General features: G+C 50.3%; 54 protein-coding genes (2 of these 54 running past the window's edge). 36 read left to right on the forward strand and 18 right to left on the reverse strand.

Annotation, left to right across the window (positions count from 1 at the left end; all coding sequences use genetic code 11):
• The 6 genes from L9P87_RS04545 to L9P87_RS04570 all read left to right on the forward strand — a co-directional run.
• On the forward strand, positions 1 to 1,134 hold the 3' portion of the coding sequence (locus L9P87_RS04545; protein ID WP_237443485.1) for a leucyl aminopeptidase. The gene continues 342 nt to the left of window position 1, outside the view; the window shows 1,134 of its 1,476 coding nt (coding positions 343-1,476); the start codon falls outside the window, past its left edge; it ends in the stop codon at positions 1,132 to 1,134.
• A 146-nt stretch (positions 1,135 to 1,280) separates the two neighbouring features.
• The gene (locus tag L9P87_RS04550; RefSeq protein ID WP_237443486.1) at positions 1,281 to 1,703 is read left to right on the forward strand and encodes a DNA polymerase III subunit chi; all 423 of its coding nucleotides are present in this window, start codon (positions 1,281 to 1,283) and stop codon (positions 1,701 to 1,703) included.
• Entirely contained in the window at positions 1,703 to 2,224 is a 522-nt protein-coding gene (locus L9P87_RS04555; RefSeq protein WP_237443487.1) for a hypothetical protein, read from the forward strand. Before L9P87_RS04550 ends, L9P87_RS04555 begins: the two co-directional genes overlap by 1 nt.
• A gap of 210 nt (positions 2,225 to 2,434) precedes the next feature.
• A complete protein-coding gene (locus tag L9P87_RS04560) occupies positions 2,435 to 5,290 on the forward strand; it encodes a valine--tRNA ligase (protein ID WP_237443488.1) in 2,856 nt (951 codons plus the stop codon).
• A gap of 108 nt (positions 5,291 to 5,398) precedes the next feature.
• Positions 5,399 to 5,611: a cold-shock protein gene (locus tag L9P87_RS04565; RefSeq protein ID WP_237443489.1), complete on the forward strand. Its 213-nt coding sequence runs from the start codon at positions 5,399 to 5,401 to the stop codon at positions 5,609 to 5,611.
• Positions 5,612 to 6,251: 640 nt separating this feature from the next.
• Complete coding sequence (locus tag L9P87_RS04570; protein WP_237444373.1) at positions 6,252 to 6,470, forward strand: cold-shock protein; 219 nt, start codon at positions 6,252 to 6,254, stop codon at positions 6,468 to 6,470.
• Between the two features lie 12 nt (positions 6,471 to 6,482).
• On the opposite strand, the gene L9P87_RS04575 is transcribed toward L9P87_RS04570, so the two are convergent.
• Genes L9P87_RS04575 through L9P87_RS04585 form a run of 3 tightly spaced genes read right to left on the reverse strand, consistent with a single transcriptional unit; the run spans position 6,483 to position 8,844 of the window.
• Positions 6,483 to 6,704, reverse strand: a complete 222-nt coding sequence (locus L9P87_RS04575; protein WP_237443490.1) for a SlyX family protein — start codon at positions 6,702 to 6,704, stop codon at positions 6,483 to 6,485.
• A gap of 23 nt (positions 6,705 to 6,727) precedes the next feature.
• Entirely contained in the window at positions 6,728 to 7,879 is a 1,152-nt protein-coding gene (locus L9P87_RS04580) for a serine hydrolase domain-containing protein (protein WP_237443491.1), read from the reverse strand.
• Entirely contained in the window at positions 7,879 to 8,844 is a 966-nt protein-coding gene (locus tag L9P87_RS04585) for a D-2-hydroxyacid dehydrogenase (RefSeq protein ID WP_237443492.1), read from the reverse strand. Before L9P87_RS04585 ends, L9P87_RS04580 begins: the two co-directional genes overlap by 1 nt.
• Positions 8,845 to 8,939: 95 nt before the next feature.
• Here L9P87_RS04585 and L9P87_RS04590 point away from each other — a divergent pair, with 95 nt between their 5' ends.
• The 11 genes from L9P87_RS04590 (at position 8,940) to L9P87_RS04640 (ending at position 18,897) form a co-directional block, all read left to right on the forward strand.
• A complete protein-coding gene (locus L9P87_RS04590) occupies positions 8,940 to 9,455 on the forward strand; it encodes a 2-thiouracil desulfurase family protein (protein WP_237443493.1) in 516 nt (171 codons plus the stop codon).
• A 10-nt stretch (positions 9,456 to 9,465) separates the two neighbouring features.
• Positions 9,466 to 9,819, forward strand: coding sequence for a translation initiation factor Sui1 (locus tag L9P87_RS04595; protein WP_237443494.1), 354 nt, complete (start codon positions 9,466 to 9,468; stop codon positions 9,817 to 9,819).
• 390 nt (positions 9,820 to 10,209) lie between these two features.
• Positions 10,210 to 11,628: a cytochrome-c oxidase, cbb3-type subunit I gene (ccoN, locus tag L9P87_RS04600; protein ID WP_237443495.1), complete on the forward strand. Its 1,419-nt coding sequence runs from the start codon at positions 10,210 to 10,212 to the stop codon at positions 11,626 to 11,628.
• 11 nt (positions 11,629 to 11,639) lie between these two features.
• Entirely contained in the window at positions 11,640 to 12,251 is a 612-nt protein-coding gene (gene ccoO, locus L9P87_RS04605; RefSeq protein WP_237443496.1) for a cytochrome-c oxidase, cbb3-type subunit II, read from the forward strand.
• Between the two features lie 25 nt (positions 12,252 to 12,276).
• Positions 12,277 to 12,426 carry a cbb3-type cytochrome oxidase subunit 3 gene (locus L9P87_RS04610; protein ID WP_237443497.1) on the forward strand — a complete coding sequence of 50 codons (150 nt, stop codon included), beginning with the start codon at positions 12,277 to 12,279 and terminating at the stop codon, positions 12,424 to 12,426.
• A gap of 57 nt (positions 12,427 to 12,483) precedes the next feature.
• The gene (gene ccoP, locus L9P87_RS04615) at positions 12,484 to 13,365 is read left to right on the forward strand and encodes a cytochrome-c oxidase, cbb3-type subunit III (protein ID WP_354001881.1); all 882 of its coding nucleotides are present in this window, start codon (positions 12,484 to 12,486) and stop codon (positions 13,363 to 13,365) included.
• 137 nt (positions 13,366 to 13,502) lie between these two features.
• Entirely contained in the window at positions 13,503 to 14,933 is a 1,431-nt protein-coding gene (gene ccoG / locus L9P87_RS04620; protein ID WP_237443498.1) for a cytochrome c oxidase accessory protein CcoG, read from the forward strand.
• 2 nt (positions 14,934 to 14,935) lie between these two features.
• Positions 14,936 to 15,457: a FixH family protein gene (locus L9P87_RS04625; protein WP_237443499.1), complete on the forward strand. Its 522-nt coding sequence runs from the start codon at positions 14,936 to 14,938 to the stop codon at positions 15,455 to 15,457.
• Positions 15,458 to 15,461: 4 nt separating this feature from the next.
• A complete protein-coding gene (locus tag L9P87_RS04630; protein WP_237443500.1) occupies positions 15,462 to 17,912 on the forward strand; it encodes a heavy metal translocating P-type ATPase in 2,451 nt (816 codons plus the stop codon).
• A 17-nt stretch (positions 17,913 to 17,929) separates the two neighbouring features.
• Positions 17,930 to 18,133 (forward strand): cbb3-type cytochrome oxidase assembly protein CcoS, encoded by a 204-nt coding sequence (gene ccoS, locus L9P87_RS04635; RefSeq protein ID WP_237443501.1) that lies wholly within the window; start codon positions 17,930 to 17,932, stop codon positions 18,131 to 18,133.
• Entirely contained in the window at positions 18,130 to 18,897 is a 768-nt protein-coding gene (locus tag L9P87_RS04640) for a sulfite exporter TauE/SafE family protein (RefSeq protein ID WP_290368479.1), read from the forward strand. The genes ccoS and L9P87_RS04640 overlap by 4 nt, the downstream gene beginning before the upstream one ends.
• Before the next feature lie 254 nt (positions 18,898 to 19,151).
• Here L9P87_RS04640 and L9P87_RS04645 read toward each other — a convergent pair whose 3' ends face one another.
• A complete protein-coding gene (locus tag L9P87_RS04645) occupies positions 19,152 to 19,832 on the reverse strand; it encodes an OmpW/AlkL family protein (protein ID WP_237443502.1) in 681 nt (226 codons plus the stop codon).
• A 295-nt stretch (positions 19,833 to 20,127) separates the two neighbouring features.
• Here L9P87_RS04645 and hemN point away from each other — a divergent pair, with 295 nt between their 5' ends.
• From hemN to L9P87_RS04665, 4 genes are all read left to right on the forward strand, one after another.
• Positions 20,128 to 21,522, forward strand: coding sequence for an oxygen-independent coproporphyrinogen III oxidase (hemN, locus tag L9P87_RS04650; RefSeq protein ID WP_237443503.1), 1,395 nt, complete (start codon positions 20,128 to 20,130; stop codon positions 21,520 to 21,522).
• A gap of 116 nt (positions 21,523 to 21,638) precedes the next feature.
• Positions 21,639 to 22,400, forward strand: coding sequence for a fumarate/nitrate reduction transcriptional regulator Fnr (gene fnr, locus L9P87_RS04655; protein ID WP_435531795.1), 762 nt, complete (start codon positions 21,639 to 21,641; stop codon positions 22,398 to 22,400).
• A 341-nt stretch (positions 22,401 to 22,741) separates the two neighbouring features.
• Positions 22,742 to 25,624: a TonB-dependent receptor plug domain-containing protein gene (locus L9P87_RS04660; protein WP_237443505.1), complete on the forward strand. Its 2,883-nt coding sequence runs from the start codon at positions 22,742 to 22,744 to the stop codon at positions 25,622 to 25,624.
• A 59-nt stretch (positions 25,625 to 25,683) separates the two neighbouring features.
• The gene (locus L9P87_RS04665; protein WP_237443506.1) at positions 25,684 to 26,118 is read left to right on the forward strand and encodes a hypothetical protein; all 435 of its coding nucleotides are present in this window, start codon (positions 25,684 to 25,686) and stop codon (positions 26,116 to 26,118) included.
• A gap of 10 nt (positions 26,119 to 26,128) precedes the next feature.
• On the opposite strand, the gene L9P87_RS04670 is transcribed toward L9P87_RS04665, so the two are convergent.
• The 9 genes from L9P87_RS04670 to L9P87_RS04710 all read right to left on the reverse strand — a co-directional run bounded on the left by L9P87_RS04670 (position 26,129) and on the right by L9P87_RS04710 (position 38,970).
• Positions 26,129 to 29,101: a TonB-dependent receptor gene (locus tag L9P87_RS04670; protein WP_237443507.1), complete on the reverse strand. Its 2,973-nt coding sequence runs from the start codon at positions 29,099 to 29,101 to the stop codon at positions 26,129 to 26,131.
• A 173-nt stretch (positions 29,102 to 29,274) separates the two neighbouring features.
• Positions 29,275 to 30,267: a FecR family protein gene (locus L9P87_RS04675; RefSeq protein WP_237443508.1), complete on the reverse strand. Its 993-nt coding sequence runs from the start codon at positions 30,265 to 30,267 to the stop codon at positions 29,275 to 29,277.
• Between the two features lie 105 nt (positions 30,268 to 30,372).
• Entirely contained in the window at positions 30,373 to 30,867 is a 495-nt protein-coding gene (locus L9P87_RS04680) for an RNA polymerase sigma factor (protein ID WP_237443509.1), read from the reverse strand.
• A gap of 129 nt (positions 30,868 to 30,996) precedes the next feature.
• Complete coding sequence (locus tag L9P87_RS04685) at positions 30,997 to 31,956, reverse strand: ABC transporter ATP-binding protein (RefSeq protein WP_237443510.1); 960 nt, start codon at positions 31,954 to 31,956, stop codon at positions 30,997 to 30,999.
• A gap of 1 nt (position 31,957) precedes the next feature.
• A complete protein-coding gene (locus L9P87_RS04690) occupies positions 31,958 to 33,001 on the reverse strand; it encodes an ABC transporter ATP-binding protein (protein WP_237443511.1) in 1,044 nt (347 codons plus the stop codon).
• A complete protein-coding gene (locus L9P87_RS04695) occupies positions 33,001 to 34,422 on the reverse strand; it encodes an ABC transporter permease (RefSeq protein WP_237443512.1) in 1,422 nt (473 codons plus the stop codon). Before L9P87_RS04695 ends, L9P87_RS04690 begins: the two co-directional genes overlap by 1 nt.
• On the reverse strand, positions 34,419 to 35,354 hold the full coding sequence (locus tag L9P87_RS04700) for an ABC transporter permease (protein ID WP_237443513.1): 936 nt from the start codon (positions 35,352 to 35,354) through the stop codon (positions 34,419 to 34,421). The genes L9P87_RS04695 and L9P87_RS04700 overlap by 4 nt, the downstream gene beginning before the upstream one ends.
• Before the next feature lie 4 nt (positions 35,355 to 35,358).
• Positions 35,359 to 37,020: a peptide ABC transporter substrate-binding protein gene (locus L9P87_RS04705; RefSeq protein WP_237443514.1), complete on the reverse strand. Its 1,662-nt coding sequence runs from the start codon at positions 37,018 to 37,020 to the stop codon at positions 35,359 to 35,361.
• 153 nt (positions 37,021 to 37,173) lie between these two features.
• Positions 37,174 to 38,970: a DUF885 domain-containing protein gene (locus L9P87_RS04710; protein WP_237443515.1), complete on the reverse strand. Its 1,797-nt coding sequence runs from the start codon at positions 38,968 to 38,970 to the stop codon at positions 37,174 to 37,176.
• A gap of 182 nt (positions 38,971 to 39,152) precedes the next feature.
• Here L9P87_RS04710 and L9P87_RS04715 point away from each other — a divergent pair, with 182 nt between their 5' ends.
• A complete protein-coding gene (locus L9P87_RS04715; protein ID WP_237443516.1) occupies positions 39,153 to 39,518 on the forward strand; it encodes a hypothetical protein in 366 nt (121 codons plus the stop codon).
• Position 39,519: 1 nt separating this feature from the next.
• Here L9P87_RS04715 and L9P87_RS04720 read toward each other — a convergent pair whose 3' ends face one another.
• Positions 39,520 to 40,335 (reverse strand): SDR family NAD(P)-dependent oxidoreductase, encoded by an 816-nt coding sequence (locus tag L9P87_RS04720; RefSeq protein ID WP_237443517.1) that lies wholly within the window; start codon positions 40,333 to 40,335, stop codon positions 39,520 to 39,522.
• A 191-nt stretch (positions 40,336 to 40,526) separates the two neighbouring features.
• Here L9P87_RS04720 and L9P87_RS04725 point away from each other — a divergent pair, with 191 nt between their 5' ends.
• The 9 genes from L9P87_RS04725 (at position 40,527) to L9P87_RS04765 (ending at position 50,207) form a co-directional block, all read left to right on the forward strand.
• Complete coding sequence (locus tag L9P87_RS04725; RefSeq protein ID WP_237443518.1) at positions 40,527 to 40,814, forward strand: hypothetical protein; 288 nt, start codon at positions 40,527 to 40,529, stop codon at positions 40,812 to 40,814.
• Positions 40,815 to 40,941: 127 nt separating this feature from the next.
• Positions 40,942 to 43,140, forward strand: coding sequence for a TonB-dependent receptor domain-containing protein (locus L9P87_RS04730; RefSeq protein WP_237443519.1), 2,199 nt, complete (start codon positions 40,942 to 40,944; stop codon positions 43,138 to 43,140).
• 269 nt (positions 43,141 to 43,409) lie between these two features.
• Positions 43,410 to 44,846 (forward strand): aspartate kinase, encoded by a 1,437-nt coding sequence (locus L9P87_RS04735; RefSeq protein WP_237443520.1) that lies wholly within the window; start codon positions 43,410 to 43,412, stop codon positions 44,844 to 44,846.
• 325 nt (positions 44,847 to 45,171) lie between these two features.
• The gene (locus tag L9P87_RS04740) at positions 45,172 to 45,939 is read left to right on the forward strand and encodes an SIMPL domain-containing protein (RefSeq protein ID WP_237443521.1); all 768 of its coding nucleotides are present in this window, start codon (positions 45,172 to 45,174) and stop codon (positions 45,937 to 45,939) included.
• Between the two features lie 123 nt (positions 45,940 to 46,062).
• On the forward strand, positions 46,063 to 46,557 hold the full coding sequence (locus tag L9P87_RS04745; RefSeq protein ID WP_237443522.1) for a metal-dependent hydrolase: 495 nt from the start codon (positions 46,063 to 46,065) through the stop codon (positions 46,555 to 46,557).
• A gap of 413 nt (positions 46,558 to 46,970) precedes the next feature.
• On the forward strand, positions 46,971 to 47,687 hold the full coding sequence (locus tag L9P87_RS04750; RefSeq protein ID WP_237443523.1) for a hypothetical protein: 717 nt from the start codon (positions 46,971 to 46,973) through the stop codon (positions 47,685 to 47,687).
• A gap of 283 nt (positions 47,688 to 47,970) precedes the next feature.
• Positions 47,971 to 48,531, forward strand: a complete 561-nt coding sequence (locus tag L9P87_RS04755) for an NnrU family protein (RefSeq protein ID WP_237443524.1) — start codon at positions 47,971 to 47,973, stop codon at positions 48,529 to 48,531.
• Between the two features lie 38 nt (positions 48,532 to 48,569).
• Complete coding sequence (gene yegS / locus L9P87_RS04760; RefSeq protein WP_237443525.1) at positions 48,570 to 49,466, forward strand: lipid kinase YegS; 897 nt, start codon at positions 48,570 to 48,572, stop codon at positions 49,464 to 49,466.
• Positions 49,467 to 49,544: 78 nt separating this feature from the next.
• Positions 49,545 to 50,207, forward strand: a complete 663-nt coding sequence (locus L9P87_RS04765; protein WP_237443526.1) for an NAD(P)H-binding protein — start codon at positions 49,545 to 49,547, stop codon at positions 50,205 to 50,207.
• 7 nt (positions 50,208 to 50,214) lie between these two features.
• On the opposite strand, the gene L9P87_RS04770 is transcribed toward L9P87_RS04765, so the two are convergent.
• Positions 50,215 to 50,868, reverse strand: coding sequence for a small multi-drug export protein (locus L9P87_RS04770; protein ID WP_237443527.1), 654 nt, complete (start codon positions 50,866 to 50,868; stop codon positions 50,215 to 50,217).
• 14 nt (positions 50,869 to 50,882) lie between these two features.
• On the opposite strand from L9P87_RS04770, the gene L9P87_RS04775 reads away from it, so the two are divergent.
• From L9P87_RS04775 to L9P87_RS04795, 5 genes are all read left to right on the forward strand, one after another.
• On the forward strand, positions 50,883 to 51,281 hold the full coding sequence (locus L9P87_RS04775) for a nuclear transport factor 2 family protein (RefSeq protein ID WP_237443528.1): 399 nt from the start codon (positions 50,883 to 50,885) through the stop codon (positions 51,279 to 51,281).
• Positions 51,282 to 51,292: 11 nt separating this feature from the next.
• Positions 51,293 to 51,670, forward strand: coding sequence for a DUF2237 family protein (locus tag L9P87_RS04780; RefSeq protein WP_237443529.1), 378 nt, complete (start codon positions 51,293 to 51,295; stop codon positions 51,668 to 51,670).
• Between the two features lie 18 nt (positions 51,671 to 51,688).
• Positions 51,689 to 51,961, forward strand: coding sequence for a nitrate/nitrite transporter NrtS (nrtS, locus tag L9P87_RS04785; RefSeq protein ID WP_237443530.1), 273 nt, complete (start codon positions 51,689 to 51,691; stop codon positions 51,959 to 51,961).
• Entirely contained in the window at positions 51,924 to 52,139 is a 216-nt protein-coding gene (locus L9P87_RS04790) for a TIGR02450 family Trp-rich protein (RefSeq protein ID WP_237443531.1), read from the forward strand. The genes nrtS and L9P87_RS04790 overlap by 38 nt, the downstream gene beginning before the upstream one ends.
• 70 nt (positions 52,140 to 52,209) lie before the next feature.
• Positions 52,210 to 53,181, forward strand: a complete 972-nt coding sequence (locus L9P87_RS04795) for a CE1 family esterase (protein ID WP_237443532.1) — start codon at positions 52,210 to 52,212, stop codon at positions 53,179 to 53,181.
• On the opposite strand, the gene gltS is transcribed toward L9P87_RS04795, so the two are convergent.
• The 3 genes from gltS to L9P87_RS04810 form a co-directional block, all read right to left on the reverse strand.
• Entirely contained in the window at positions 53,178 to 54,401 is a 1,224-nt protein-coding gene (gltS, locus tag L9P87_RS04800) for a sodium/glutamate symporter (RefSeq protein WP_237443533.1), read from the reverse strand. The genes L9P87_RS04795 and gltS overlap by 4 nt on opposite strands.
• A gap of 433 nt (positions 54,402 to 54,834) precedes the next feature.
• Positions 54,835 to 55,809, reverse strand: a complete 975-nt coding sequence (locus L9P87_RS04805) for a fasciclin domain-containing protein (RefSeq protein WP_237443534.1) — start codon at positions 55,807 to 55,809, stop codon at positions 54,835 to 54,837.
• Between the two features lie 197 nt (positions 55,810 to 56,006).
• Positions 56,007 to 57,671 carry the 3' portion of a hybrid sensor histidine kinase/response regulator gene (locus L9P87_RS04810; RefSeq protein WP_237443535.1) on the reverse strand. Its footprint extends 696 nt past the window's final position, so only the last 1,665 of its 2,361 coding nucleotides appear in the window; its start codon lies off the right edge, out of view — the gene reads right to left on this strand; it ends in the stop codon at positions 56,007 to 56,009.

The following is a 57,671-nucleotide window of genomic DNA, read 5'->3' on the forward strand; positions in this document are numbered from 1 at the left end:
TCTGCCAACGACCTCGCCACCGACGCCCAGCAACTGGCGATCGAAATTATTCGCCAACAGTATCGCTATACCGACAAAGTCAGCACGCCTAAGCCCGCCTCCGCCGTTAAAAAAGTTTTTGTAGCCAGCGACAAAGGCAAACAGACGACCGCCGTCAACAAAGCATTAAATAACGGTCAAGCGATTGCCAACGGCATCAATAGCTGCCGCAAACTGGGCGACCTGCCCGGCAACATTTGCACCCCCAGCTATCTCGCCAGCGAAGCCAAGGCGCTCGCCAAGAAGCACCCCAAGCTGACAACCAAGATTCTCTCCGAAAAGCAGATGAAAGATCTCGGCATGGGCTCACTGCTCTCTGTCAGCGCCGGCAGCGACGAACCTGCACAGCTAATCGTGATGGAGTATAAGAACAGCACATCAAAGCAGGCGCCCATCGCCCTTGTCGGCAAAGGCATCACCTTCGATTCCGGTGGTATCAGCCTCAAACCAGGCGCAGGCATGGATGAGATGAAATACGATATGTGTGGCGCCGCCAGTGTCTTTGGCACGGTTTCAGCGATCGCTGAAATGGGTCTTAACACCCACGTTGTCGCTGTTGTTGCCGCCAGTGAAAACATGCCCAATGGCCACGCCACCAAGCCGGGTGATGTCGTCACCAGCATGTCGGGCAAAACCATTGAAGTACTCAATACTGATGCCGAAGGCCGCTTGGTATTATGTGATGCGCTGAGTTATGTACAGCGTTTCAAGCCTCGTTCAATCATCGACATCGCGACACTGACTGGTGCCTGCGTCATCGCCCTGGGCCGTCACAACAGTGGCCTATTTGCCAACGACGAAGCCCTGGCCCAACAGCTACTCAGCGCCGCCGATACAACTGGCGATAAAGCTTGGCGCTTGCCGATCAGCGACGATTACAGTGAGCAGCTAAAGAGTAACTTTGCCGACCTTGCCAATATTGGCGGCCGCGAAGCGGGCTCTGTCACGGCTGCCTGCTTTCTTTCACAGTTTGTGGAAGGCCAGGCCTGGGCTCACATCGATATTGCTGGCAGTGCCTGGAATAGCGGTGCCAATAAGGGCGCAACGGGTCGCCCTGTACAGCTGCTAAGCCAGTACATCATCGACCAAGGCTAACCTCAAAGACCTGGCCAAAAGTAATTTTCGGCCAGGTCTTTAAGCGCAATCACCTTCACCGTTCAAATTTCTCCTACGACACAGTAGCCATCAACCACAATTCCAGTAAAATACTTCTTTTTACCCTGCCGTGAGTTTTCTTTGCTATGACCAATGCTTTCTTTTATTTGATGGCCTCCGACAACGATTTACAACGCCTGAAATACGCCTGCACACTGGCTGAGAAATCTTATAAGAAAGGTAAAACAGTCTTTATTCATAGTGCCAACGAACAACAGAGCCAACACCTAGACAATCTGCTTTGGTCGGTTCGTGACAACAGCTTTATCCCGCATCAGCTACAAACCCATGAGCCGGATAACAACAGCCCCATTGTCATTGGCCACCAGCAGCCAAGCAGCGACCGCTATCAAGTAATGATTAATCTCAGCAGCGCACCGGCCAATGCAGACCAGTTTGAATGGGTGCTGGAGGTTGTTAACAAGCAGCCCTCAATCACCGAACTCAGCCGCACCAATTGGCGCCATTACCAACAGCTGGGCATCACCCCCAGCAGCAAGAACTGCTGATGAGCGATTACTGTCAAACCGATTTACTGGGCCTGTTCACCGCTCAGGATGAGCCTGGCCTTACCGACAGCGACAAGCCAGCCCCCCCGGCCCACCGTCCACTGACCAGCGACGCAGACAGCAGAATGGCATCGCCACAACTGCAAAGTCAGCTCGATATTTTTATCGGTCAAGGCGACGACGCCGGCCTGACCAGTAATACCACCAAGCTCACCACCGACTGCAATTTCAGCCTCAATTGCGGCAGCGATGAGAGCTTCTATGACCAGCGTTTTAACGCCCCACTGAATACCGAGACCGCAACCACTGACATAATCTACCAAGGCTGCAAACTCGGGCCCGGCACCAACGACGACCAACCTTCACTCTTTGACCAAGTTGAGCCAACATCGGCCCCTGTTGTCGATAGCCAACGCATCATCAACCAGGTGCTGGAAGAGTTTATGCCAAAAATCAGAGCGGAGCTAAAGAGTCGACTTCAGGCCGCAGAGCGTGAACTTAACAAGAACAGGGCCGACTAGCACCACCACTGTGTGGCACAAGGCTATACGCCTTTGCCATAGAGCCGTGTTACACTAGCCGACTAAATTATTCACCGCGTAAAAACCTCTTTGTTTGCAACGTTACCAGCAGGCCCTGGAAGCACTTTTAATGGTGTCTTGCCAGCCTTACTACAGCAACATTCCACCGGGTTGACGCATTCACTATTTTGCTGAGCAGACTGACATATCATGGATAAAACATACCAGCCCAACGCTATCGAACAACAATGGTATAAGACCTGGGAAGAGCAGGGATATTTTCGCCCACAGGGCGGTGAAGAAGCCTTCTCTATCATGATACCACCACCCAATGTCACCGGCAGCCTTCACATGGGCCACGCATTTCAGCAAACCATTATGGATGCGCTGACTCGCTACCACCGCATGAGCGGTAAGAATACGCTGTGGCAGGTAGGTACCGACCACGCCGGTATTGCCACCCAAATGGTGGTCGAGCGCAAACTGGCCGCGGAAGAAAACAAAACCCGCCACCAACTGGGGCGCGACGCCTTTACCGATAAAATTTGGCAGTGGAAGGAAGAGTCAGGCGATACCATTACCCGCCAAATGCGTCGCCTGGGCAACTCTGTCGACTGGGATAGCGAAGCCTTTACCATGGATGAAGGCTTTTACAAGGCCGTACAGGAAGTCTTTGTTCGCCTGTATGACGACAAATTGGTTTATCGCGGCAAACGCTTGGTCAACTGGGACCCTAAGCTTCACACTGCGATCAGCGATCTGGAAGTTGAAAACAAAGACGAGAAAGGCTTTATGTGGCACTTCCGCTATCCGCTGGCTGATGGCGTCACCACTGCAGACGGCAAGGATTATCTGGTAGCTGCCACCACCCGCCCGGAAACCATGCTGGGTGATACCGCCGTCGCTGTTAACGCCAAAGATGAACGCTACAACGCACTGGTCGGCAAGGAAGTCATGCTTCCTCTGGTTAACCGCCGTATCATCATTGTTGCCGATGACCATGCTGACATGGATAAAGGCACCGGTTGTGTAAAAATCACGCCGGCCCACGACTTTAACGATTACCAGGTTGGCCAACGCGCAACACTGCCGATGATCAATATCTTCGACAAAAACGCCGCCATTTTAGCCGATCCTGAAATCTACACCCACGAAGGCAAAGACTGCCAGCAAGTGACCGCCTCTATACCTGCACAGTACGCCGGCCTTGACCGCTACGATGCGCGCAAGGCCATTGTGGCCGACATCGATGCCCTCGGCCTGCTCGAAGAAGTCAAAGATCACGACCTTACCGTGCCACGTGGCGACCGCTCCGGCCTCGTCATCGAGCCACTGCTAACCGATCAGTGGTTTGTCGACGCCAAGACGCTGGCCAAGCCAGCCGTTGACGCCGTCACCAACGGTGATATCAAATTTGTACCCCAGCAATACGAAAACATGTATTTCTCTTGGATGAACAATATTCAAGACTGGTGTATTTCTCGACAGCTCTGGTGGGGTCACCGCATACCCGCTTGGTATGATGATGCCGGCAACACCTATGTTGCCCGTAATGAAGAAGAAGCGCGCAGCAAATACCAGCTTGCTGACGATGTTACACTCAACCAAGATGTCGATGTACTCGACACTTGGTTCAGCTCAGCGCTGTGGACCTTTGCCACCCAAGGCTGGCCTGAGAATACCGAGCGCTTAAAAACCTTTCACCCGTCAGATGTGCTAGTCACCGGCTTTGACATCATCTTCTTCTGGGTAGCCAGAATGATTATGATGACCATGCATTTCACCAAAGACGAAAACGGCAAACCACAGGTACCCTTTAAGACAGTCTACGTTACCGGTCTGATTCGTGATGACCATGGTGACAAGATGTCCAAATCCAAGGGTAATGTTATCGACCCCCTCGATATGATCGACGGCATTGAGCTCGATACGCTACTTGAGAAACGTACCGGCAATATGATGCAGCCACAACTGGCCGAGAAAATCGCGAAATCAACCAAGCAACAGTTCCCTGAAGGCATTACTGCCCACGGCACCGATGCACTGCGCTTCACCCTGGCCTCACTCGCCTCCACCGGTCGTGACATCAACTGGGATATGAAACGCCTTGAGGGCAACCGTAACTTCGCCAACAAGATCTGGAATGCCACCCGCTATGTACTGATGCATACCGAGGAGCAGAACTGTGGCGTCAACAACGAAGCCGTCGAACTGACCGTTGCCGACCGCTGGATTATCTCAAGGCTGCAAAAAGTCGAGGCTGATATTGAGCGTTATTACGCTAACTACCGCTTTGACTTAATGGCACAAGGCCTGTTCGAATTTGTTAAGAATGAATACTGCGATTGGTATTTAGAATTATCCAAGCCAGTGCTATGGGATGACAATGCCAGCGAAGAGAAAAAGCGTGGCACACGCAGAACATTAATCCTCGTGTTAGAAGCCATCCTGCGACTATTACACCCACTGATGCCCTTCCTAACGGAAGAAATCTGGCAGAAAATTGCGCCTATCGCAAATATTCAGGGCGACAGCATCATGCTGGCACCCTTCCCTGTGTGCGATGACGGCAAGATTGACGAGCAGGCTGAGATCGACATCGAATGGGTCAAAGGCGTTATTGTTGGCGTCAGAAACATTCGTGGCGAGATGAATATCTCTCCGAACAAACCGCTGTCTATCCTACTTAAGAATGGTAACGCTGACGATAAGGCGCGCCTAGCCAACAACCAACAGTTCCTGATGTCACTGGCCAAGCTTGAAGCAATAACTTGGCTTGAGCCCGATGACGAAGCCCCGATGTCCGCCACCTCTCTGGTTGGTGACATGGAGCTACTCATTCCAATGAGCGACTTAATTGACAAGGATGCCGAAGCAGCCCGTCTAAACCGCGAGATTGAGAAGCAAGCAAAAGAGTTAGGCAAGATTTCTGGCAAACTTAATAACCCTAAATTTGTTGACAAAGCCCCTGAGGCCGTAGTAGAAAAAGAACGTAAGAAGTTGAATGAGCTGCAGACAGCGGTAACCAAGCTGGAAGAACAGCTCGCCAAAATCAACTCACTTTAGTAATACCGACTGGCTGTATTCAGGGGAGAGAGACCTCCCCTGAAATCGGAAACCTCCGATTACTGGTCGTAATAAAAATAAAAATAGAATGTAAGAGAGGTTGTAGTTATGACGGATCGCGTAACCGGCACGGTCAAGTGGTTTAATGATGCCAAAGGTTTTGGATTCATCCAGCAGGGCGAGTCAGAGCAGGATATTTTTGTCCATTTTCGCTCCATCCAAGGTGAGGGCTACCGCAGCCTTAATCAAGGACAAGAGGTTGAGTTCGAGCTTCAGCAAGGACCCAAAGGCTTGCAAGCCGAAGAGGTAAGCAAACTCTGAGCATAACTAGCCGCTAAAGAAACAGGTAAAAATACCGCATAGCATCACTGTTTTGCGGTATTTTTTTGCGCAGAATTTAACAGAGTGGATAAATAACACAAATTACGGCAAAATATCTGCCACCACCTAAAGGCGTAACTTGCCTGCCGGTAATGGCTGTGGCTGACAGCCTGTTTTTAACAGCCAACAATAACATCAGTGGATAACGGAATGCTTTGTTACAGTTGATCGGCCCGATCTTGACCAAAAGGCAATCCTCTAGCCTCAACACTAGAAGGGTAACTTTTGATAACGGACTGATTCTCTCAGCTAAGACTAGGCTATTCTTAACCCGGTTCTAACAAGCCAACCCTACTGATCTTTATATTTTACCCATCAATTCAAGAGTACAATGATGACTTTCTTTTACCGCTTATTAATCAGTTTAGCCGTGGCCATTCCCGTTTCTGGCTTCTACAACGGACAGGCCACAGCAACTGGCATTTTCGCCTTCGACCTAACCGCAGCAATTTTCTTCTCCGTTGCCGCTATCGTCAGCGTTTTACTGGCTGCCAACATCTCAGCAGCCAGCAGCACTGATGACCAGCAAGATTCAAGCAGCAACTTTAACGACAACAACGACGATTTTGACGACAGCCCAATCACTGGCGAGCGCCACAACGGCAGCGTTAAATGGTTTAACAGCAATAAGGGCTTTGGCTTTATCACCAGTGATGACGGTGTCGATGTGTTTGTTCACTATCGCGCCATCCGCGCCAAAGGCCGCCGCCGTTTACAGGAAGGTCAGGACGTCGAATTTAGCATCGTCGACGGCGACAAGGGGCCTCAGGCTCGCGACGTTATCGTTCAGGGCGAATAAGCTCAACGACGATTAGTAATGAGGCGGGGGGTCATTCGACACCTCGCCCTCTTCTCCACTCTTCATACCCTCAACACTATCCTTCAGCAATCGGCAATAGCGCTCCAACGCATCGATCTGACGCTGCTGCTTAGTGATAATATCGTCCAGCTCTTGCAGTGTATCTTCTTGAAACAACACTCGAGTTTGCAGATCAATAATCTGCTCCTCTAAAAACTCAATCTTCTTTTCCACTCAAACCACCATCAGTAAAACAATTAAAGAGATCGATAAACCGCATCGATTAAACGCTGTGCACGCGGATCGGTTAGCGCACCCTGACCTAGTCGGTTTGTGACATAGCCGCAGCCGAACTGATAATCAAGGTCGGCAAAGCCCATGCTACCGCCTGCGCCGGGGTGACCAAAACTACGCTCACTACCCGAAAACAAACTGGCTGGCCGAGACTGCCCCGCCATAAAGCCAAGATTAAATGCCACCGGCTGTAACAACACCTCGTCAAATACTGGCGCAGCCTGCCCCCAGCACTGGCGCAATAACGCCGGCGACAAGATATCACCGAGCACCAACGATGAATACAGTTTTGCGATAGAGCCGGCATCGGAATGACCGTTGGCCGCAGGAATCTCCGCCCGCCGCCAAGCCGTGCTATTTATCCCTGTCATCATCGATAACGGCGTCGTAAAAGCTCTGGCAGCAACAGAATCCGGTTGAGACTCAATCAGTCGGGCAATACTGCCGCCCTGTCTAACGGCGCCAGCGTCAGCCATCGGCGCCACATCAGCAATAGCGCCAAGGTCAGCGGCTATCCCTATGGTGAAATTCAACCCCAGCGGCTCAGCGAAGCGGCGATGAAAAAACGCGCCGACGCTCTCTCCACTGACTCGGCGAATAAGCTCACCCAGTAGCCAGCCATAGCTAAATACATGGTAAGCTTGACGATCGCCCGCAGGCCAGATTGGAGACTGACGCTGTATTTTATCCGTCATTGTCGGCCAATTGAAAATATCCCCTGCCTCGACCTCTGCTGGCAATACAGGCAGTCCTGCACAATGATTCAGCAGAGTCCGCACTGTTATCCCCTGTTTGCCTCCAGCGGCAAACGCCGGCCAATAGTCAGCGACAGCTGCATCCAAATCGATATCACCTCGATCAACCAAGCTTAATAAACAGGTTATCAATACGCCCTTGGTCACCGAAAACACATTCACCTGCGTTGTCTGCTGCCAAGGTTTCACGCCATCTCGGTCGCTGATTCCCGCCCACAAATCAACAACCAGCTCCCCCTCCATATACAGCGAGAAACTGGCACCGACTTCGCCATGATCAATAAAATTACGCTCGAAGGCTGTTTCCACTCCGGCAAACAGTGGATCACAAAAGCCCTGCACATCAATATGAGCAGCCATTACGACACCACGATATTGATGGGTTCAGCGGCGATAAATCCCGCCACCACACGCACCAACTGATCAACCATTCGCTGCCGACTCTCAATACTGCCCCAGCCACTGTGAGGGGTTACAATCAAATTAGGTATATCGGCCGCCAGCAAGGGATTTCCTGCTGTCGGTGGCTCGACAGTTAAGACATCAACAGCGGCGCCAGCTATTTCGCCAGCCCTCAGCGCATCCGCCAGGGCCTGTTCCTCAATAATGCCGCCGCGGGCGGTATTGATGATATAAGCTGTGGATTTCATTTGCTGCAGCTGTGACGCCGCGATCAAGCCTTTTGTTGCCTCTGTCAGCGGGCAGTGGATAGAGATAAAATCTGCCTCTGACAGCAGCTGCGCCAAGGGCACTCGTCCCGCCGGACAGATATTGCTTCCCGGCCGCTGAGCCACCATCACCTTCATCTCAAAGGCCTCGGCCATCGCCGCCACCGACTTGGCCGTCACCCCCAGACCGATCAACCCCAGCGTTTTTCCCGCCAGTTCAACAGCGGGAAAATCAAGTAGACAGAAATGCTCAGCACGCTGCCATTCACCCCGGCCAATCTGAGCGTTTGTCGGCAACAATTTACCCGCCAAAGCCAGCAGCATCATCATGGTATGCTGCATCAGTGATGGTGCCGAATAACCGACAATATTACTGACGACAACCCCGCGCTGCTTGGCCGCCAAGATATCGATAACATTGGTACCGGTGGCCATTACCGCAATATATTTCAACCTCGGTGCGGCGGCAATTTCGGCTTCGCCAATACCGACCTTATTGGTTAACACAATGTCAGCATCGGCAATGCGCTCGGCACATTCTTGCGGCTGAGTCGCTGCATACCACTGCCATTCAACCCCCTCGAGATCGCTCAAGCCTGTTAAATCTAATTGCTCAGGCACCAGTGTATCGGCATCCAACACCACGGCTTTGATCATAAAAAACCCACTACTAGCAAATTGTTAAAACAATACGGATAATACAGCATCCTGAGCACAAACAGCGCCACTGCGCCGATTTATCTGGGGCCCGTATGCCAATCAACGCCCACAAGCACACTATTCTATTCAGCGCCTGCTTGTTAGGCCGCCCTGTGCGCTATAACGGCACCGATTTATTACAGCAGCACCCAATCATCGAACAATGGCGACGACAGGACTACCTCATATCGATATGCCCCGAGGTCAGCGGCGGACTCGATACCCCGAGAGCGGCAGCAGAGATTCAAGCAGGCAGTGGTGCCAGCGTACTGGCAGGCAGCAGCCGAATCATGACCCACACTGGCAGCGATGTTACCGAGGCCTTCATTGCCGGCGCCGAAAAAACACTGGCATTTGCCCAACAACACCATGTCGTAATGGCCATTTTGACTGAACGCAGTCCATCCTGCGGCAGTCAACAGATTTATAATGGCCAGTTCAATCACAGCACGACCAATGAGCGCGGCGTCACCGCCGAGCTTTTGCAACAGCATCAGATCAAAATTTTTAATCAGCACCAACTTGTTGAAGCTCATGACTGGCATCAGCAATATCTTCGCAACCTTTGAGCATACACCCATGAGTAAAAAAAATTCTCGCCTCGTCTTCTCAACCGACAGCGGTAAGCACTGCCCCAAGTGCGAATTTAGCATTGACAATTGCCAGTGCAAAAACAACACCGTGGCCGACAGCGATGGCATTGTTCGCATCAGCCGTGAGACCAAAGGACGCAAAGGCAAGGGCGTTTCGATTATCAGCGGTATAGCGCTCAATGATGATGGCCTCAAGAAGATCGCCAAGAAGCTAAAACAGCAGTGCGGCTGTGGCGGCAGCGTCAAGAATTTCGCCATCGAAATGCAGACTGATCAACGCGATAAACTCAAGGCAGCCCTTGAGAAAGATGGCTATAAGGTAAAACTGGCCGGCAGTTAAGTTAATGACTAGACTAAAAAATAGTCAATCTTAGCGCTTGCATACAACTTGTCGGTTTAAATCGTTGAATCCGGCCAAAGATAAGTAATTGCCGAAATTATCAGTTCTTTTATCACAGGCTCTTTGTTAGAATACGCCGCCGCAAATGGCTCGAAAGACTGTGTCAATCAACAGATGCTTCTGCAAAACCGCTTACGCAGTAACCACAATTGAACCAGGGCTATTACCTAGTTCAATTGACTGAGATCAAAGTAGTTTCAAGTAGTTAATTTAGAATAGCTTTGTTGAAAACACATCGGCTAACTTGGCTTTGCGTTTTTTGGTGTCAACTGTCATGAACTTCATGCAGATATGATAAAAAACTGAGTCTCATACTTTGGAAGGCACAATATGAGCACAACCACAATGGAAACTCCTGACTACAACTACAAGGTTGTTCGTCAGTTTACTGTTATGACCGTTATCTGGGGCATAGTCGGTATGCTAGTCGGCGTTGTTATCGCCGCGCAACTAGCCTACCCCGAGCTTAACCTTAACCAGTATTTACACTTCGGTCGTCTACGCCCTCTACACACCAATGCGGTTATCTTCGCATTTGGCGGTAGCGCTCTTTTTGCTACATCGTTTTACGTTGTGCAGCGTACCTGTCAGGTGCGTTTATGTTCTGAAGTCCTTCCCGGCTTTATTTTCTGGGGCTGGAACCTCGTCATCGTCCTTGCCGCCATCACCCTGCCACTGGGCATGACCAGCAGCAAAGAATATGCCGAGCTTGAATGGCCGATCGACATTCTGATCACCATCGTATGGGTGGCATACGCTTATGTATTCTTTGGCACAATTGCCAAGCGTAAGACCTCACATATTTACGTCGCCAACTGGTTCTTTGGTGGCTTTATTCTGACCGTTGCCATTTTGCACGTGATCAACAGTGCCGCCGTTCCGGTCAACCTCTTTAAGTCTTACTCTGCATACTCTGGCGCCATGGATGCGATGGTACAGTGGTGGTATGGCCACAACGCCGTAGGCTTCTTCCTAACCGCCGGCTTCCTCGGCATCATGTACTACTTTGTACCGAAGCAGGCAGAACGCCCCGTCTACTCTTATCGTCTATCCATTGTCCACTTCTGGTCACTGGTTGCGATCTACATCTGGGCCGGCCCTCACCACCTACACTACACTGCTCTTCCAGACTGGGCTCAAAGCCTGGGTATGGTGATGTCACTGATTCTATTAGCACCATCTTGGGGTGGTATGATCAACGGCATCATGACCCTCTCCGGCGCCTGGCATAAGCTGCGTACAGATCCCATTCTTCGCTTCTTGGTTGTTTCCCTGTCTTTCTACGGTATGTCTACCTTCGAAGGCCCGATGATGGCAATCAAAACAGTTAACGCCCTGTCTCACTATACTGACTGGACTATCGGTCACGTACACTCCGGTGCCTTGGGCTGGGTAGCAATGGTCTCTATCGGTGCCATCTACCACTTGATTCCGATTATGTTTGGTCGTAAAGAAATGTACAGCACCGCAATGATCAACCTGCACTTCTGGTTGGCCACCCTCGGTACCGTTTTATACATCGCAGCAATGTGGGTAAACGGCATCATGCAGGGACTGATGTGGCGCGCTTACAACGAAGACGGCACGCTGACCTACAGCTTTGTTGAATCTGTTGCAGCCAGCCACGACGGCTATGTTGTTCGCCTTATCGGCGGCGTCATGTTCTTCGCCGGTATGTTACTCATGGCTTACAACCTTTATAAAACTGCCCAGCAAGCCAAGCTGGAAAAATGCGAATTACCGGCTTAAGGAGCAGATGAATGAAAAGTCACGATATAGTTGAACGTAATCTACCAATCTTCATGGTATTGACTGTTGTCGCCATCAGCTTTGGTTTCCTGGTAGAAGTGGTTCCTCACTTCTTCCTGAAAGAGACCACTCAGCCGATTAAAGGGTTGAAGCCTTACACGGCCATGCAGCTTGAAGGCCGCGACATTTACATCCGCGAAGGTTGCTCTGTTTGTCACTCGCAGATGATTCGCCCATTCCGCTCCGAAACTGAGCGTTATGGTCACTACTCTGTAGCCGGTGAATCAGTTTACGACCACCCCTTCCTTTGGGGCTCAAAGCGGACGGGGCCTGACCTGGCTCGCGTTGGCGGTCGCTACAGTGATGATTGGCACCGTGCACACCTGTACAACCCGCGCGATGTTGTGCCCGACTCCAATATGCCGGCCTTCCCATGGTTGTTTGATCAGGCACTTGACGGTCGCTACACCGCTCAAAAAATGCGCGCACTTCGCTTTGTCGGTGTTCCGTACACCGACGAGGATATTGAAGGTGCTAAAGAAGCGGTCCGCGGTAAGAAAGAAATTGATGCGCTGATTGAATACCTTCAGCACCTCGGTCTCCTACTCAAGCACAAGCGCTAAACATTTATTTAAGAGGTACAGCACAATGGATATTAACGATTGGCGCGGTGTCGCAACAGCCCTAGCTCTTATCGCCTTTATTGGCGTCTGCCTATGGGCCTATAGCGGTCGCTCAAAAGAGAAATTTGATAACGCTGCACAGTCACCGTTTGCTGACGAATTTAAAAATAAATAACGCTGCATAAAAGGGTGCTCATTACATTGAGCACCCGATATAAGCGAGGAATAAAAAATGGAAATGCCAAGTTTTTGGAGTGGATGGATAAGCATTCTCACCATTATCACTATCGTCCTAATTTCAGTTATTCTTTATCTTTGTAATAAAGATGACCCTGAAACCCTGGGCAAGCCGACAAGCCACAGCTATGACGGCATTCAAGAATATGACAACCCGCTGCCAAGCTGGTGGGTGGTGATGTATGTTGCCACCATCATTTTTGCCATCGGCTATCTTATCGCCTACCCCGGTCTCGGTAACTGGAAAGGTGTATTAGGCTGGACTCAGGTTGGCCAGTACGAAAACGAAGTGGCCAAGGCTGAAGAGAAATACGGCCCTATTTACGCCCGCTTCGCCGAGATGTCTGTCGAAGAAGTAGCCAAGGATCCTGAAGCCAATCGCATGGGTCAGCGCTTATTTGCCGACAACTGTGCTCTTTGCCATGGTGGTGATGCCCGCGGTAACCACGGCTTCCCTAACCTCACCGACGGTGTATGGCTATACGGTGGCTCACCGGATGAGATCAAGACCACACTGACCAACGGTCGCCAGGGCGCTATGCCAGCATGGGGACAACTCGGAGACGAGGGTATCGATCAGGTTACCCAATATGTAATGAGCCTAAATGGTCGCGATGTTAACGGCGATAAAGCCGCTGCCGGCGCCGACCTCTTTCAGGCCAATTGTGCGCTTTGTCACACTGCTGAAGGCACCGGTAACAAGCTCTTTGGGGCACCGAACCTGACCGACAACATCTGGTTGTATGGCGGCAGCGAAGCTCAGATTAAACAGACGCTACGCTATGGCCGTAACGGCCACATGCCCGCTCAAAAAGACCTGTTGAACGAAGACAAGATCCACCTTCTATCCGGTTATGTCTACAGTTTGTCGATGTAAAACACTGGTCAGCTAAGACAAAAAAAAACCCTGCAATCGCAGGGTTTTTTTTTGTTTCTTAAGGTTACAGCATGGTAAACTTTAGCCAAATTGAGCTGTCGAACATCTACCTGTATTGGTAATAAAAGGTATTGTCTATGTCCAAGCCAGAGAAAATATCTGCAATCGAAGTTGACCCTGCAGATATCGACCCCTTTGAGACCTATAATCGCGGGGAAAAAATCTATACTCGCGCCATTGAGGGCTTCTTTCAAAAACTCCGCGTCTATACCGGCTGGCCGCTGTTGATTGCCTTCTTCTTTATCCCTTGGATGAACTGGGATGGCCGCCAAGCCGTATTGTTTGACCTGCCCGCCCGCCAGTTTCACGTACTCGGCATTACCTTTTGGCCGCAGGATTTCTTCATGTTGGGCTGGCTGCTCATCATTGCCGCCTTCGTCTTATTTGCCGTCACCGTCTTTGCCGGCCGGGTCTGGTGTGGTTACACCTGTCCGCAGACTGTCTGGACCTCTATTTTCATGTGGGTTGAAGAGCTGACAGAGGGTTCTCGCAATCAGCGTATCAAGCTCGACAAACAACAATGGAGTGCCAACAAGCTAGCCCGAAAAACTGCCAAGCACGGTCTTTGGCTTGGCTTTGCCTTTATTACCGGCGTCACCTTTGTCGGCTATTTCACCGAGGTTAAACAGCTCATACCAGACACCTTTCTCGGCACTGCCGATTTATGGAGTTACGCTTGGGTATTATTTTTCACCTTGGCTACTTATATAAATGCCGGCTGGCTGCGCGAAATGGTTTGCCTGCACATGTGCCCCTATGCCCGTTTCCAAGCCGTCATGTTCGACTCCGACACACTGGTTGTCAGCTACGATGAAAAACGGGGCGAGCCTCGCGGCGCCAGAAAACGGACTAAAACCGCTCAGCCATTAGTCGATGGGGAAAAAGAACGGGGCGATTGTGTCGACTGCAAACTGTGTGTTCAAGTCTGTCCCACCGGTATCGATATCCGTCACGGCCTGCAATATCAATGCATCACCTGTGCCCTGTGTATTGACGCCTGTGACTCCATTATGGACAAGATGAATTACCAGCGCGGACTGATTAGCTATACCACGGAAAACTCTCTAAATGGTAAGAAAACGAAGCTTGTACGGCCTCGTCTAATTGCTTACGCTGCCGCCATTGCTATTATGGTTTCCGTGTTTGCCGTCACCTTGATTACCCGTGTCCCTCTTAATATTGATGTCGAACGCGACCGTTCTCGACTGTATTTCCAAACCAATGAAGGAATGATCGAGAACAGCTACACCATCAAAGTGATGAATATGAGCCAGCAAGATGGCCGCTATACGGTTTCAGTTGCCGGTATTAACAATATCAAATACATTGGCGAAAACACGGTCTCGGTTGCCAGCGGCGAGGTTTACTCGATTCCCGTTCGCCTTGAAATCGACCCGAAAGAATTGACCGAACAGAGTATGGATATCACCTTTACCGTGGTTGACGACGCCGAACAAACAGTAAGCAAAGACAAAGAGAGCCGCTTTACCGGCCCTCAGTGGAGATAAGCATGGCCGTTTTACGCAAACATGAAGATACCGTGGCTTGGTACAAACAGTTCTGGCCCTGGTTTATTATCGCTCTGCCTGCGACTGCCGTTATCGCCAGCAGCCACCTGGTCTATACCGCCGTTATTAATAAGCCTGAAATGGTAAGAACCAATTACTACAAAGAAGGCTTGGCAATCAACGAAGAGATCACCACCGAAAAACTCGCCGACGTACTCGATATTAATGCCGATTTATTAGTCATCGACAATAGCATCGAGGTCCGCCTCAAGGGGCGGCTGGCGACACCGCCGGCCAACATCACCCTTGTTTTTCAACACCCAATTGAAGTGTCTAGAGATATTACCGTCATCGCCACCCGAGGGGGCGACAATGTCTACCGCACCACCACCGCCATTGACCCATTCCGCTGGTATGTCTCAATTGAAGGCATCGATCAAAACAGCATGGCGATGTGGTTAATCAAGGGAGAGATTGATCTCAGCAAAGAAAACTCTGCAACCCTGATAGACCGGTCACTCTAAGCTGTTGTCTCACACCACAACCGCCACCACTGCTGGCCACGGTGATTGCTTTCACTGTGGCCTCCCCGTTCCTAAAAACAGTCGATTTAAACTGCCTATCGATGAGCAGATTCAACGATTTTGCTGCCCGGGCTGCCAGGCGGTGGCCGCCACTATTATCGATAACGGGCTCGGCGATTATTACCAACATCGCGATAGCTACGCTGAGGTCGCTAACAGTGGCGAGGGCAATAGTTATACGTTGTTCGATCAGCCCGAATTTCAGCAGGGCTTTGTCGTTCCCCATGTCGACCAGTCAGCCTTACTCTCCGCCCGTATCAGCATCGGCGGCATCAGCTGTGCCGCCTGTGTTTGGTTAATCGAACAGCAACTGAACAGTTTGCAGGGTGTTAACAAGGCCATCGTCAACCTTAGCCAGCATCGGTTGATCATCGACTTTAACCCCGACACGATTGCGCTGAGCGTTATCTTCCAAAAAATAGCCGCCATTGGTTACCATCCTGCGCCCTTTAGCGACGACGGCGAAGAGCAGATGCTAAAGCAGGAAAACAATACCGCATTGCGCCGATTAGGGATTGCGGGGATTGGTATGATGCAGGTGGGTATGTACGCCATTGCCCTGCACGCAGGCAGTTTACAAGGCATCAGCCTCGAGCAACGAGATTTTCTGCGCCTTGTCAGCGCCATTGTTGCCACTGTCGTGGTCTTTATCGCGGCCAAACCTTTTTTCACCAATGCCTGGCGTTCAATTAAAGGACGCCATCTCAGCATGGACGTCCCCGTTGCCCTGGCGATTGGCCTGGCCTACGTGGCCAGCTGCTGGGCCACATACCAAGGCACCGGCGAGGTTTATTTCGACTCGGTGTCCATGTTCACCTTCTTTCTGCTGTTAGGCCGCTACCTGGAGATGCGCGCCCGCCACTTTAACCGTCGCAGCGTCAAAGGGGTGCAGTCTTCGATGCCCGGCTTTGCCTGGCTTGTTGACGACCAGGGCGAGAGCCAACAGATAGCCATCGCACAGTTAGAAGTCGGCCAAACGATTTTGGTCAAACCCGGCGAACAAATCCCCGCCGATGGCATCATTACCCAAGGTGCCAGCGCTGTCGATGAGTCTGCTTTTAGCGGTGAATACCTGCCCATAGACAAGACGGCGGGTGACCGAGTGATCGCCGGCAGCATGAATACCGACAACAATCTGACCATTGCCGTAGAGGCCATCGGTGACGCCTCACAGCTGGCGACAATTAATCGATTACTCGACCAGGCGCAACAACAAAAACCAGCCATCGGCAAGCTGGCGGATAAGCTATCGAGCATGTTTGTACTGCAGGTATTAATCATCAGTGCAGCAGTCTATCTGTTTTGGCTCTCATACTCCCCAGATGACGCGCTCTGGGTCGCCCTATCCGTCCTTGTCGTCAGCTGCCCCTGCGCACTCTCCCTGGCAACACCAACGTCGATTACCGCCGCCACTGCCAGCCTACGCGAACGCGGCGTATTGATCAGCCGCTCCCATGTGTTAGAGAGCCTTAACAACAGCGACTTGGTTATCTTCGATAAAACAGGCACTCTCACCAGCGGGCGACTTGAACGCATAACCACCTATGCACCGCAGGGCGAACAACAGGCGCTGGCCATCGCCGCGGCAATTGAATTCCATTCAAACCATCCTATCGCTTTTGCGTTTCAGGATATTGCTTTCACCTGCAAGGCCAGCGACGTTATCATCACCCCAGCCAAGGGGCTGCAGGCGACGATTGAGAACACGGTATATCGTATCGGCACCGTGGATTTTGTCGAACAATTCTGCCTCGATAAACACGCCCTGGAACAGGCGATTGAACAGCAGCAAGATGATACTGATAGCCAGTTTATTTTCCTGGCCAGCGAGCAACAGTTCATGGGGGTCTTCACCCTCAATGATTATCTGCGCCCCGAGGCCATCGACGCCGTAAGTCAGCTGCAGAGTCTCGGTAAAGAGGTGATTATTCTCTCCGGAGATCCCTCTAATGCTGTACACAGCATTGCTCAACAACTGTCGATCAAACTTGCCATTGGAGCCGCCAACCCCGCCGACAAACTCGCCTATATTGAGCAGCAACAGACAGCGGGGCGACATGTCATTATGGTCGGTGATGGTATTAACGATGTACCGGTACTGGCCGCTGCCGATGTCTCTATTGCCATGACACAGGCTGCAGATCTTGCCCGTACCAACGCCGATTGTATGCTGCTCAACAACAGACTCGACATGGTGCCCGCGTTACTTGACACCGCCGCAGAAACCAAGCGTATTATTCGTCAAAACTTTGCCTGGTCTTTGGGGTACAATGTGCTCACGGTGCCCATTGCCGCCGCCGGCTTGATCCCGCCTTATATCGCCGCCATCGGCATGTCGCTGAGCTCGCTGATTGTTGTCTGCAACGCGCTGCGTCTCTTAAAAACCAAACGTTAACTTTTACAGGTTGCTGTATGGAAAGTATTTATATTCTGATTCCCGTCGCCCTTGGCTTTGCCGGCGTCGGTACCTGGGCTTTTTTCTGGGCCGTCGACAGCGATCAATATGAGGACTTGGATCGCGAGGGCCAGCGCATCCTTTTCGATGACAACAAGAAAGATCAAAAAAATCCACCAAAGACGAGTCAGCAAAACGATAATGACGGAACACCGCAATGAACCCTGAAACAATTGGTACATTATCGGCACTTGCCCTCGGACTCTTTGGCAGCAGCCACTGCATCGGCATGTGTGGAGGCATCAGCGGCGCCTTTGGGCTCGCCAACCCCGCTCAACAGGTCAACAAGAATTTGGCTCTGGCGGTCTCTTTCAACTTGGGCAGGATACTGAGCTATGCCTTAATCGGCTTTATCTTCGGCCTGTTTGGCGCCCTTGCCAGTGATCAGTTCACCGCCATCAGCAATATTATGCGCATAGTTGCCGCCGCACTGTTGGTTCTCATGGGGCTTTATGTGGCCGGCATCAACAGTACGGTGACCGTTGTTGAGAAGCTCGGTAAAGGCGTCTGGCGCCGCCTACAACCGCTGACACGCCGGTTTATACCCGTGACCAGTAACACTTCCGCATTATGCTTGGGTGGGCTCTGGGGATGGCTGCCCTGTGGTTTGGTGTATAGCACGCTCATTTGGGCCGTGAGCAGTGGCTCTGCCGGCCAGTCAGCCTGGCTGATGTTTTGCTTTGGCCTCGGCACACTCCCCGCGATGATCTCGACCACTTTTTTTGCTCAATCCGTGAAACACTGGCTACAGAAAAAATGGCTGCGAGTCATCGCCGGCATAATCATTATTGCCATGGGTGGCCTGACCCTGTCCCACGCCCTGATGGATCATAGTGGTATGGACCACGGGACAATGGACCACAGTAAAATGGACCACAGTAAAATGGATCATCAGTCGATGGATCACAGCAGTATGCAGCATTAATTGACGGGCAAAATAAAGCCGCCGCTATCGGGCTATCGATAGGGCGGCCAAAACACTAAGACCTAGATGATCAGCTCCAGGCTGCTTACCTGTGCTCACTAAGTTATAGCCTCTTCTGACTAAACAACCAGCTTTGCACTAGACCCAAAACCTGTAAAAGCCTTCGACAATATTGCCTTTCGGTATTGGTAGAACGAAAAAACCGCTATTCAAACTCTGTCGAATAGCGGCTGAGTACACCCGTGCTCAAAACTTTAGAACTTGTAACCGAGGTTTAGGCGATAAACCCAAGGATCGAGGTCAGCATTTACCTTAACCACTCCAGCATCAGATTTAATGGTTGCTGTCGTGCTGATATCGGCATACATCACCGAGGCATTTACCAGCCATTTATCACTGATGTAGTAATCCAAGCCCGCCTGTGCCGCCAAACCAAATGAATCATCTAGATCCATCGACGTATTACCCAGGGCCGCATCTAAACCGCTATCAACATCCTCACTAAAGAAGACGGTATAGTTAACACCGACGCCGACATAGGGCTGCCACGGACTATTACTGTCGCCCATGGGATAAAACTGAGCGCTGACTGTCGGCGGTAAATGCTTTACAGAACCTATGTCTGCTCCGGCCATGGCGCCGCCATCGAAGGTTAAATCGTGCTCGAAAGGTGTGGCCGCCAAGACTTCCACGCCCCACTTAGAGCTGAACATATACGTGCCAGAAAAGCCTATTTGTGTATCGTTATTAACGCTGGCCTTACCCAAACCCGCCGCCGCGCCATCAAGCTTGATCTCCCCACTACTTACGTTTGGCGCAACGGTTGCAGCACCAAAGCGAACAATAATGTCACCGGCTTCCAGCGCCTGAGCAGCCGGAGCAATAGAAACGGCGGCAATGGCAGCAACCAAAAGTGTATTCATTTGTGTCTTCATTATTTTTCCCTATATCATCCAAATATGACCAACTGTTAATGGGGCCATTATTAACCCTTTAATAAATAAGGTTATTGCGATGGATCAATAAAAAATGAACAGAAGATATAATCCTTGTAAAATATGTGGGCTTTATACTGTAAACTCGTCTGAATAGATGAGGTGATAGACGTAATGAATTGATATTGCTATACCCATGCTGCTTTTCAGCCCTTCGCTTGATGCAGCGCATTACTATTTATTCACCAACATAGATAATAAACTGTTCATTTTTCATCGCTGGAGCCGATAACCCATGCCCGAAACACAGACCAATATCACACCGACTTGGGACAGTGAGCTAATTAAGAAATACGATGTTTCCGGCCCTCGATATACCTCTTACCCAACAGCCAATTTATTCGGCAGCCAATTCCAGCATCAGCAATATGTGAGCATAGCCGAACAAGACAGCGATAATATCGCACCCATTTCGCTCTATATTCACATTCCTTTTTGTGAAAACATTTGCTACTACTGTGCCTGTAATAAGGTAGTCACCCGCGACCGAAGTAAAAGTCGTGAATACCTCGGCTATCTAGAGCAAGAAATAGCCCTGCGCGGCAAGCTCCATGGCAAACGGCCTGTGACACAGCTCCACTTTGGTGGCGGAACACCGACATTTTTAGCCCCCGCCGAGCTGACTGAATTGATGGTAATGCTGGGGAGGCACTTCAATTTAAGCGACAGTGATAGCCGGGAATATTCCATCGAACTCGACCCCCGCACCATCGACCACGATTATATTGCGCTATTAAAAGGCCTGGGCTTCAACCGCGTCAGTCTCGGCATACAAGACTTTCATCCACCGGTGCAAAAAGCTATCAACCGTGAACAAAGCGTCGAGATGGTCAGTGACTTGATTGATACTCTGCGCAACAATAAATTCGACTCGATTAGCTTCGATTTGATTTACGGTCTGCCCCACCAGTCGGTCAGCTCGTTCAGCGAAACCCTGGCCACCGTTATCAAGCTGAACCCCGACCGCTTGTCCATTTACAATTACGCCCACCTACCCGATCGCTTCAAGACCCAGCGCTCTATCGACCGCCTGACGTTACCGACTGCGCAGGAAAAACTGGAAATCATGGCGCACATTGGCACCACTCTCGATCAGGCGGGTTACGACTACATTGGCATGGATCATTTTGTTAAACCCGACGATGAGCTGGCTAAGGCGAGAAAAAATAAACGTTTACAACGAAATTTCCAGGGCTACTCGACCTGCCTGGCAACGGATTTAATCGGCCTTGGCGTATCATCAATCACCTCACTTTCAGATACTTACAGCCAAAACGAAAAGGACTTAACAAAGTATTACGAGCTTGTAAAGACAGGTCAATTACCTATTGTAAAAGGGTACCCTCTTACTGTAAAAAATACACTACACAGAGAAATTATTATGTCTCTAGCCTGTCAGCTAGAACTTGATATTGTCGCCATCGAACAGCAGTTTGACATTGACCTCAAGCAATTGTTCTCTAATCAGTGGCCACAGTTGCTCGAGTTCGAAGCCGATGGCTTGATTAGCTTAAGCGACAAGCAGCTGGTTGTGAGCGATAAGGGCCGCCTGTTTCTTCGGCAACTTTGTATGGTTTTTGATGAGTACCTCAACATTGGTGACGGTACTCGATTTTCAAAAACCCTGTAGTAGATTGACCCCTGCATTGAGCAGGAACAGTAAAATTTGACGCACGCAGACCTGTCTTCACTCTCATAACAGAGTGCAACAGACTGCTTAGGGAGAGAGACCGGATGCAATCAATCATGGCTGAACAACTCAGTGACAACACCACAACAGCACTTAACTGTCGTGGCAGCGCCTTCCAAACAAAATGCGGTAATTGTCGTCTTAACGCTATTTGTCTGCCTATCGCAGTGCAAGAGCCTGATTTGGACGCCCTAGATACCGTCGTTCATCGCAACAAACCGCTGCGTAAGGGTGACCACGTCTTCCGCGAAAACGATAACTTCAACTCGATCTACGCAATCCGCTCAGGCTTCGTCAAGGCCTACCGCCTCACTGACGACGGCAAAGAGCAGGTCACCGGCTTTTACTTCCCCGGTGAAATAATTGGCATGGACGGCATCAGCCAGAATAAACACAGTATTTCTGCCAAGGCGCTCGAAACTGCCGCCATCTGCGAGATCCCCTTCGATGATATTGAAAGCCTTAGCACCCGCTTCCCATCGATGCAGCGTCACCTATTCTCATTGATGAGTCAGGAGATCATCCAAGATCAACAATTGATTACATTGCTGAGTAAGAACACCGCTGAAGAACGCATCAGCGCTCTGATTCTCTCTATCTCAGACCGTAATGCAGCACGCAAGCTGTCGACAACCTCCTTCAGACTACCTATGTCACGTACCGATATTGGTAACTATTTAGGGCTTACCGTCGAGACCGTCAGCCGTGTATTCAGCCGTTTCCAAAAGAATAATATTCTCGAAGTGAACAATAAAGAGATTACTATTCTTGACCTTGAGGCAATACGCTCTATCATATCTCCACAGCAAGAAGCATAAGCTTCAGCCCACCCCCCCGGGTTGCTCTCGAAAGCGGTCATCTGTATTAACAGATGGCCGTTTTTTTTGTCCAGAATTCAACCAAGAAGAACCCTCTTCTCTCGTTGGCTAGCTCGCCGCCAACCTACACCCTAACAAACCTACAAAGCCGATTTCATCGACTATCAATAGGCAGACATTAGCCCTGTAATCAATTCACAACAGACAGGGTATTCATTATTTCAACATTATTTCCATTTTTTATTTGAGGGAGAGGATGAGCTCTTCGTGGTTATGCTTGAGGGCTAAAAAATAAGCTCGCTGTATTGAAGAAATACACTAAACCATTGAGGAACCTTGGAATGAATCTACAAAAGCCTATGGTGCAAGCTGTCAAGCTAGCGCTGAGCGGTGCATTTTTATCAACCCTAACACTGCCGGTGAGTATCGCTCACGCACAGCAGCCCCAAGCCACTGAAGAAGTTATTGTTACCGGCTCTCGTATCTCGCGTGATGAATTTTCATCATCCAGCCCAATGGCGGTATACAGCGCCGAAGATCTGGCGAAATCAAGCGCCAGCAGCATTGATGAATTTCTGATGAAGACACCAGAATTCACCGGCTCCAGCCTCGGCAATAGCACCAACAACGGCAATAATGGCGGCAAAATGGTCAACCTACGCGGCCTTGGCTATAAGCGTACGTTAGTGCTAATTAACGGTCGCCGTCAGGTCAGCAGCTTTGTTGGCGGCCCCGACGACCTAGGCGCAGTTGATCTGAATACCATTCCAATGGCAATGGTTGAACGTATTGAAGTTCTGAAAGACGGTGCCTCAACAGCTTACGGCTCCGATGCAATTGCCGGTGTGGTTAACATCATTACCCGCAGAACTTTTGACGGCGTTAAGATTGTCGGTGGCGGCGGTGCATATACAGCTGGTGAAGATGGCTTGGACGGCAAGAACAAAGATCTCTCCATCTTAATGGGAACCACTAACGATAAAGGTGGTGTTGCCATTGGCCTGGAGTATCACCAGCAAGAAGAAGTAATCCAGGAAAGTCGAAAGTGGGGCGAGAATGCTACCTGGCCAGTATACGACTCTGCCACTCGCAGCTTTACAGACACCAACCAGGGCTCGTCAAACAGCCGTAAGATCACTGTCAGCGGTGATATCAACGATCAAATCGCTGCCCAGGATCCATCACTGGCAGGCAGCAAGTATATTGTTGATGCCAAAACCGGCAAGACGCGCGCCTTCAACGGCGGCGACACGTACAACTACGCGCCTGTTAATGCCTTAATGACTCCCAACGAGCGCTGGGGCCTCAGCGGCTCAGGTGAATATTTAATTTTTGAACAAAGCCCCCTCGGCGCCATTACCGCCCACGCCGAATTAAGCTACGTCAAACGCACCTCTTCCCAGCGTCTGGCACCTGATGCCTCATTCAGTGTTACTGAATTTAACGGCAACCCCAACGAGTGGGTACCGGCTTCAAACCCTAATAACCCATTTGGTGACAACCCGAATAACGACTGGGGCATCAGTGGCGAAGGCGTACAGATCAACCGCCGCTTTGTCGAATCCGGTGGTCGAGTATTCAACCAAAATGTCGATACTTTCCGCATGAACGTCGGCTTCGAAGGCGCCTTCGATAACGGCATCAACTGGGACTTCAACTACGTCTTTGCTGATAACAGCGAAATTTATGAAACACAGAACTATGGCCGCTTCGATCGCTGGGCTACCGCAGTCGATCCTGATCTCTGTGCTGCCGATCCTGACTGTGCCGCTGTCGGCGTTCTCAACCCCTTCGGCGACTACGGATCAATCAGCAGCGGACAGATGTCCTATCTGTCAGCCGGCTCTCTGAAAGACCAGTATGACACCCAGCTAGAACAGATTACCTTCAACATTAATGGCGATATGCCAGGCCTACCTGCTGGCGACATTGGCTGGGCTTTCGGTATGGAAACGCGGACCGATTCCGCTGAAATTAAACCCGATGAATTCTCTTCTGGCGGTTTAACCACCGGTGGTGCGATCGATGCATTGAAAGGTGACCAAACCGTTGATGAATTCTACGCTGAATTCTTAGTCCCGGTTATCTCTGGTTTACCACTGGCCGAACAGGTCAATGTTGAAGCCTCTGTACGTTACTCTGATTACGATACCAGTGCCGGTGACAATACCAGCTACCGCTTCGGTGTGGACTGGATGTTCAACGAACAATTCTCCGCTCGCAGCGTGGTCTCGACAGGTTTCCGTGCTCCAAACACCGTTGAGCTGTTAACCCAGTCTGTTGATTTCCCCGTGGCAGAAAACTGGTGTGAATTCACCGATCTTCGCAACGACATCAGCGACACTGCCAAAGCTAACTGTGCTGCACTTGGCTACGACGGCATGTATGAGCAGGGCTTTCAATACCAGTCTACCCTCGGTCAAACTGCGACCACCAACAACGACCTTGGTCCTGAAGAGTCTCAGACCTTTACCTTCGGTCTGGTCTGGACACCTGAGATTGTTGAAAACCTGCGCATGAGCGTCGACTACTTCAATATCGAAGTTGATTCTTACATCGAAATGCCTGACATCAACGCCATGTCTTTGGCCTGTATTGAGTCGTCTAACTTTTCAGCGCCGGCCTGTTCACCGTTCTTCTCAGCCTATGGCGCACCGAACAATACCGGCATCGATGATGCCAGCATTGGTGTGACACAGGATGCAGAAACACCGCTGGGCAACCTCGGTACGCTGACCACATCCGGTGTCGACTTCGCTACTGATTACTTCATGGACATCAACTTCCTCAGCGCTCATACCCTGGAAATGGGTCTGTCTGGTACTTGGTTGGGTGAATATGAAAAAGACTTCGGCGAGCTAGGTAGCATCGATTATGTCGGCACTGCCGGCACCGAAGATGTGTTCCCTGAGTTCCGCGTTAACACCAATGTTGGTCTGGTCTCTGACAGCTGGTCTGTACAGTGGAGCATGCGTTGGATGGATGAGGCAGAAGACATCTATCGCCCTGCAGCAATCACCACCGATGCTGTTGCCGAGTCTGTGCTTTATCACGACCTCTACGCCAGCTACAACTACAAGAACCTAGACTTCAGTGTTGGTGTCGATAACGTCACCGATGTTGAGCCTCCGCAGTACCACAGCGGCTTCACCATGCACACAGCACCTGGCGTCTATGACACCATGGGTCGTCGCGCATGGTTCAAGGTTGGCGCTGAATTCTAAACATATGATGTGATAAAAAGGGCGGTATTAACCGCCCTTTTTTTTCGAGGAATTTCACCATGAATAATTATTTATTGATTTTCGGTATTCTCATAGCCAGCGCAAGTGCCGTTGCAGAACGCAATTTCTCCAGCGCCTTCAGTCACTGCAAGAGCATCGAAGAGAGCAGTAACCGGCTCGACTGCTACGACCAATTAACACTGGTATCTGAGCAGAAAATCATCAGCGGTTACCAACAGCAGGTATTTGGCAAAGAGAATTGGCAGGACGAGGGGGCAAAAAGCATGACCGCCACGATTATCAAGGTGAGCAAATCTGCCTATGGTAAAACAGTGGTTGAACTTTCTAACCAGCAGCGTTGGCAGCAGGCCAATGGCAAAACATTTAAATTAAAAGTAGGCGATAGCATCACGATAGAAAAAGGCGTGTTCAATGCTTTTTTTCTCGCCAAAAACGGCGGCTCAAAAACAGTCAAATTCGTCAGATTAGATTAAGTGATTCTCATTAAAATTTTTGCGTGACTTTGAAATAATAATAACGTCCAATCAAGTCATGGGTACGCGCATCAATATTATCATTAAAGGCCGTGGCAATGAGCGGTGGCTTTTCATCAAGAATATTATCGATACCGGCATCAAGATACAAACCCGACAAAAAATCTATTTGATAACCGAGCTGTACATCCTGTGTTAGCCAGGAGGAGATCGTCCGGCTCTCACCGGTAGACGCAATTTCCTCGGTCATTGAATCGATATATTGTAGAGAGTACCCCAGCCGCCAGGGCTTGCGGTTCAATTCAACACCGGCTGTCCCCTTCCACTCCGGCAAAGCACCTAGACCGTCAGAGGCGTCATCAACAAAGCTACCGGCAATATCTTCGGTATCATTACCGACATAAACCTCTCGGCTATAACTGTCTATAAAAGCAGCCATCACATTGGTGGTTAACCGCCAGCGATTATCGAATTCAATACTGTATCGGCCAGAAAAATCGAAGCCCGATAAGTCTCGGCTGCCAATATTAATATTCTTCGCAATCACTCGTTCGATATCGCCATTCTCATCACGCTCAACCAAATCATTATAATCGCCACTATAGGCGTTAGCGTTAACAATATACTGCGCGTTAGCATCGACCACGTTCTGCTGTTTAATTCGGTAGTAGTCTAACGACATTTGTAAGCCAGGGAAGTAATCCGGCGTAAAAACAATACCAAAGGTATTGCTCACCGAGGTTTCTGGCTGTAGGTCCTGGTTGCCCACAAAAACGGTCGAGAACTGATTGCGGCTGCCATCGCTGAGTTGGTCACAGCCGGTCAACACACCGACATTAGCAGGGTTGGCGCAGGGGTCATCTAACTGAGAGTAACTCTGACCTGCCACCTTGTTCAACTCAACCAACGAGGGCGCTCTGAAGCCTTCCGAGTAGGTAGAGCGAATTAACCACGACGGTGTTAATCGCAGCATTGCGCCAATTTTTGGCGTGGTAGTGCTACCCACATCACTGTAGCTTGAATGCCTGACCGCCAGCTCGATAGAAAAGCTATCGATACCCCATTGGTTTTTTAACAGTGGGATGTGTGACTCGGCAAAATATTCTGTTACATCGCGCTCAGCGGAAACGCCGACAAAGTTGGTACCACCGATGATTAAGCCGTTACTCGATAAGTTATCCGGCGTTTTATGGTTGCCCTCCATTCGATACTCGGCACCGAGAGCCACATCCAGCGTACCCGCGGGCAACGTCAGCGGGCTGCCGGTCAGAGTAAAGGCGGTGTTGTATAGCTCCGAATAACCGTCGATGGCACTGGTGGCGACGATATAATCCGTCTGCGCCGACGATAGCCCGCCCGGCGCCGCAAACGGATTAAGGGCGACACAGGGATAGACGCAGTCGCTGCCCAGGGATTGCTGCAGTCGTCTCGTATTGATCACATTGGTTTCTTCGGTCTGAGCATCGCTGCGGCTCCAACCAAAATAGCCATCCCACTGCCAGCGATTATAAAACCCTTTTGCCCCCATCGAGAAACGCTTGGCTGTGCTCTCATCGGTACGCTGGCGCGGGCCAAGCTCGACGAAACGACGGCGAAAATCTGTCACCTCGACGCCGAAGGGGTTGAAGGGGTTATCTGCCGCCACCACCAGAGGCAAGGCCTCAAATTTACTGAACACCGGCGTGGCTGCCAAGTACTGCTGATTGATCGTGCTGTCGTAGCTGGCACTGCCATAGACCGTCACATCGTCGCTGATATCAAAACTCATATAACTATAAACACTGTCGTGCTCACGGGGCACATAGGCCGTTGTCTGCTGCCGATAGTTATAATAATCCTCGTCATTCGCCGGCCGGTATTGGCTGGCCGAGCTGCCATCGGGGTAATTACCGGCGCTGTTTCTGGCCAGCGCCAGCACCTCATCGTTTACCTTTATCCGCGCCGCAGGTGTTGCCGACGAGCGAAAGTCATCGCCACCCCAGGCTCGACCATCGGCCGAGCGCGAGACACTGCGGTCACGACTCATAATATCGTCTTGATTCAGATAGGAGGCCGAGACCACGACGGCGCCCCGGTCAAACTCCTTACCCCAGAGTAGTTCAGTGGTCAGCGTCTGAAGATCGCCCTGCTCGGCCTGACCATAGTATTGTGAGGCCTGAAAACCATCGTAACTTTGACGAGTAATAATATTGACCACACCGGCAATCGCATCGGCACCGTACACCGCCGAGGCACCATCTTTAAGCACCTCAATGCGCTCAACCGATATCTCAGAGATCGTATTGAGATCGACGGTATCGCCCTCAATACCGTTATTAGCCACACGTCGACCGTTAATCAGTACCAGCGTATTGTTAGCCGGTAAGCCCCGCAGCGTCACTGAGGCGGTGCCATCACCACCGTTAGTGACAGCAGTGTTTGTTGGCTTACCCACCACGGCGGGGAGAAATTTTAACTTCTCACTGACCGAGGGGCTGCCTTTTAAATGCAGCGATGAACTCTCCAACACATCGACGGGGTTCGAGCCGGTAAAATCAGAACGTCGCAGCCGCGAGCCGGTCATCTGCTTACCATAAACCAACAAATGCTCAACGTTGGAGGTGGGGTCAATATTGAATTCTTCGTGGCTGATACTCACTGTCTCTTCAGCGCTTTCAACAATCACAATAAAACTGTTATCAACCAGCTCATAGCGCAGCGCCTTGTCATCATGGGCATTGCTCTGCTGTAACAACAGGGTCAACGCCTGCGCTACGGTATAGCGACCGACGATTGGCGAGCAACTGCGTGAACGGGTAAGGTCCGAGGAGAAAACAATGGGGTAGTTGGCCTGTTTTCCCAGGGTGATCAACGCCCTATCGAGCTGGGAAGTCTCAATATCAAAGTTAACATAACGTGTTTCAGCAACGGCCAGCGAGCCCCATGCCAGCAGCAGGGATAGCAGAGCAGCGCAAACCGTCTTTCGGACGCGAATTTCCAACAAAGCCAATACAACTGGGCAGAGCCCAACTGACTTACCTCTCTGATTTATTTTTTCTGATATAGAGAGTGTAACGGAGGAACGATAGGGGCTGCAAACTGGATAATTTTATTATATAAAATAGATAGTTAAACAGGGGCCGCCGGGGCCCAATGTTAACATTGACAACAAAGCAGTTATTGAGCCAGTAAAACCGTCGCCCCATCACTGCGTTGGCGCACCTCCAAGTTGAAGCTGCGCTCTAGTGCGGCCACGACTAATTGGGGGTCAGCGGTGTTGAATAAACCCGAGACCCGACGCTGCTTCAACGCCTGGTCACCGATGATAATGTCATGATCGCTGTAGCGGTTAAGCTCGCGGATCGCCTGTTCAAACGGCGTATTATCGAAACTCAGCTCACCACTACGCCAGCTAAGGCGCAGCGCCTCTATCGCCTGCGGCTGACTGACGCCGGTGAGTGCATCGGCGCTGACCTGCTGGTCGACAACCACTTGCTGACGGCTGACTCGATCGGAGTTTTGCAGCTGTCGACGTACCTCAACCACCCCCTCGGTCACCGAAACCTGACCGACACCGGCACTGCAGTTGACATTGAACTCGGTGCCCAGAGCCTCTGCCTCGGTGTTACAGGAGGTCACGATAAAAGGGCGTGACTTATCCTTGGCGACGACAAAATAGCCTTCACCCTGTAACAACTTAACGCTGCGCTTGCTATCGCTTAATAACACTTCTGCACGACTGTTGGTATTGAGTTGCAGTTGCGAACCATCGGCCAAGTCGACGGTTTTATGTTCACCGACGCCAGTACTGTACAGTGTTGCCTCCGGGGCTGGATTGAGCTGCAGTGCCACCAAGCCAACAGCGGCAAAAAGTGAGGCGGCCGTCGCGTAAACCCACGTTTTGGAACGCGGTTTAAAAGCCACAACATTGGCATTATTGACTGCGGGTGAGGCGGCATTAACCGACGGTAATTGCTTAACCAATAAGCCGAGGCTGCGCCACATTTCACTGGTTTGCTCAAAGGCCACGCCGTGCGCACTACTCTCACTCAGCCACAGGGCAAAACCCTGTACGTCTTGCTCGCTAATATTGTCCGACTGAAATCGCGCAAGCCACTGTTCTGCTTGCGCCAACATAATTTCTGTCACTGTCTTTACATCTTCCGACATGATATCTCTCTTGCATGCGGCATCGCCCTTAATATTGTTATAACGAACGAGACCACAAAATCCTCAATGACAAAATTATACTTGTGACATAAATATTCAGCAATGTTATTTCATCGCCTCTCGGCAGTGTTTTAAAGCCTGAATAATAAATTTTTCTACGCTGCTGACCGAGACACCCATTTCCTGTGCTATCTGGCTGTAGCTCAGACCAGACTGGCGGTGCAGCAACAGCGCTTGTTTGGGTTTTTGAGGCATATCACTCAGGGCCTGGTTTAATACCTCAAGCTGTTGTTTTGCCTCGATCGACTGCTCTGCTGACTGTACCGATCGTTCATCTTCACCCTCTTTTTCAAGAAAGCGCTCGTGTACCTGACGTCGACGTATTTGGTCGATGGCTAAGTTACCCGCCATGCGATACATAAACGCCTTGGCATCGCCGAGGGCCTCTTGCTGCTCCATTTTGTATAATTTCAGATAGGTTTCCTGCGCCAGCTCAGCCGCCTCATCGGGGTTGTTGAGCTTGCGGGTGAGAAAGCGTTCAAGCGCCGAACCATGCTGGTGGATCAGTTTTTCGAGCCATTGGAATGTGGGTTTGGTCATGGTGCGTATTGTTTGCCTTATAACGACTGCATCAACGTACAGTCGCATTATTTTAAGGCAATAATAACCGCATCGCAATCAAAGCGTGGGGCTGAATATGTGGCGATCACAAGCCCCTGGTCAAACCCTCTAATCAATAATGTGACAGGCAATCTGCCGCTCACCGACAGCCTTCAATAGCGGTGTTTGATGATGACAGAGATCAATCACATGGGGGCAGCGTTTGGCAAACCGACACCCGGGCTTAACATTGATTGGTGAGGACACCTCACCCACTATCGGCTGATGTTGCTGCTCACGCTCACGCTGCGGATCGGCGGTGGGATTGGATGACACCAACAGCTGGGTATAGGGGTGTTGTGGATTAAAAAATACCTCGTTGGCATCGCCCTGCTCGACTACTGCGCCCATATACATCACCACGATACGATCGGATATATAGCGAACCATCGATAAATCATGGGCGATAAACAACATCGTCAAACCCATCGATTCTTTCAACTCGCCCAACAGGTTAATCACCTGTGCCTGCACCGATACATCGAGGGCCGAGATCGGCTCATCGCAAACCACAAACTTCGGTTCGACAATCAACGCTCGCGCAATGCCAACGCGTTGTCGTTGACCACCGGAAAACTCATGGGGATATCGCGACATATGATCGGGGTTGAGGCCGACCTTTACCAGCCAATCAGCCACCAGCTGACGGTCATCGGCCAGGTTTCTTTTCGCGCCCTGAAACAGCAGCGGCTCACGAATGATATCAAACACCGTCATCCGCGGGTTCAGCGATGAGTATGGGTCTTGAAAAATCATCTGAATCTGCTTAGAGAAGCGCTTAAAGTCAGCGCCGCTATAGCGTTGAGGTAAGGCCTGCTGCTGGTATTCAATAGCGCCAGCGGTCTTATCAACCAAGCCGACCAAGGTGTTACCCAGGGTTGATTTACCCGAGCCACTCTCCCCCACCAAGCCGACCACCTCACCCTGATCGATGGTCAGATTGATACCGTCGACGGCATGGACATGGCGACCCGCACCAATATTAAAATAGGTTTTTAGCGCTTTAATAGTGATTAATGGCTTATCCATGCTACACCTCTACCGCGGCGTTAGCCTGGCTGTATGTATTGGTCGGTGCGTCGGGGTGATGCAGCCAACAAAGACTTTGATGACTCGGTGTCAGCTCGAATAATGGTGGCGGCTCTCTGCGACACAGTGTCATTGCCTCGGGGCAGCGGGCGCAATAGCCACACCCCTTAGGCGGGCGAAACATGTCTGGTGGCGAGCCTTCGATGGCGATCAACGGCTCATCTTCCTGCTGGCTCATCGCCGGCATCGAGCGCTGCAAACCGACGGTATAGGGGTGGGCCGGATGGTAGAAAATTTCATCGACAGTGCCCGACTCGACAATTTGACCGGCATACATCACCGCCACATCATCGGCCATACGAGCGACAACACCAAGATCATGGGTAATCAATACAATGGCCATGCCTTCATCGCGTTGAATTTCTCGCATCAGCTCTAACACTTGGTTTTGAATTGTCACATCAAGAGCTGTCGTCGGCTCATCGGCAATCAACAATTGCGGCTTACAGGCCAGGCTGATCGCAATCATTACTCGCTGCAACATACCGCCAGAAAATTCGAACGGGTATTGATTGGCACGCTGTTTTGCCTCGGGTATATGAGTGCGCTCCAATAACCTAACCGCCTCGATTCTGGCGGCCTGCCAGCTCATTCCACGGTGAACCACTAGGCTTTCAGCAATTTGATCGCCGACCTTCATCGTCGGGTTTAAGCTGGTCATTGGGTCTTGAAATATCATCGCCATCTTATTACCGCGCAGCTTATTCAAGCTGTCGGTATCGAGGCCAATTATCTCCTGCCCCAGCAGTTTCGCCGAGCCCTGCACAATTTTACCCGGCGGCGTCGGGATCAAGCCCATTAACGCCTGCACTGTCACCGACTTACCGCTGCCAGACTCGCCGACCACGGCCAATGTCTTGCCCGCCTCTACCTGATAGCTAACACCGCGAACAGCGTGAACAGTGCCGCCATAAGTGGCAAAATCGACGTGTAAATCATCGACGACTAAAACCGGTTGTTGCTGATTAGTTACTGATTCCGACATTACGATTGCCCTCGCATCTTCACATCCAAGGCATCGCGCAAACCGTCACCTAATAAATTAAATGCCATGACTGTGGCACTGATAAACAGCGCCGGAAACAATAGCTCGTGTGGGTGGGTCAGCATTGTTCTCAAGCCGTCATTACACATCGAACCCCATGAGGGTGTTGGTGGCGCAACACCCATGCCGATAAACGATAAGAACGCCTCGGTAAAGATTGCCGAGGGTATGGCAAAAGTCAGTGAGACCAACAACACCCCCATTACGTTAGGCAGCATATGCTTCATAATAAGATAACTTGGGCTGGCACCCATCAGCATTGCGGCATGGATATAAGGCTCCTCTCGAATCTGCAACACCTGGCCTCTAACCAACCGTGCCGTGCTTGGCCAACTGAGCAGAACCAGTGCCACCAGCATTGGCATAATGCCACTTTCACCCGGCCCAATACCAAACACAACCTTGAACAAAATCATAAATAATAAAAACGGTAAGGCGATGACGAAGTCGACAAAGCGCATCATTACCTCGTCGGTTTTGCCACCGACGTAACCCGATATCCCACCGTACAACAGACCAAAACCGACAAACAACAGCGGCGCTACAATCCCGATAAATAAAGAAGTGCGTGCCCCTTCCATCAAGCGAGCAAGCATATCGCGACCCAGGTAATCCGTACCCATGGGGTGACTTTTCAGCGTCACTTGACTGCCCAGTAACGCCGTCGCCTGCCCCTCACTGATCAAGCCCTGACGCAGTGCGTCGACCTGTTTAATCGCCTGTTCTACGTCGACGATTAGCTGCTGATATTGCTCTGACTCGACACCGTCAAACAGTGCCACGACGCTGTAGTAATAACGAATAGACTCCAGCTGCAAGCCATCGCGAAAACTCACCTGTTCGGCACCGGTATCCGCCAGCGGGACACCCAAATCGTGGCGACCATGGGGGGGATATTCATGACGATAAATAGTATAACCACTGGCGTTTGCCACCCCTTGCCAGGCAAGGTCGACCGCCTCGGTATTGGCAGCGGTCAATAAGCGAACCTCAGCCGTCGCCTCACTGCCAGCAACCAGACCAGCCAGTTGCTGCGGGCTTAAAATCACTCTCGGCACGGGGTTGTCATCGGCAATTAACACCGCCGTCGCAGCGAAGCTGGGGCCACGGGAGATCTGCATCAAATCCTGACTGTTTGAATCGACCCGCCAAATCAGCGGTCCAGCCAGGGTGAAAAATAGTAAAAAGATAACAATCCACAGCGAGACAATAGCGCTACGATTTTGCTTTAACCGCTGCCAAGCATCCTGCCAATAGGACAGCGAGGGGCGCACAATTTCTTCTGCTTGCTGTTGTTTTTTTAGTGGCTCGAAGGCCGCCGGATCGAACACCGGCAGTGTCGATTGATTAACCGTGCTCATGATTTAGCCACCTGAATGCGGGGGTCGATAAAGCCATAGAGAATATCGACGATGATGACCATCAATACCAAGAAAGCGCCATAAAAAACCGTTGTGCCCATAATGACGGTATAATCGAGCTGCTGCACCGCCTGTACAAAATAACGACCCAAGCCCGGTATCGCAAACACCAGTTCGACGACGAAGCCGCCGGTGGTAATAGCGGCGATGGCAGGGCCCAATACGGTGATGACCGGTAAAATAGCGTTGCGTAATTGATGGCTGAAGAAGATGCGAGTCGTCGATAAGCCCTTGGCTCTGGCGGTGCGAATATAATCGGCACCGGTAACCTCTAACATCGATGAACGCATCAAACGTGTCAAATAGGCCATGGTGCCTAATCCCAGTACTAATGCCGGTACTAACATATGGCTGATGCTGCCCCAACCCGCTATCGGTAAACGGCTACCAAACAGCTGATTAACTCCCATAATACCTAGCTGCCCGAGAGCGGCAAAGACAAAACTGGGCACCGAAACACAGAGCACAACCGCAAACATGATGAGATAATCCGGCCATTTATTACGATAAATCGCCGTGATAGTACCAAAGGCAACACCACCGGCAGCCGCAATCAACACCGCCAAAACACCGAGCATGGCCGACACCGGGAAATGCTCACGGATTATATCGTTCACCTTGCGGTTTTCCTGAGTATAGGAAATACCAAAATCTCCCTGCACCATGTTTTTTAAAAAAATCACATACTGCTCTGTCAGCGGCTTATCCAAGCCATAGCGCGCCTCAAGGTTTTTACGAATTTCTGGGTTGTTGGCCTTGTCGCTTAACAACGGGTCACCCGGTACCGCATGCATCCCCCAGAAGGTGGCCGTGGCGATAAACCAAATTGTGACCAGACCTGAGAACAAGCGCTTTAATGTATAGGTAAACATAAGTTTATTTCACACCCTCAAAATCTTTAATGTCGGCGTATTTGAAACTGGGGTCACCACCAAAAATACGTCGTACCACACCGCTGAGTTCACTGTGCTGTAAATAGACATAACCGCGCTGATACTGATTTAAAATCACCGCATCCTCGATCAGAATTCGCTGCTGTTCAGCAAACGCTGCAGCTCGTATCGTAGGGTCTGTCGTACCTTGAGCCGCTCGCACCCAGCTGTCGTATTCGGGGTTATCATAACGGCCGCGGTTGTTTCTATTCCACGAGGCGAATAACTCACCAAAAGTCATCGCATCATTGTAGTCAGGGCCCCAGCCCGCACCGACCAGATCAAATTCGCCGGAGCTCATTTTGGCCAGCCGCTGCTTAAAAATCTGTTTATCAATCTTGATCTCTAAGCCCAGCGTTCTCGCCACTAAACTCTGAAAGTATTCTGCCTGTTTGTTGGCACCAGGGGTATCGGTAATCAGTAACACCAACGGCGGGATTTTATCGACGCCGAGTTGCTGCTTGGCCTTGGCTAAATGCTCTTTTGCCTTGGCAATATCCGGCATAACTTTCTTCGGTGGGTGTTCGATGTGAAAAGGCTGATCCACCCCCTTAAGCCAATGAGGGAACAGCGAGTAAGAGGCAGTATTACCTGGACTGGCAACCACCTTATTGGTAAACAGCTGCTGGTCGAATACCAGTTGAATCGCCTTGCGCAGGTGATGATTGGCTGTAATACGACCGATGCGGTGGTTGTACTCCATGTAGAAGACACTGCCATCTTTAAATTTCTTCATCGGCATATGGTCACTCAATGCCTGCTTGATGGTATCGGCATTGAGACCGGAGATCACATACATAGCGATCTTTTCATCTTTGAATAAGTTATAGAGCGAATTACTGTCGCTGGTCATGTAGGGCACGTTAATCGTCTCCAGCTTAACCACCTCACGATTCCAATAACGGGGGTTTTTCTTTAACTGGAGAGAGGCGCCATGCACCCAATGAGTGAGGGTAAAAGGACCATTAAAAAGCATTTTATCCGGATCGGCGCCATATTCACGACCAAATCTCTCAACCGCATCCTGACGTATTGGGCGGTAGGTAATAAACGCCGTTAAATCGAGAAAGTAAGCCGTTGGCTGCTTAAAACTCACCTCCAGCTGATAGTCGTTCACTGCCTCGACACCCAGTTCCTCTACCGGCAAAACCCCCTGATTAATAGCCTCGGCATTCAACAGAGGGTAGAGAATAAAAGCATATTCGGAGGCGTTCTTTGGTGCCAGTGCCTGACGCCAGGCATAGACAAAATCATGGGCAGTCACAGGTTTACCGTCACTCCAGCGGGCATCTTGGCGCAGCCAAAAAGTGGCGCCATCATTACGCAGCTGCCAGCGCTCAGCCACACCACCGACAAGATTGTTTTGCTGATCATAGGTCATCAGACCCTCGGTAATATGGTCGATAACCATAAAACTAATTTGATCTGTGGCCTGCAGGGTATTCACCGTCGGCGGCTCATCGGTCAAGGCAATGGTAATCGATTGTTCGCCGCGGTCAATCGCCTGCTGTTGACCAAAGGCCAGGCCGCTACCGGCTAATAAAAACAAGATCAGCGCCGCCAGCTGCGACGCCCTCTTTTTTAACCAAGGTTTCTGGTAACACATATCAATCTCGATGTTATTTTAGTGACTGCCATTATAAAGACGTTAGTCAGTGGCAATCCCTCAATAAAAATTTGCCCCTTCATCCGATACGTCATCCCTCACCCTGTAAAACACTACCAACAATCTGTTTTACATAGCAATAGAGCCGGCGCTTTATTTCTCTTGCTGCACCCAGCGGTTGATTTTCTGCTCTAGCATTGACAACGGTAGCGGCCCTGAGGCTAAAATTTGTTGATGAAACTCACGGACATCAAACCGATTACCGAGTTGCGCCGCGGCCTGCTCTCGCAGCTGCTGGATTTTGACCGCGCCGGTCATATACGACAACGCCTGCCCCGGCCAGGCGATATAGCGCTCCACCTCTGCCGAGGCATCGGTATCGGAGACCGGGGAATAACGCATCATCCAATCGATCGCCTGCTGCCGCGACCAGCCATAGTGATGAATACCGGTGTCAATCACCAGGCGGTTGGCCCGCCAGATCGACAAATAAAGCGCGCCGAGCCGTTGATAAGGGTCGCTATAAAGCCCCAGCTCGGTGCCCAGCGATTCAGCGTACAGGGCCCAGCCCTCGACGTACGCCGCATTGAATGCCCAGCGACGAAACTCAGGTAAGTTTTGCTGTTCCATGGCGAAACTCACCTGAAAATGATGACCCGGTGCCGCCTCGTGCAACGATAACGCCTCACGCTCGAAGTTGGGGCGGGCAGGCAAATCGTAGGTGTTGACGTAAAAGATACCCGGTCGAGAACCATCAGCCGAGGGCTGCTGATAACTCGCAGCCGCCGCCGATTTTTGCAAAAACGGCTCCACCGCACGCACCTCATAATCCGCCGCAGGCACCGTCAAAAACAGTCGATTCAAACGCGGTGCCAATACTGCCTTCAACTCGCGATAGCTGTCGAGAAGTTGCTGTTCACTGGTGTAATAAAAACGCGGATCCGTGCGCAGATAATGGAAAAAAGCCGCCATATCACCGGCAAAGCCAACCTCCTGCTTAATCGCTTTCATCTGCTCAAAAATCGACAGGGTTAACGCCTTGCCCTGCTGATGTATTTGCTCTGGTGTCAACGTCGTGGTGGTGTATTCGGCCACCGCATCGCGATAATAGTCCTCACCAGCGGGCAGCGCTAACAGACCGACAGTGCTGCGGGATTTGGCACGATACTCGGTGCGCAAAAAACGGTACAACTTGGCATAGGCGGGCTGAACCTGCTGGTTGATCATCGCCAAATACTCAGACGTCAGCTGCTTTTTTTCGATGGCACTAAAGCTTGCCGGTATTGCCGTTATCGGCTGATAAAAGAGATGTTTACTGCCCTTTTCGCTGGCCAGAGAGGCAATGGTGGGCAGCATTTTATCGACAATAATATCCGGGTGTACCAGCCCGCTGGCAATGCCTTCGCGCATATTCTCAATGGTCTGATCAACCCAGGCAGGGAAGTGTCCTGCGCGCTGCAACCAACGCCGGTAATCAGCCGGTGTGTTAAAGGGTTGAGCACCATCGGTGGTGGCCAACTGCGCCAGTGTGGTCGGCAGGCCGTACATCTGATTAAACGGTACCATTCGCTGATAATTGGCAACACCGCTGTTATAGCGCGCCACCGATCGACTCAGCTCATATTTCAACAGCCCCAAACTGAGGCGCTGCTGATTCGATATCGATGCGGTAGGAATTCCTGAGAGACCGGCCAGCAGCTGTTGGTCATGCTCGACATCCGCAGCCAAATCCGCTGCGGTACTGGCACGCGGCAGGCGGTCATCGAATCGGTGATCCCCTCGATACGTTGCCTCAATAGGGTCTCGGCGCAACTGACGCTCATTGTAATCGGCAAAAATCTCTGCCAACACGGCCTGCAGATTATTGTTCGGTTGCGCCGCAGACAATTGTTGAGAAAAACAAGTAACAGCAAGCAGTATGACTAACAGCGCGTATTTAAGGTCTTTCATAATATTATTCTATTCGTTTGGGTATGACTAACACGTAGACTAAAGCCAGTCCCTCATGTTTTTTTAAACAGCCTGATTATATTTATAATAAAAAACACTGAAAAACTAGCGTAATGGCAACCGCCTGACTATGCTGCCTCTAACGATAAGATTAGTTGAATATAACTAAGAAAGAGTCGCTTATGAGTTTATCTGCCAAAGAGCTCGAACAACACGTTATCCGTCCTACCCTGGAATACCTCGGCGTCTCCTCACAATCTGCCATCGATCAACTCTTGTCCAGCGCTCAAAGTGAATCCAATTGCAGTCTTAGTCATGGCGCCAACTCATCCCCCGATGGGGTCGGCTTGTTTCAAATAACCCCGACCAGCCACCGTGAAGTGTGGGATAAGTACTTGGCCTTTCGCCCCGATTTAGCCAGTAAGGTACGCGGCCTCGCCAGCCAACGACTTTTTTTACTCAAGCCCGATCTCGAACTGGGCAGCAACCTCTCCTATAGCACCGCCATCGCCTGGGTCATCACCCAATATCACCGTGAGCTACACTGACTCAAGACTGGTCTTGATGCTGATAGACCCTCTTCAGTAACCGGTGGTAGAGCTCGGGAAAGAAGCGATGAAAATGATAGCCAAACCTGGCCTTGCCCGCAGCAATCACAATATCCTGACGCCCATTTTTCAGCTTTTTAATCATCATCGATACAAAATCGCCAACCTCAATACCGTTCTCGGTATCCCGGTCTTTACGATTGTACTGACTGCCATCGCCATCGAGGGCGTTTTCGGCGATTGCGGTTTTCACCCAGCCCGGACTGACCACGGCAACGGTGACGCCACTGTCACTTAACTCTGCCCGTAGACAGTCCATATAACCGACCACCGCATGCTTGGACGCACAGTAACCCGCCCGCATCGGCGCACCAATTTTTCCCGAAACGCTGGATATGGTAATTACATCACCGCGGTGTGGCATTGGCCTGGTCAGCAGCTTGGACACTAATGCCTTGGTTAAGGCGACGGTGCCGAAGAAGTTGATCTCCATTAATCGGCGATCCACCTCTGCCACACAGTCCATGGCCAGGCTGCGCTGACTAATACCGCCACTGTTGAGCAAAATATCAACACCACCACTCTGCTGCCACACATCGTCGACCAGCGCCGCGGGATCATCCATCGCCGCCAAATCAAAGGGCACAACCAAATGCTGTTCACTGTTAAAGCACAATTTTCGCACGGCTTCGAGCTGCTCTACATTACGGCCAGACAACACCAAACGACCGACCTCAGCACTGAGTTGAATAGCCGTTTCTTTACCGATACCACTGGAAGCGCCTGTCACCCAAACGGTCTTATTGTCGAACTGCATGTTTCACCTTTTTTTCTGTATTGATAATGGCCGTATGCTGATCGTTAAAAGGCACCAGTGAAATAACCAAATATTTATTATATTAATGTTGATAGGCTTAATTTACGGTATTTTTTAATGCTATGATAGCCAGCTAAATCTGCACCAACTATTATAATAACCTCGACACTGGTTTTAACTTGATGTTCTCAATGATCAAAAACAACTACTTACTGTTTGCGTTAGCCTCTGTGCTGACTGTCAGTCAGTGGCTGATCAGTCATCACGTGCACGATTATCAAGAGCAAGAGCAACACCATGTTGACTGTTCTTTTTATCAACACCGCAGTGGTGTTGACCTGGTCAGCCTCGACAGCAGCATTGTTTTCGAAGCCTCATCACCCCATGTTTTCCAGTATAAGATCGTCGATGAGAGCAGCAAAAAATCTGCCACCATTGTTCGCTACCACTGCCGCGCCCCACCCGCCTCGATAGCTTAAACCATTCCAATATTGCGTTTTTTATCACGGCTAACTGCCGAGAATTCGCGTTTTTTAATATTATTCACGGCTTTTGTTCGCCGCGATAATGTACGCCTGAACTGTATCAGGCTGGGTTAACTATTCGATGAAGAAATCACTTATTGCGCTGGCCGTCAGTGCCGCCACACCACTGCTTGCCCCCACTGCTTTTGCCAGCGACAACAATGACAGACTGGAAGAAGTGGTGGTTACCTCTACCGCACTCAACCGTAAAAAAGCTGAGACAGCGCTGCCGGTCATGGTCATCAGCGGTGAAGAGCTGCATAACAAGGCGAGCAATACCCTCGGCGAAACCCTCGCCTCGACGCCGGGCATTGCCAGCTCTAGTTTTGGCCCCAGTGTCGGCCAACCGATTATTCGTGGCCAACAGGGCAACCGTGTCCGCATCCTGCAAAACAGCACCGGTAATATCGACGCCTCTACTTCAGGCCCCGATCACGCGGTGACCATCGAGCCCGTACTGGCCGAGTCAATCGAGGTACTCAAAGGTCCCTCTACCCTACTTTACGGCGGCGGCGCCATCGGCGGCGTGGTCAACGTCATCGACAACCGCATCCCCACCACCGGTGCCGAAGGCATCAGCGGCGCGGTCGAAACACGTTATGACTCGGCCTCCAGCGGCAGTACCAGCATCATCAAGCTCGACGGCGGCAACAGCGACTGGGGCTGGCACTTCGATGGTCTTTACCGCGACTGGGACGATGTTGAAGTCCCGGTTGACCCTATTATTGGTGAGCCGCAAAATCAGAGCCAAAATACCGTTCACAACAGTGACGGCCGCACCAAGAATGTCACCGGTGGATTCTCACGCATTTTCGACAAGGGTTATCTCGGCTTCTCTGTTGCCCACCTCGAAAACACCTACGGTATACCCGAGGGCGGACACAACCACGGCGGCGGTCACGATGAGCACGACGAAGACGACCACGACGATGAGCACGGCGATGAGCACGGCGATGAGCACGGCGAGGAACACGGCGAGGAAAACGTCTGGATCGATCTGACCCAGACTCGCTACGATCTTGCCGGTGGCTATGAACTGGACCAGGCATGGGCCGAGGATATCAAATGGCACATGACCTATACCGATTATCAACACAAGGAGTATGAAGGGCACGAGGTTGCCACCACCTATAACAGTACCAGTTGGGAAAACCGCCTCGAAGCGACTCACTCACTTGCCGATGGTTGGCAGGGTGTTATCGGCATGCAAAACCAGATTCGTGAATTTGAGGCATTGGCTGGCCACCATGATGATCACGATGACCACGATGACCACGATGATGATCATGACGACCACGCTGACGAGCACGACGAGCACGACGAGCACGACGAGGGTAGCGAGGAACTGATCCCACTGACCAAGCACTACAGCAACGGTCTCTTCCTGGTCGAGAGCTTCGAAACAGGTCAGTGGATTAATGAGTTTGGTGCTCGCATTGACCACGACCAGTTCAAGAGCGATGGCAGTCAAGCAGAGGACCGTGACTTCACCAGCTTCAGCCTATCCGCCTCAACGGTTTGGCAGTTCCATCAGCACTGGTCGAGCAGTGTCGCGCTGTCACGCTCCGAGCGAGCCCCCAGCATTGATGAACTGTACTCCAACGTCGAAGGCCATAATATTATTCACGGTGCCACCGGTACTATTCAGCTGGGTAATCAGGAGTTGAACACCGAGGTTTCGAACAATATTGACGTCTCCTTGCGCTGGAACTTCGACCGTATCAGCGGTGATATCACCGCCTATTACAACGATTTTGACGACTATATCTATCTACAAAACAACGGCCACGACCACGGCGACCCGGATAACGATCACATCGATGTGTATAGCTATGAGCAGCAGGATGCCACCTTTAAAGGCATCGAGTTGACCAGTAACATCGTACTGGCCGAGGACAGCGCCTTCGGTGACTGGGATGTTGATGTATTTGGTGATGTGATCGATGGTCAAAACGCCGACGGCACAGCGGTACCGCGCTTGCCCCCGTACCGTTTTGGCGGCACGCTGAACTTCCACATGAACAACTGGGGCAGTTACTTGCGCGCCACCCATGCCGGCGCTCAGGACGATCCCGGTGTTAACGAGGATCCAACCGACAGCTATACCCGTGTCGACGCCGCTGTGAACTACACCATTGACAGCAACCGCGTTGAAACACTGCTGTTCCTGCGCGCCAAGAACCTGACCAACGAGGAGATCCGCAATTCGACCTCCTTCCTCCGCGATGTCGCCCCTGAACCAGGACGCTCGCTGGAAGTTGGTGCCCGCGTCAGCTTCTAAGCGACACCCAGCCCCTCTATTACCCGTCGCCCTGCAACAAAGGCGACGGTAATAGCAGGGGGCAACTCTGCATTCAAAACCGGCCCATCGCGCCGGTTTTTCCTCATTTTTAGCCTATTGGTGACGGTTTCAGCGTTATCGACACAAGATTCAAAGTCAAATCAGTGCTATGATAGCCCGCCGAAAAACCGACAGCGCCGACAATGGCAGGCTGCTGGTAATAGCATCGGCTTGATCTATCTGACAAGAAACAACAAAGCGACGACGATATGAACCAACATACAGTAGAGAAAATTGGCGGCACCTCGATGAGCAATTATGTCGCTATCCGCGATAATATTGTGATGCAGCCAGTCAACGGTGACCTGTATCAACGTGTCTTTGTCGTGTCAGCCTACGGCGGCATTACCGACTTACTGCTCGAGCACAAAAAAGATGGCCTGCCAGGCATTTATGGTCTGTTCCGCGCCAGCCAAAGCGACGAGAGCTGGAAGACAGCCCTCAGCGAACTGCGCCAGCGCCTACACGACATCAACTTATCGCTGTTTGAAGACACCGAGCTATTAGTCGAAGCCAACCTGTTTATCGATGAACGCCTCGACGACGCCGAACGCTGCCTGCTGGACTTACAGCACCTCTGCGGCCACGGCCACTTCGCACTGGAGGCTCACTTACTGACCGTACGCGAAATGCTGGCCAGTATCGGCGAGGCCCACTCGGCCTATAACACCGCCAAGCTATTACAGCGCGACAACGTCAACGCCGTCTTTGTTGATCTCAGCGGCTGGAATACCAATCAACACCTGCCCCTCGATGAGCGCATTCTGGTGTCGCTGAAAGACATCGATTACAGCAGCCAATTACCGATAGTCACCGGCTATACCCACAGCGCCGATGGCTTGATGGCCAGCTTCGACCGCGGCTACAGCGAGATGACCTTCAGCCGTATCGCCGTCTTAACCGAGGCTCGCGAGGCGATTATCCACAAGGAATACCACCTCTCCAGCGCCGACCCCCGTCTGGTTGGCGAGAGCCAGGCCGTGCCTATTGGCCGTACCAACTACGATGTTGCCGACCAATTAGCCAACCTCGGTATGGAGGCGATCCACCCGAAAGCCGCCAAGGGCATGCGTCAGCAGTCTATACCGCTGCGAGTGAAAAACACCTTCGAGCCGGAACACACCGGCACGCTGATCACCGACGACTACGTCAGCAGCACACCCAGGGTCGAGATCATTGCCGGCTGCAAGGGTGTCTATGCGCTAGAGCTATTCGACCAGGAGATGATGGGCTCAGTCGATCAGTATGACCGCGATATTTTGGCCACCATCAAGCAGTACAAGGGCGATATTATCACCAAGGATATTAACGCCAATACCATTACCCACTACCTGTCGACCAACCTGAAGACAGTAAAGCGGATTCAGGGCGCGCTGGAGCGCATCTATCCCGAGGCCGAATACAGCGTCCGCAAGGTGGCCATCATCTCTGCCATCGGCAGCAATATGAAAGTCCCAGGTCTGCTGGCCCAGGCCGTCAGCGCCATTGCCGCCACCAACATCTCGGTACTGGCCATGCACCAATCGATGCGTCAGGTGGATATGCAGTTTGTGCTGGAAGAAGATGACTACGACCAGGCCGTGCAAAGCCTGCACAAGGCACTGGTTGAGATCCACAATCATGGCGTCGCCATCTGCGCCGCCTAATACGTTGGTTAGTCCTAACAGCGCATTAAAAGGCCGACCTAATCGTCGGCTTTTTTATGCCTGGCGCTCGCCCAAATAATGATCAAGATAGGTTTTCTCAGTCTGCAAGCTATAATCTCGCATAAGCCGTGTAAAGATTGTGCAAATGCCTTTGGGGATTAGACGAAAAAATGCTAATTTATCATACAGATAACAATTATATCGAGTAACTACACAGTTTCGTATACCCCTGAGATATCCTTAGGACAAGCGATATCATGTGCACAATCAGCAGCTTGCAAATCGATTTACGCAACATCGTTGCAACAGATGCAGGCGCTACACTATGTTTTTCTCGCCTGTGCTGGCGGCGTTATACACCAAGGAGAATCAAGTGACTAAAAGCAATACTACGGGCGCATTAATTTTAGGCATCTCTATAGCCATTGGCCTAAGTGTATTAGGTTTTCAGTTAGGTGATGCGGCGATTAAGGTTAAGCAGTATGAGAGAAGCGTCACAGTCAAAGGGCTATCAGAAAGAGAGGTTGATGCTGACATTATTTTATGGCCAATTGAATTTACCGTAACGGGCAATGACCTTGAGGACTTATATAACTCAACTGATACAAACACATCAAAAATTGAAGTCTTTCTTGTAAAGAACGGTGTTTCACCACAAGAAATTACTTATTCCTCACCAGCTATAACTGATAAATCAGCACAGCAATGGGGCAACAATGCTAAAGCTGAATTCCGTTATACTGCTATTCAAACAGTCACAGTCTATTCAAAAAACATTGAAGCGTCTCGTTTAGTTATGAGTGAATTATCTGAGCTAGGAAAACAAGGGATAGTATTTACAGGCGGCAACTATCAATCGCAAACAGAATATATTTACACAGATTTAAACACAGTTAAGCCAGAGATGATTGAAGAAGCGACCAGAAAAGCAAGAGAGGTAGCGGAGAAGTTCGCTAAAGACTCCGATAGTAAGCTTGGGAAGATCAAGAAAGCATCTCAAGGACAATTTAGTATAAAACCACGAGACAAAAACAATCCACATATCAAAAAAATCAGGGTTGTTTCGACCGTTGAATACTATCTCTCAGATTAAAAATGTAGAACAAGGTTAGGCAACATTGTTGCGCTTCGCTCCACTCACTGGGCGCCAACGGGTTCTGCGTTTTGGCTAACGGCGTTATGCATCCAATAAAGACGTTAAAACCCTAGGATAGTTATGCCCTTTACGCCAATACACATGGGACCAGGTATTTTAATTAAAGCGATCTTACAAAGTAGCTTTAGCTTAATGGTCTTCGGCTGGACTCAAATTGTAATGGATATTCAGCCGTTGATTGTCCTCATGACGGGAGAAGGTCATCTACATGGTTTTACTCATACTTACGTTGGCGCCATTATTCTAGCGATTTTCTCAGCCCTCACCGGAAAATGTCTTTCAGAGCTAGGCCTGAAGGTTCTTGCTATCGACAAATATCAACCTATTCGCATTGCTTGGTGGGTCGCCTTCGTAAGCGCATTCATCGGTAGCTTTAGTCATGTATTTCTCGACAGCATAATGCACACAGATGTAGAGCCCTTTTATCCAATTACGCTAACTAACGACTTGCATGGTATGGTTTCAACAACAATATTACACAAACTATGCCTGTACAGTGGTGGTGTGGGCGCTGTTATTTACTTTGCAGTCCATTATCGTGCGTTCAAAACCTAACAAGGCTGTTACCGATACTGTAAACCCTGCGCCTTCTGCGCCAAAATCGCCATTTTTCTCACCGAATTACCGATGTTGTCTACTCGCTCTATGGCGTTTAAAATAGGGGAAAAAAGAAGAAACCAGAGTCTATTGGGCTCAAGTACTGGCAAATTTATCAGCCACGTTATGCGCTCTTTTTGATGGCGTGTGTATTAGTGAATTTAGTCAACCCAACACGGGGTGGTCATTGTATACCTTCAGCGTTAAGTTGAAGGACCAAATAATCAATGTAGAAGATGACCTGGGAAGAGCATGTAATCATTATTTAATTTCTGTGATTACTATTTTCACATCAAAACCATGCTTCAGTAAAATTAAATTCAATTTTCCAGACACACACTGATTTTTAAAAAAAATTTAGAGATACAATAATGAAAACATCAACTGCCAGCATCATTTTATATGGCTCAATTTTAACTGCCGCATTATTTTCCACACAAATAAAACAAACATATAACGGTGTCATACAAAAAATAAGTGAAAACCATATCAATGAAAAACCAACCAACCAGATACCAGCACCAACTCAAGTAAATAACCACCCGTCAAGCCACCAGACACCAGATATTGTTGATAACGCATTATCCAGGGGGCAAGCACAGGAGTGTTTAGCCATAGGCGATCACTATAGTAAACTGATTACTCAACATTCAACCACCAGCAACGAGCATCAACATGAGTTGGCAGAAAATCAGCTACACTCTTTCGACCTAAAAGAACAAGTATCTGAATTAAAATCATTAAATAAAGAAATTGACCGATATAATTATACGCTTGATTCCTTTAGGCAGCCGGTACCGAGCAATCAGGTTGATGAGTACAATGCATTTACAGATACGTATAACGCACTGGTAGATGCCTCTTGGAAATTGGAAGAAAATATTAAAGAAACTCAATCAATGATGAATCAAACCGCCCACCATCAAAACGACCTGGCATTAAAATTACTGAACACCACCAAAGAGATAATCTCTACAGAAGATCAATTAAAGAAGAAATGCATAATCAACAAAAAATTTAGTGACAAAGACTTAAGGCAGTTATGCGGCAGTACTACTGATAATTTTTTCTGCTCATTATCACGCTAAACCAACAAAACATGATGAACACGCTTCATCGGCAAACATCAACAGGCCCAATTTTCTAAACATACGACGAGGCTCAAACAACAGATTATAACAACCAATATCAGCGCGTCTGGGCAGTTTTGATCATGGCTTCGTCACCATCCCCGCCACCCGAATATGTTCCCGCCAGCCTCTGAGGTTTGCAAATAGAGTTGGGGGTTGGGTTAATAAGTGCTAATTTGTCAGGTAGATAATACTAACATCGGGGTCATCGGGGTCATCGATCTCAACTTGAGGGTAGCTTATGGCATTTCTAATTTCCGGTATCGTACTGTGGTCTCTGGTTCACTTTATTCCATCGATTGGGCTGTCGCTTAAAACCGCCGTCATCAATCGTTTAGGCAGTTCGCTTTACGCGGCCATGTTCTCATTGCTGCTGCTTTTATCGCTGGCGCTGATTATCTTTGGCTGGCGCGACTCTGTGCCACAGTATATATACTCACCGTTATCGGCTGCCAAGCCCGTGGCAATGCTACTGCTGGTCATCACCTTTCTGCTATTTGGCGCAGCAAAACATCAGACACGAATTAAACGAGTGATTCGCCATCCACAGCTTGCCAGTATTGTCACCTGGTCGACGGCGCACTTATTATTAAATGGCGACTCACGCTCTGTCGTTCTATTTAGCGGACTGGGTTGTTGGGCACTGCTGGAGATGATTTTTATCAATAGACGGGAGGGTGAATGGATTAAACCCGACAGCCCCTCGTGGAAAGTAGAAATAAAAGGTGGCCTGATCAGCTTGGCCATACTGGCTGTGGTGATTTTTCTTCACCCCTATATTGCCGGCGTTCCAGTACACTGATTAGTAAGCCTTTTTAGCCATCAATCAGGGAGCGGCCAATGCACCACATACGCATTATTTTAAATGGCAAGAAAGCAGCACAGGAAACTGTGCGCACGGCTATTTTCAACGCCCGATCTCACAGCCCTGTCGAGGTACGAGCCACCTGGGAGGCGGGGGATGTTGCCCGTTTGGTTGCAGAGGCCTGTACCGAGGGCTGCCAGCGGCTCGTTGTCGGCGGCGGCGATGGCACCGTCAAAGAAATAGTCGAGGCGCTTATGCAGCACCCCGCCGAGCAGAGGCCTGAATTGGCCATTCTGCCACTGGGTACGGCCAACGATTTTGCCACCGCCTGTCAGATCCCCGCAGCAGCCGAGGCTGCGCTGACGCTGGCTCAAACAGGCAGCGCAACGGCCGTCGACTGCGTCAAAGCCAACGATGAGTACTTTATCAATATTGCCAGTGGCGGCTTTGGCGCCCACATAACAACAACCACGCCGGTAGAGCTGAAGAACTTTCTCGGTGGCGGCGCCTATACCCTCAATGGCTTAGTACAATCATTGAATTTTAAACCCTATCAGGGGCGGCTGACATTACCCGATCAGAGCATCGATGGCGAGGTCATCATCGGCGCGGTGTGTAATGGCCGTCAGGCCGGTGGTGGGCAACAGCTGGCACCACAGGCATTGATCGATGATGGCTTGCTCGATATTATCGCCCTTGTCGGGTTTCCGCCAGAAGCCACCCTGCAAGTACTGCAAGAATTACGCGATCCCAGCCTCAATGGCCAATACATCAAACGGTTTAAAACACCCTGGGCAGAATGGGCCTCTGACAACAGGATACCAACCAATCTCGATGGCGAACCTATCGCCGCTCACCGCATTCGTTTTGACATTGTCCCTCGCTCAATCCGTCTGGTACTGCCAGCCCATAGCCCGGTCAAACAAGGCTGATGCCCCTGGACAGTGTTTAACCATGGCGGCTTATCGTATACTCCTAGCCTAAATTAAGTCGACAACAGGTGCTCTACGATGACGAAACAAGCCATTATATTTGGTGCCACCGGCGCGGTGGGTCAGCAACTGCTAACCCTGTGCCTCGACAATGATCGCTATCAGCAGGTCACGGTGATTGCCCGCCGACCAACCTCGCTGGCGCACCCAAAGCTGCACTGGCTTGAGGCGGATCTCAAGACCCTCGATACCCTGGCGGTTATGCCGGCGCTGGCAGGGGGGGATGCCTTTTGCTGCCTTGGGACAACGATCAAGGCGGCCGGCAGCAAACAGGGCTTTCGCCGGGTAGATTTTGATTTTGTCTTGGCGGCGGCGCAGTTTGCTCAACGGTGTCAAATCAACAGTTTTAATATGGTCAGCGCACTGGGCGCCGACAGCCAGTCAACAGTGTTTTACAACCGGACCAAGGGCGATATCGAAACCGCTTTGATTGCACAAAAACTCCCCCATCTACGACTCTTTCGCCCCTCCCTGCTGAAAGGGCCGCGGGCAGAATTACGCTGGGCAGAAGCCGTTGGCAATGTTGTGTCGACCGTACTGAAACCACTGTTTGCTTTGGGGCTAAAAAAATACCAACCGCTGGCAATTGATGCATTAGCCCGCGCGTTGTACCACACGGCGGATGAAGACGACGCCGTTGCAGTAAGAGTCTATGAAAGCGACGAATTACAAGGCTATTAATGGCGGTTTATACCGCCAGTTGCTGTAGCGTCTTCACCGCGACAGCATAGGATAACGTCGACCAGATAAAGGCCACGAGCAACACGCTGATAGCCACCTTAAGCTTTGCCGTACCGAGGCGAACGGCAATCCAAACCCCCACCGGCAAACCAATCAAAATCGGCGTCAATATCATCAAGCCCCAAAAACCATAACGACGGTAAAAGCGCAGCGCCCGACGCAGCTTTGGCTTGAATACCACTCGCCGAGGCTTTTCACTCGATGATAATAGAATAACAACCTGCTTGGACCAACGGGTCAGCCTGCGCTCAAAAGCCAGTGTGGTAAACACCGTTACCGCAGCACCTAACAGGGTATAGCCTACGGCTTCGATATAGCCCATGCCAAAGCCTACTGCCAGAGCCGGGCCAAGATAGGTCTTCCACAGGCTCAGCAGAATAATCGTATTGGCTTCTAAAAAGTAGATAATAAATCCTCGACAGTTTGTTAGCGAACAAAGTCCACACCGCTCCTCGACAACGAGAAAGCTGAATACCACCATTCTACAATGATAGCGAGCGATAGTAATACTGTGCTGGTGATACCGAATATACCGCCCTGCCAATAATTCAATATAATGGTTTTTCTGGCGAAAAAAATAGCCTATGCTCTCTAAAAACATAATAAGGCGCTATCATGATTCCCAGTGTTATCCAAACATGGCACCAACTACTCAAGACCCAAAACACCGCATTGCTTGATGAAATATTGGCCGATGACGCTCGTATGCACTCCCCTGTTATTCATACCGTGCAAGAGGGTAAGGAAATCACCAAGATGTATCTTAGTTGTGCCGCCACCGCACTGTTTAACGATAGCTTTAAGTATGTGCGCGAGGTTTACGATGACGGTTTTGCCCTGCTAGAGTTTGAAACCATTATCGATGGCATTACCATTAACGGCGTCGATATGATCTCCTGGAATAAAGATAATCTGATTACCGATTTCAAGGTCATGGCTCGGCCACTGAAGGGCATTAATACGCTGCACAAAGCCATGGGTGAAGCCCTTGAACACTATATGAAGGCACAATAGACGGGACTGACATGGAAAAAGAAAAATCGATTAACGTCTTAGGCGAAGCGTTAGTAAGCTGCTGCCAAGATCCAGTCACCGGATTCTTTCGCGACGGCAGCTGCAACACCTGTGAAGAAGATGTTGGCTCTCATACTGTGTGTATCGCTATTTCGCAGAGTTTTCTTGAATACTCCCGGTTTCGAGGCAATGACTTATCAACCCCTGTACCCGAGCATAACTTTCCCGGTTTAAAACCTGGCGACAGCTGGTGCCTCTGCGCACTGCGATGGCTGGAAGCTAAAGACAATAATATGGCGCCGAGAGTGCATCTGCAAAGCACCCATAAAAAGGCGCTGGACATTATTCCTCTGGCGTTACTGAAAGAGTATGCCGCCGATTTAAATTAGCCGGCGGAGTAGTCCCCTATGATATCGAAGCCTTCTTTTATACAATTGGCCATTCGTCCCCGTGTCGTCAGTACTGCGTTGAAACTATCGCTGTTAGTCGGCACCGTCCTCGCCATCATCAATCATGGCCCTGCAATGCTGCAGTTTACACTGGGCAGCGACAATTTTTTACAAATTGCACTGACCTATCTCGTGCCTTATTGCGTATCTACATACTCGGCGGTAAAAGCCCTACAGCAAACAGAGGCCAGCGATGACTACAATCAACCCAAAAAAACTACTCAACAGTAAATGGACGGCGGTCAGCCCACGCCACAAAGAAAAACACTTTATGATTACTGAGGTTGAGTTTGACGAGGACGACATCGTCATCAGCTGCCTCATTGAAGCCATTATCAATAAGCGCAGTGAGTGCATTGATTGGCGTGATTTAGCGGATGGAAAACACTGGTTACAGGGCTGGCAATAATTTTTCTTGTCTGCCTATGGATCGATAAGCGACATAACAAAAACAACAATTAAGCGACGAGAATTACCCCATGCTGAAAAAGTTTGCCGCCCTATTAACGCTCATTGTATCCAGCGTCTTCATTGGCTATTACGTCTTTCTCCATGTTTCTCTTGCACCAATACCCACTCTCTCTGGTCAGTTCATCTCCGCAACGCTAAAAATAGACGGCAACAACAGAAGCTTTCACTATTATTTACCGGCCGATATTGACGTCGACAGACCACTGATTTTTGCCCTACATGGCTCCAAGGGGGACGGCGAAAAGATGCGCCAGCTAACCGCCTATCAGTTTGATCATATTGCCGACCGCGATCATATTATCGCCGTCTATCCCGATGGTTATAAGCATCATTGGCACGATTGTCGAGCAAGCGCCAGCTATGCAGCCAATGTAGAAGACATCGACGACATCGCTTTTTTCAACGCTATGATTAACTATTTCAGCGAGAACCATCAGATCGATCGATCCCGTGTCTTTGCCACCGGCTTCTCAAATGGCGGCCATATGGTTTATCGTCTGGCCCTGGAGATGCCCGAGGCCTTTGCCGCCCTCGCCCCGATAGCAGCCAATCTACCCATCGACGACAACCTTGACTGCCAACAATCATCAACACCGGTATCCATTGCCATCCTCAATGGCACCGAGGACCCGATCAACCCTTATGAGGGCGGACTGGTCGTCGTCGCTGGTGATAAAAGCCGCGGAGTCGTGACCTCGTCAACAGACTCGGCCAACTACTTTCGTCAGTTATCCGGCGCAGACAAAGCCGCATTGCATCGGCAAATACCCGAGCGCGATGGCGATTCAGCTACCCGAATTACGCTAACACACTGGCAAAATGACAATAACATTCAGGTGCGATTGTATCGCCTCACTGGCTCGGGGCACGTCATACCATCAACGCTCATTCGCTATGGCCGTTTCTATGGCGGCGATGCCGGGGACATGGACGCGCCGATTGAGTTATGGCAGTTCTTCCAATCGGCGAGCAAGCCTTAGCCAATAAAGGCAATATAACTTTGTAGGATGATGAGATTGGCAATATCGATAAAGAAGGCGCCGACAATCGGCACCACCATAAACGCCTGAGGCGAAGGGCCGTGACGCGACACCAGCGAGCCCATATTCATCACCGCTGTTGGCGTGGCTCCCATGCCAAAACCACAATGCCCGCCGGCGATGACGGCACCATCATAGTTTTGCCCCATAAACTTGTAGGTAACAAAGAAGGTGAACAGCGCCAGTATCACCGTCTGTACCAGCAAGATGATCAGCAGGGGTATGGCCAGCTCGAAGACTTCCCATAACTTTAAACTCATTAACGCCATTGCTAAAAACAACGACAATGAGGCCGTACCGAGGATATCAACGGATTCATTGTTAATTTTGTAAACCTTGGTCACCTCGGTGAGGTTGGTAATGATAACGCCAATGAATAAGGCGTAGACAAAGTCGGGTAGCTTCAACCAACTGACATCGAAGGAGTCGACAATCTCTTTGATCTCCTTGGCACCCAAGATACACACCAGTAACAGAAACAGCGTTTGAATCACTTTTTTGGCGGTGATTCGATCCTCTTCCAGTTCGTTATAGGTCACCAAGTCGGGGTGATCGACATGGTGATTACCGCCGACGCCATAGGGCGATTCTAGCTTGTTTCTTTTGATCAAACGCTCGGCCACCGGACCACCAATCAAGCCCCCCATGACCAAGCCAAACGTCGCCGCCGCCATCGCCAGCTCCAGCGTTTGCAAACCGTATTGCTCGGCAAAGATCTGCGACCAGGCGACACCGGTACCATGACCGCCCGACAGGGTAATAGAACCCGCTATCAAGCCCAGTAGCGGGTTCAAACCCAGTAGATTAGCCAGCGTCACACCGACGCCATTTTGCAAGATGATAAACACTGAGGCCAGCGCTAAAAAAACCAACACTTTCTTGCCGCCCTGGGCCAATAGTCGAAAGCTTGCCGCCAGGCCAACGGTACTGAAAAACATCAGCATAAAGGTATTTTGCAGTGGCAGTGAAAAGACCACATTAACCTGACTAAAATGAAGCGAGGTAATCATCGCTGCCATGACCAGGCCGCCAACAATTGGATCGGGAATATTAAAACGCTTTAATGGAGGGATCAGTTGCTTTATCCACCCCCCCACAAACAACACCAAAATTGCCACCATTAATGATTCGGTGGCGCCGACGTTGATGACTTCGCTCATGGTTTAGATTCCCTGGATTTTTATGGTCAAAAATTCGCTCAACTGAATAAATATTCTATCGGAACATAAGCACCTCGTCAGCTATTTAAAACCACCGCAACCCACTCTCTGCCAACAAAGCGGTAACAAGGTCTGACGAGCAACGCTTTACTTCAAAGCCGTGGGTCAAATATTGCGTGTTCTTTTTTTGATCCAGATAAGTACTGTCAGCGTATAAATTGATAAGCATTTTGCGGTTGTTGATATTTTCAGCAATGGCGACAACAAACTACCCTTTTTACCGTAGTCGAGTGGCCAGCTCGCTGCGGTTTTTTTTTGCCTGAAAAAAATGGTACAGCCCAATCTAGCCGATGAACGCTGTAAGCATAATATTCAGACACAAAAAAGCCGCTATGGTGGGTCAACACCATAGCGGCTAGTAACAACCGGTGAGTTATTCGAGGGTTTCAGTAATCACTGTGTCGATTACATGAATCACACCGTTCGTCGCATAAATGTCTGTCATGACCACGGTTGCCCCCTGAACGATCAGCTTACCGTCAACAATGTCGATAGCAACATCCTCATTAGCGAGGGTATTTGCTGTTTGACCGTTGAGTGAGAAGGCGGTGATTGAATCGACCTCACCGCTGATCACATGCTGAGTCAGCACGGCTGTCAACTGCTCTGTGGTCAGCGCATTCAGTGTCGCTTCTGGTATCTTGGCAAACGCATCATTGGTGGGAGCAAATACGGTGAAAGGACCATCACCCTCTAGGGTAGATACCAGGCCAGCATTTGATAATGCAGTTACCAGGCTAGAAAAGTTGTCGGGATCCGCAACGGCAATATCCACGATGCTGGCCGTTGGCTCACCGCGCTCTGCGGGGGGCACTAGTACAGCATCAACCGCATGAATTACACCATTGCTTGCCAGTACATCGGGGCTGATAACTTTTGATAAATTGATATATAAATCATCACCGCTGAGCGATAGTGCCAAGCCTTGTCCGTTCACGGTGTAGACAATATTGTCATCGGAACCGGCAACCGCAATAGCGTCAGCAGCCAGTACCTCTGAGGCCAACACATGGTAGGTTAAAATATCAGCCAACTGGCTTGAGGCCAATAATTCATCAGCCGTTAAGCCGGCAGAGTCGAGATAGCTAGTGAAAGCGCTGTCCGTGGGTGCAAAGACCGTAAAAGGGCCGTCACCTTGCAGCGTAGCAACAAGGTCGGCAGCGCTGACTGCGGCGACCAAGGTTGAGAAATCATCGGCATTAGTGGCTGTCTCCACAATATCAAAAACTGCAGCCGAGTCACTGGCTGCCATAGCGTCAGAAGAATCATTATCATCATCGCTACAGCCAAAAAGACTCAAGCTGAGCGATACGAGAACTGCACTGGTGTAACGTTTAGTCGAAAACATTGTTTTTTCCTCATTCATATTACTGTTGGCGGTATAGGTAATACGAAGAGGATTATTTTTAGATCAAAAAAGTCACAGAAATAAATATTTTTAAAAACACATCCAATATCGAGTGGGCTACGTAGCGCAGGTATTCATCAGGAAGATATGCTGATTATTATTCTAAAAAACAACTGCTATATGATTTTATGCAAATGCTACTGCGTCTTCGACAGCATTTTGCGCATAACACTCTCGTTTATTGGTTTTACCATCACATCGTCCATGCCACAGGCAATGCAGCGTTCGGTATGTTCTGGTAGCGCGTGGGCGGTAAAAGCGATAATAGGAATACGCGGCAGGCCCTGCGACTGTTCAAAGCCGCGAATCTTTTCAACCGCACGATAGCCATCCATTACCGGCATTTCACAGTCCATCAGAATGACATCAATTTGGCCGTGATGTTCGCGATAATAATTGACGGCATTGAGACCATTCTCAACCACCGAGGCACTGTGACCATTCTTTTCTAACATCTTGCTGATCACCAGCTGATTCACGCCGTTGTCTTCGGCCACGAGCACCCTCAATTGGTGCAGGGCATTGAGTTTTGCCATAACAGTCTGCGACTCTTCTGCCGCAATATTTTTCTTTGCCGAGGTCAACCCTGGTTGTAACTTTAAGTCGAACCAGAAGCTGGCACCAAAGCCCTCAGCGCTTTGGCAGTATATTTCACCGCCCATTAATCGCACCAATCGGCGGCATATATAAAGCCCTAAGCCACTGCCTTTAAACTCCGACTCTTGATCAACCTCACCCTGTTCGAAGGCATTGAACAGAGTCTGCTGAGTTTTGCTGCTAATCCCCCTGCCCGTGTCGGCAACGGTGAAGCGAATAGCATCCTCCAGCACTGTTAAGGTCAAGACAATCGTTCCACTGTCGGTAAAACGAATAGCGTTATTGAGTAAGTTGCTGATCACCTGACGTATACGCTGGGCATCACCCACCACCGTCACCGGAATCCGTTGATCGACATGACACTGTAACTCGACCCCCTTGGTCAAGGCCTGCGCCTCGATCACAAACAATACCTCGTTGGCCAGCGCCCGGATATTAAATGCCGCATACACCACGTCCTGCTTATTCGCCTCTATTTTGGCTGAGTCAAGAATATCGTTAATCACCGCCAACAACGATTGTCCCGACTGATAGATCACCTGATTATAATGACGCTGGATGGGGTCGGTCAGCTGTTCCTTGAGCAGCTCACTCATGCCTAGGATACCGTTCATTGGCGTTCGCAGCTCGTGGCTGATATGGGCGATAAAGTCACTCTTGGCTGAACTTTCTGCCCGCGCGGCCTCACCGACCATGGCGATATAGTTAATTCTTGCCGCCAGGGCAAACGCCAGCAGTGTCATTTCTGTAATGCTACCCAGACGCAACCAATACCAAACCTCATTCATCTCGACAATAGCAAAATCAACAGCCGCAGCCGAAATCAACGAGATCATAATGCACAGCAGCAACCAGGCAAAAGTGAAATACTTGGCGTAGAAATGGCCTTTATACCAACTGAAAGCACCGGCAAACAACAATATAGGAAAAACGACTAAACAACCTATTGAGCCGAGGAAATGAGCATAACTAAACGGTAAAAACACCGACACAACCATGCTGACAACATTGAGGCTAAGCAGCGTCATTAACACCACATACAAGCGACCACCGTGCAGCGAAAGGTTCAGAAAAGAAATGGCGAATAGAATGGCGAAGATTGACGGCAAATTGATCAGCGCGTTGATGGAATAACGGTTGACCCACGGGGCTGACGGCCACAGCGTCTGAAAAGCCACACCCTCAACAACGGCGACAATCATGCC

The sequence above is a fragment of the Sinobacterium norvegicum genome (genome assembly GCF_923077115.1).
GTDB classification, from domain to species: domain Bacteria; phylum Pseudomonadota; class Gammaproteobacteria; order Pseudomonadales; family Sinobacteriaceae; genus Sinobacterium; species Sinobacterium norvegicum.

Excerpts from the sequence above, each read along its gene's own strand:
- L9P87_RS04740 (WP_237443521.1), top strand. The coding sequence starts at position 45,172 with ATGTTTTTCTCGCCTGTGCTGGCGGCGTTATACACCAAGGAGAATCAA.
- ccoG (WP_237443498.1), top strand. The coding sequence starts at position 13,503 with ATGTCCAAGCCAGAGAAAATATCTGCAATCGAAGTTGACCCTGCAGAT.
- L9P87_RS04640 (WP_290368479.1), top strand. The coding sequence starts at position 18,130 with ATGAACCCTGAAACAATTGGTACATTATCGGCACTTGCCCTCGGACTC.
- nrtS (WP_237443530.1), top strand. The coding sequence starts at position 51,689 with ATGATATCGAAGCCTTCTTTTATACAATTGGCCATTCGTCCCCGTGTC.
- L9P87_RS04680 (WP_237443509.1), bottom strand. The coding sequence starts at position 30,867 with ATGACCAAACCCACATTCCAATGGCTCGAAAAACTGATCCACCAGCAT.
- L9P87_RS04685 (WP_237443510.1), bottom strand. The coding sequence starts at position 31,956 with ATGGATAAGCCATTAATCACTATTAAAGCGCTAAAAACCTATTTTAAT.
- L9P87_RS04735 (WP_237443520.1), top strand. The coding sequence starts at position 43,410 with ATGAACCAACATACAGTAGAGAAAATTGGCGGCACCTCGATGAGCAAT.
- L9P87_RS04695 (WP_237443512.1), bottom strand. The coding sequence starts at position 34,422 with ATGAGCACGGTTAATCAATCGACACTGCCGGTGTTCGATCCGGCGGCC.
- L9P87_RS04770 (WP_237443527.1), bottom strand. The coding sequence starts at position 50,868 with ATGTTTTTAGAGAGCATAGGCTATTTTTTTCGCCAGAAAAACCATTAT.
- L9P87_RS04595 (WP_237443494.1), top strand. The coding sequence starts at position 9,466 with ATGAGTAAAAAAAATTCTCGCCTCGTCTTCTCAACCGACAGCGGTAAG.
- L9P87_RS04550 (WP_237443486.1), top strand. The coding sequence starts at position 1,281 with ATGACCAATGCTTTCTTTTATTTGATGGCCTCCGACAACGATTTACAA.
- L9P87_RS04780 (WP_237443529.1), top strand. The coding sequence starts at position 51,293 with ATGGAAAAAGAAAAATCGATTAACGTCTTAGGCGAAGCGTTAGTAAGC.
- L9P87_RS04590 (WP_237443493.1), top strand. The coding sequence starts at position 8,940 with ATGCCAATCAACGCCCACAAGCACACTATTCTATTCAGCGCCTGCTTG.
- L9P87_RS04660 (WP_237443505.1), top strand. The coding sequence starts at position 22,742 with ATGAATCTACAAAAGCCTATGGTGCAAGCTGTCAAGCTAGCGCTGAGC.
- L9P87_RS04715 (WP_237443516.1), top strand. The coding sequence starts at position 39,153 with ATGAGTTTATCTGCCAAAGAGCTCGAACAACACGTTATCCGTCCTACC.
- L9P87_RS04805 (WP_237443534.1), bottom strand. The coding sequence starts at position 55,809 with ATGTTTTCGACTAAACGTTACACCAGTGCAGTTCTCGTATCGCTCAGC.
- L9P87_RS04585 (WP_237443492.1), bottom strand. The coding sequence starts at position 8,844 with ATGATCAAAGCCGTGGTGTTGGATGCCGATACACTGGTGCCTGAGCAA.
- L9P87_RS04705 (WP_237443514.1), bottom strand. The coding sequence starts at position 37,020 with ATGTGTTACCAGAAACCTTGGTTAAAAAAGAGGGCGTCGCAGCTGGCG.
- L9P87_RS04790 (WP_237443531.1), top strand. The coding sequence starts at position 51,924 with ATGACTACAATCAACCCAAAAAAACTACTCAACAGTAAATGGACGGCG.
- L9P87_RS04725 (WP_237443518.1), top strand. The coding sequence starts at position 40,527 with ATGATCAAAAACAACTACTTACTGTTTGCGTTAGCCTCTGTGCTGACT.
- L9P87_RS04795 (WP_237443532.1), top strand. The coding sequence starts at position 52,210 with ATGCTGAAAAAGTTTGCCGCCCTATTAACGCTCATTGTATCCAGCGTC.
- yegS (WP_237443525.1), top strand. The coding sequence starts at position 48,570 with ATGCACCACATACGCATTATTTTAAATGGCAAGAAAGCAGCACAGGAA.
- L9P87_RS04610 (WP_237443497.1), top strand. The coding sequence starts at position 12,277 with ATGGATATTAACGATTGGCGCGGTGTCGCAACAGCCCTAGCTCTTATC.
- L9P87_RS04775 (WP_237443528.1), top strand. The coding sequence starts at position 50,883 with ATGATTCCCAGTGTTATCCAAACATGGCACCAACTACTCAAGACCCAA.
- gltS (WP_237443533.1), bottom strand. The coding sequence starts at position 54,401 with ATGAGCGAAGTCATCAACGTCGGCGCCACCGAATCATTAATGGTGGCA.
- L9P87_RS04645 (WP_237443502.1), bottom strand. The coding sequence starts at position 19,832 with ATGAAGACACAAATGAATACACTTTTGGTTGCTGCCATTGCCGCCGTT.
- ccoP (WP_354001881.1), top strand. The coding sequence starts at position 12,484 with ATGGAAATGCCAAGTTTTTGGAGTGGATGGATAAGCATTCTCACCATT.
- ccoS (WP_237443501.1), top strand. The coding sequence starts at position 17,930 with ATGGAAAGTATTTATATTCTGATTCCCGTCGCCCTTGGCTTTGCCGGC.
- L9P87_RS04555 (WP_237443487.1), top strand. The coding sequence starts at position 1,703 with ATGAGCGATTACTGTCAAACCGATTTACTGGGCCTGTTCACCGCTCAG.
- L9P87_RS04765 (WP_237443526.1), top strand. The coding sequence starts at position 49,545 with ATGACGAAACAAGCCATTATATTTGGTGCCACCGGCGCGGTGGGTCAG.
- L9P87_RS04755 (WP_237443524.1), top strand. The coding sequence starts at position 47,971 with ATGGCATTTCTAATTTCCGGTATCGTACTGTGGTCTCTGGTTCACTTT.
- L9P87_RS04745 (WP_237443522.1), top strand. The coding sequence starts at position 46,063 with ATGCCCTTTACGCCAATACACATGGGACCAGGTATTTTAATTAAAGCG.
- L9P87_RS04625 (WP_237443499.1), top strand. The coding sequence starts at position 14,936 with ATGGCCGTTTTACGCAAACATGAAGATACCGTGGCTTGGTACAAACAG.
- L9P87_RS04700 (WP_237443513.1), bottom strand. The coding sequence starts at position 35,354 with ATGTTTACCTATACATTAAAGCGCTTGTTCTCAGGTCTGGTCACAATT.
- L9P87_RS04720 (WP_237443517.1), bottom strand. The coding sequence starts at position 40,335 with ATGCAGTTCGACAATAAGACCGTTTGGGTGACAGGCGCTTCCAGTGGT.
- L9P87_RS04730 (WP_237443519.1), top strand. The coding sequence starts at position 40,942 with ATGAAGAAATCACTTATTGCGCTGGCCGTCAGTGCCGCCACACCACTG.
- ccoN (WP_237443495.1), top strand. The coding sequence starts at position 10,210 with ATGAGCACAACCACAATGGAAACTCCTGACTACAACTACAAGGTTGTT.
- fnr (WP_435531795.1), top strand. The coding sequence starts at position 21,639 with ATGGCTGAACAACTCAGTGACAACACCACAACAGCACTTAACTGTCGT.
- L9P87_RS04565 (WP_237443489.1), top strand. The coding sequence starts at position 5,399 with ATGACGGATCGCGTAACCGGCACGGTCAAGTGGTTTAATGATGCCAAA.
- ccoO (WP_237443496.1), top strand. The coding sequence starts at position 11,640 with ATGAAAAGTCACGATATAGTTGAACGTAATCTACCAATCTTCATGGTA.
- L9P87_RS04675 (WP_237443508.1), bottom strand. The coding sequence starts at position 30,267 with ATGTCGGAAGATGTAAAGACAGTGACAGAAATTATGTTGGCGCAAGCA.
- L9P87_RS04710 (WP_237443515.1), bottom strand. The coding sequence starts at position 38,970 with ATGAAAGACCTTAAATACGCGCTGTTAGTCATACTGCTTGCTGTTACT.
- L9P87_RS04665 (WP_237443506.1), top strand. The coding sequence starts at position 25,684 with ATGAATAATTATTTATTGATTTTCGGTATTCTCATAGCCAGCGCAAGT.
- L9P87_RS04560 (WP_237443488.1), top strand. The coding sequence starts at position 2,435 with ATGGATAAAACATACCAGCCCAACGCTATCGAACAACAATGGTATAAG.
- L9P87_RS04580 (WP_237443491.1), bottom strand. The coding sequence starts at position 7,879 with ATGGCTGCTCATATTGATGTGCAGGGCTTTTGTGATCCACTGTTTGCC.
- L9P87_RS04750 (WP_237443523.1), top strand. The coding sequence starts at position 46,971 with ATGAAAACATCAACTGCCAGCATCATTTTATATGGCTCAATTTTAACT.
- hemN (WP_237443503.1), top strand. The coding sequence starts at position 20,128 with ATGCCCGAAACACAGACCAATATCACACCGACTTGGGACAGTGAGCTA.
- L9P87_RS04690 (WP_237443511.1), bottom strand. The coding sequence starts at position 33,001 with ATGTCGGAATCAGTAACTAATCAGCAACAACCGGTTTTAGTCGTCGAT.